47 protein-coding genes and 1 tRNA gene (1 of these 48 running past the window's edge) are annotated in these 57,671 nt (G+C 36.8%); 34 read left to right on the forward strand and 14 right to left on the reverse strand.

Annotated features, from left to right (window positions below):
• The first annotated feature begins 205 nt into the window (after window positions 1–205).
• Window positions 206–658, forward strand: coding sequence for an SsrA-binding protein SmpB (gene smpB / locus KO524_RS07785; RefSeq protein WP_219292663.1), 453 nt, complete (start codon window positions 206–208; stop codon window positions 656–658).
• Window positions 659–685: 27 nt separating this feature from the next.
• Here the strand turns inward: smpB and KO524_RS07790 are convergent, their stop codons facing one another.
• Window positions 686–1,327: a protein-L-isoaspartate(D-aspartate) O-methyltransferase gene (locus tag KO524_RS07790; protein ID WP_219292665.1), complete on the reverse strand. Its 642-nt coding sequence runs from the start codon at window positions 1,325–1,327 to the stop codon at window positions 686–688.
• A 151-nt stretch (window positions 1,328–1,478) separates the two neighbouring features.
• On the opposite strand from KO524_RS07790, the gene KO524_RS07795 reads away from it, so the two are divergent.
• The 8 genes from KO524_RS07795 (at window position 1,479) to KO524_RS07830 (ending at window position 9,321) form a co-directional block, all read left to right on the forward strand.
• The gene (locus KO524_RS07795; protein WP_219292667.1) at window positions 1,479–2,444 is read left to right on the forward strand and encodes a Gfo/Idh/MocA family protein; all 966 of its coding nucleotides are present in this window, start codon (window positions 1,479–1,481) and stop codon (window positions 2,442–2,444) included.
• Window positions 2,445–2,555: 111 nt separating this feature from the next.
• Window positions 2,556–3,443, forward strand: coding sequence for a 3-hydroxyacyl-CoA dehydrogenase family protein (locus KO524_RS07800; RefSeq protein WP_219292669.1), 888 nt, complete (start codon window positions 2,556–2,558; stop codon window positions 3,441–3,443).
• Window positions 3,444–3,520: 77 nt separating this feature from the next.
• Window positions 3,521–4,738 carry a DUF1015 domain-containing protein gene (locus KO524_RS07805; protein WP_219292671.1) on the forward strand — a complete coding sequence of 406 codons (1,218 nt, stop codon included), beginning with the start codon at window positions 3,521–3,523 and terminating at the stop codon, window positions 4,736–4,738.
• A gap of 6 nt (window positions 4,739–4,744) precedes the next feature.
• Entirely contained in the window at window positions 4,745–5,416 is a 672-nt protein-coding gene (locus KO524_RS07810; protein WP_219292673.1) for a YggS family pyridoxal phosphate-dependent enzyme, read from the forward strand.
• A 19-nt stretch (window positions 5,417–5,435) separates the two neighbouring features.
• Window positions 5,436–6,785: an exonuclease domain-containing protein gene (locus tag KO524_RS07815; protein ID WP_219292675.1), complete on the forward strand. Its 1,350-nt coding sequence runs from the start codon at window positions 5,436–5,438 to the stop codon at window positions 6,783–6,785.
• A gap of 23 nt (window positions 6,786–6,808) precedes the next feature.
• On the forward strand, window positions 6,809–7,654 hold the full coding sequence (locus tag KO524_RS07820) for an ion transporter (RefSeq protein ID WP_219292677.1): 846 nt from the start codon (window positions 6,809–6,811) through the stop codon (window positions 7,652–7,654).
• Window positions 7,641–8,564 (forward strand): tRNA (adenosine(37)-N6)-dimethylallyltransferase MiaA, encoded by a 924-nt coding sequence (gene miaA / locus KO524_RS07825; RefSeq protein WP_219292679.1) that lies wholly within the window; start codon window positions 7,641–7,643, stop codon window positions 8,562–8,564. The genes KO524_RS07820 and miaA overlap by 14 nt, the downstream gene beginning before the upstream one ends.
• Window positions 8,565–8,577: 13 nt before the next feature.
• Window positions 8,578–9,321 carry an acyl-[acyl-carrier-protein] thioesterase gene (locus tag KO524_RS07830; RefSeq protein ID WP_219292681.1) on the forward strand — a complete coding sequence of 248 codons (744 nt, stop codon included), beginning with the start codon at window positions 8,578–8,580 and terminating at the stop codon, window positions 9,319–9,321.
• Between the two features lie 117 nt (window positions 9,322–9,438).
• Here the strand turns inward: KO524_RS07830 and KO524_RS07835 are convergent, their stop codons facing one another.
• From KO524_RS07835 to KO524_RS07850, 4 genes are all read right to left on the reverse strand, one after another.
• Window positions 9,439–10,155, reverse strand: a complete 717-nt coding sequence (locus tag KO524_RS07835) for a response regulator transcription factor (protein WP_219292683.1) — start codon at window positions 10,153–10,155, stop codon at window positions 9,439–9,441.
• A gap of 4 nt (window positions 10,156–10,159) precedes the next feature.
• Window positions 10,160–11,743, reverse strand: a complete 1,584-nt coding sequence (locus tag KO524_RS07840; protein WP_219292685.1) for a sensor histidine kinase KdpD — start codon at window positions 11,741–11,743, stop codon at window positions 10,160–10,162.
• 68 nt (window positions 11,744–11,811) lie between these two features.
• The gene (coaE, locus tag KO524_RS07845) at window positions 11,812–12,405 is read right to left on the reverse strand and encodes a dephospho-CoA kinase (protein WP_219292687.1); all 594 of its coding nucleotides are present in this window, start codon (window positions 12,403–12,405) and stop codon (window positions 11,812–11,814) included.
• A gap of 3 nt (window positions 12,406–12,408) precedes the next feature.
• Window positions 12,409–13,407, reverse strand: coding sequence for a glycosyltransferase family 2 protein (locus KO524_RS07850; RefSeq protein WP_219292690.1), 999 nt, complete (start codon window positions 13,405–13,407; stop codon window positions 12,409–12,411).
• 281 nt (window positions 13,408–13,688) lie between these two features.
• Here KO524_RS07850 and KO524_RS07855 point away from each other — a divergent pair, with 281 nt between their 5' ends.
• From KO524_RS07855 to KO524_RS07940, 18 genes are all read left to right on the forward strand, one after another.
• Window positions 13,689–15,239: a PglZ domain-containing protein gene (locus KO524_RS07855; protein WP_219292692.1), complete on the forward strand. Its 1,551-nt coding sequence runs from the start codon at window positions 13,689–13,691 to the stop codon at window positions 15,237–15,239.
• Between the two features lie 4 nt (window positions 15,240–15,243).
• Window positions 15,244–15,663: a tRNA (adenosine(37)-N6)-threonylcarbamoyltransferase complex ATPase subunit type 1 TsaE gene (gene tsaE, locus KO524_RS07860; RefSeq protein ID WP_219292694.1), complete on the forward strand. Its 420-nt coding sequence runs from the start codon at window positions 15,244–15,246 to the stop codon at window positions 15,661–15,663.
• 6 nt (window positions 15,664–15,669) lie between these two features.
• On the forward strand, window positions 15,670–16,866 hold the full coding sequence (locus KO524_RS07865) for an alanine dehydrogenase (protein ID WP_219292696.1): 1,197 nt from the start codon (window positions 15,670–15,672) through the stop codon (window positions 16,864–16,866).
• A gap of 249 nt (window positions 16,867–17,115) precedes the next feature.
• A complete protein-coding gene (locus KO524_RS07870; protein WP_219292698.1) occupies window positions 17,116–17,490 on the forward strand; it encodes a DUF4258 domain-containing protein in 375 nt (124 codons plus the stop codon).
• A gap of 70 nt (window positions 17,491–17,560) precedes the next feature.
• Window positions 17,561–17,638 (forward strand) — tRNA-Val (locus KO524_RS07875).
• A 465-nt stretch (window positions 17,639–18,103) separates the two neighbouring features.
• Window positions 18,104–19,135, forward strand: coding sequence for a cytochrome-c peroxidase (locus KO524_RS07880; RefSeq protein WP_219292700.1), 1,032 nt, complete (start codon window positions 18,104–18,106; stop codon window positions 19,133–19,135).
• A 366-nt stretch (window positions 19,136–19,501) separates the two neighbouring features.
• A complete protein-coding gene (gene recG, locus KO524_RS07885; RefSeq protein WP_219292942.1) occupies window positions 19,502–21,607 on the forward strand; it encodes an ATP-dependent DNA helicase RecG in 2,106 nt (701 codons plus the stop codon).
• A 54-nt stretch (window positions 21,608–21,661) separates the two neighbouring features.
• A complete protein-coding gene (locus KO524_RS07890; RefSeq protein WP_219292702.1) occupies window positions 21,662–22,237 on the forward strand; it encodes a non-canonical purine NTP diphosphatase in 576 nt (191 codons plus the stop codon).
• A 93-nt stretch (window positions 22,238–22,330) separates the two neighbouring features.
• Complete coding sequence (locus KO524_RS07895; RefSeq protein ID WP_219292944.1) at window positions 22,331–24,220, forward strand: DEAD/DEAH box helicase; 1,890 nt, start codon at window positions 22,331–22,333, stop codon at window positions 24,218–24,220.
• 69 nt (window positions 24,221–24,289) lie between these two features.
• Complete coding sequence (locus KO524_RS07900; protein ID WP_219292704.1) at window positions 24,290–25,048, forward strand: carboxypeptidase-like regulatory domain-containing protein; 759 nt, start codon at window positions 24,290–24,292, stop codon at window positions 25,046–25,048.
• Window positions 25,049–25,170: 122 nt separating this feature from the next.
• On the forward strand, window positions 25,171–26,421 hold the full coding sequence (locus KO524_RS07905; protein WP_219292706.1) for a dihydroorotase family protein: 1,251 nt from the start codon (window positions 25,171–25,173) through the stop codon (window positions 26,419–26,421).
• 1 nt (window position 26,422) lies between these two features.
• The gene (locus KO524_RS07910) at window positions 26,423–26,758 is read left to right on the forward strand and encodes a hypothetical protein (protein ID WP_219292708.1); all 336 of its coding nucleotides are present in this window, start codon (window positions 26,423–26,425) and stop codon (window positions 26,756–26,758) included.
• Window positions 26,759–26,760: 2 nt separating this feature from the next.
• A complete protein-coding gene (locus tag KO524_RS07915) occupies window positions 26,761–27,408 on the forward strand; it encodes an alpha/beta hydrolase (RefSeq protein ID WP_219292710.1) in 648 nt (215 codons plus the stop codon).
• Window positions 27,409–27,628: 220 nt separating this feature from the next.
• Window positions 27,629–28,525 (forward strand): AraC family transcriptional regulator, encoded by an 897-nt coding sequence (locus tag KO524_RS07920; protein ID WP_219292712.1) that lies wholly within the window; start codon window positions 27,629–27,631, stop codon window positions 28,523–28,525.
• A gap of 189 nt (window positions 28,526–28,714) precedes the next feature.
• Window positions 28,715–29,824, forward strand: a complete 1,110-nt coding sequence (locus tag KO524_RS07925; protein WP_219292714.1) for an efflux RND transporter periplasmic adaptor subunit — start codon at window positions 28,715–28,717, stop codon at window positions 29,822–29,824.
• A gap of 11 nt (window positions 29,825–29,835) precedes the next feature.
• Window positions 29,836–32,982, forward strand: coding sequence for an efflux RND transporter permease subunit (locus tag KO524_RS07930; RefSeq protein ID WP_219292716.1), 3,147 nt, complete (start codon window positions 29,836–29,838; stop codon window positions 32,980–32,982).
• 19 nt (window positions 32,983–33,001) lie between these two features.
• Window positions 33,002–34,411, forward strand: a complete 1,410-nt coding sequence (locus KO524_RS07935; RefSeq protein WP_219292718.1) for an efflux transporter outer membrane subunit — start codon at window positions 33,002–33,004, stop codon at window positions 34,409–34,411.
• Window positions 34,412–34,483: 72 nt separating this feature from the next.
• Window positions 34,484–35,089 carry a DUF2652 domain-containing protein gene (locus KO524_RS07940; RefSeq protein WP_219292720.1) on the forward strand — a complete coding sequence of 202 codons (606 nt, stop codon included), beginning with the start codon at window positions 34,484–34,486 and terminating at the stop codon, window positions 35,087–35,089.
• 50 nt (window positions 35,090–35,139) lie between these two features.
• On the opposite strand, the gene KO524_RS07945 is transcribed toward KO524_RS07940, so the two are convergent.
• The 3 genes from KO524_RS07945 to KO524_RS07955 are packed head-to-tail and all read right to left on the reverse strand — an operon-like array spanning window position 35,140 to window position 37,007.
• The gene (locus tag KO524_RS07945) at window positions 35,140–35,652 is read right to left on the reverse strand and encodes a hypothetical protein (RefSeq protein ID WP_219292722.1); all 513 of its coding nucleotides are present in this window, start codon (window positions 35,650–35,652) and stop codon (window positions 35,140–35,142) included.
• Between the two features lie 27 nt (window positions 35,653–35,679).
• The gene (locus tag KO524_RS07950) at window positions 35,680–36,177 is read right to left on the reverse strand and encodes a hydrolase (protein WP_219292724.1); all 498 of its coding nucleotides are present in this window, start codon (window positions 36,175–36,177) and stop codon (window positions 35,680–35,682) included.
• A 53-nt stretch (window positions 36,178–36,230) separates the two neighbouring features.
• A complete protein-coding gene (locus KO524_RS07955; protein ID WP_219292726.1) occupies window positions 36,231–37,007 on the reverse strand; it encodes an MBL fold metallo-hydrolase in 777 nt (258 codons plus the stop codon).
• An 82-nt stretch (window positions 37,008–37,089) separates the two neighbouring features.
• On the opposite strand from KO524_RS07955, the gene KO524_RS07960 reads away from it, so the two are divergent.
• Window positions 37,090–38,538: a TonB-dependent receptor gene (locus tag KO524_RS07960; RefSeq protein WP_219292728.1), complete on the forward strand. Its 1,449-nt coding sequence runs from the start codon at window positions 37,090–37,092 to the stop codon at window positions 38,536–38,538.
• Between the two features lie 125 nt (window positions 38,539–38,663).
• Here KO524_RS07960 and bcp read toward each other — a convergent pair whose 3' ends face one another.
• Window positions 38,664–39,119 (reverse strand): thioredoxin-dependent thiol peroxidase, encoded by a 456-nt coding sequence (gene bcp, locus KO524_RS07965; RefSeq protein WP_219292730.1) that lies wholly within the window; start codon window positions 39,117–39,119, stop codon window positions 38,664–38,666.
• Between the two features lie 91 nt (window positions 39,120–39,210).
• Between bcp and nth the strand changes: the two genes are divergently transcribed.
• Window positions 39,211–39,873 (forward strand): endonuclease III, encoded by a 663-nt coding sequence (nth, locus tag KO524_RS07970; protein ID WP_219292732.1) that lies wholly within the window; start codon window positions 39,211–39,213, stop codon window positions 39,871–39,873.
• A 242-nt stretch (window positions 39,874–40,115) separates the two neighbouring features.
• Here the strand turns inward: nth and KO524_RS07975 are convergent, their stop codons facing one another.
• Window positions 40,116–40,700 carry an RNA polymerase sigma factor gene (locus tag KO524_RS07975; RefSeq protein ID WP_219292734.1) on the reverse strand — a complete coding sequence of 195 codons (585 nt, stop codon included), beginning with the start codon at window positions 40,698–40,700 and terminating at the stop codon, window positions 40,116–40,118.
• A 459-nt stretch (window positions 40,701–41,159) separates the two neighbouring features.
• Here KO524_RS07975 and uvrA point away from each other — a divergent pair, with 459 nt between their 5' ends.
• Window positions 41,160–43,967: an excinuclease ABC subunit UvrA gene (gene uvrA, locus KO524_RS07980; protein ID WP_219292736.1), complete on the forward strand. Its 2,808-nt coding sequence runs from the start codon at window positions 41,160–41,162 to the stop codon at window positions 43,965–43,967.
• A gap of 107 nt (window positions 43,968–44,074) precedes the next feature.
• On the opposite strand, the gene KO524_RS07985 is transcribed toward uvrA, so the two are convergent.
• The 4 genes from KO524_RS07985 to KO524_RS08000 form a co-directional block, all read right to left on the reverse strand.
• Window positions 44,075–45,385, reverse strand: a complete 1,311-nt coding sequence (locus KO524_RS07985) for a glycosyltransferase family 4 protein (protein WP_219292738.1) — start codon at window positions 45,383–45,385, stop codon at window positions 44,075–44,077.
• Between the two features lie 5 nt (window positions 45,386–45,390).
• Window positions 45,391–47,826: a YfhO family protein gene (locus KO524_RS07990; protein WP_219292740.1), complete on the reverse strand. Its 2,436-nt coding sequence runs from the start codon at window positions 47,824–47,826 to the stop codon at window positions 45,391–45,393.
• A 440-nt stretch (window positions 47,827–48,266) separates the two neighbouring features.
• Window positions 48,267–48,773 carry a GNAT family N-acetyltransferase gene (locus tag KO524_RS07995; RefSeq protein WP_219292742.1) on the reverse strand — a complete coding sequence of 169 codons (507 nt, stop codon included), beginning with the start codon at window positions 48,771–48,773 and terminating at the stop codon, window positions 48,267–48,269.
• A gap of 17 nt (window positions 48,774–48,790) precedes the next feature.
• The gene (locus KO524_RS08000; protein WP_219292744.1) at window positions 48,791–51,031 is read right to left on the reverse strand and encodes a cation:proton antiporter; all 2,241 of its coding nucleotides are present in this window, start codon (window positions 51,029–51,031) and stop codon (window positions 48,791–48,793) included.
• Between the two features lie 497 nt (window positions 51,032–51,528).
• Here KO524_RS08000 and KO524_RS08005 point away from each other — a divergent pair, with 497 nt between their 5' ends.
• The 4 genes from KO524_RS08005 to KO524_RS08020 all read left to right on the forward strand — a co-directional run.
• Entirely contained in the window at window positions 51,529–52,113 is a 585-nt protein-coding gene (locus KO524_RS08005; RefSeq protein WP_219292746.1) for an HdeD family acid-resistance protein, read from the forward strand.
• Window positions 52,114–52,586: 473 nt separating this feature from the next.
• Window positions 52,587–53,648 carry an efflux RND transporter periplasmic adaptor subunit gene (locus KO524_RS08010; RefSeq protein ID WP_219292748.1) on the forward strand — a complete coding sequence of 354 codons (1,062 nt, stop codon included), beginning with the start codon at window positions 52,587–52,589 and terminating at the stop codon, window positions 53,646–53,648.
• Window positions 53,649–53,652: 4 nt separating this feature from the next.
• Complete coding sequence (locus KO524_RS08015) at window positions 53,653–56,724, forward strand: efflux RND transporter permease subunit (protein WP_219292750.1); 3,072 nt, start codon at window positions 53,653–53,655, stop codon at window positions 56,722–56,724.
• Window positions 56,725–56,728: 4 nt separating this feature from the next.
• Window positions 56,729–57,671 carry the 5' portion of a TolC family protein gene (locus KO524_RS08020; RefSeq protein WP_219292752.1) on the forward strand. 374 nt of this gene lie beyond the right edge of the window, so the window shows 943 of its 1,317 coding nt (coding positions 1–943); the start codon lies at window positions 56,729–56,731; the stop codon falls past the right edge of the window.

Here is a 57,671-nt window from a genome sequence, read left to right on the forward strand (position 1 = left end):
ATACGCTGATACGCTGATACGCTGATACGCTGATACGCTGATACGCTGATACGCTGATACGCTGATACGCTGATACGCTGATACGCTGATACGCTGATACGCTGATACGCGGATGGGCGTATTCGCAAATGGGCGGATGGGCCTATAGACATCCAAGAAAAAATTCCAATTAACGAATAAGCAATTTTTTTACTACATTTGTTTTATGCAAAAATTTGTAAACATATTAAATAAACGCGCGAGATACGATTACGAAATTCTCGAAAAATATACAGCTGGAATGGTATTAGCTGGAAGCGAAATCAAATCGATTCGATTGGGTAAAGCCGGAATAACCGAAAGTTTTTGCGAATTTCAAGGTCATGAATTATTCGCAATCAATACCCATATTGAAGAATACGCTTTTAGCAAACATTTTAACCACAAACCCAAAACCGAGCGCAAACTACTACTCAATAAAAAAGAGTTAAAAAGTTTATTAAAAAGCGTTCAAAACAAAGGTCTAACCATCATACCGCTACGACTATTCACCAATGACAAAGGTTTGGCCAAGTTGGAAATTGGGCTGTGTAAAGGAAAAAAGAATTACGACAAAAGAGATAGTATCAAGGACCGCGATAACCAACGCGATTTGGATCGAATTAAAAAGGATTTTTAATTCTTGACTAATCACTATTATTAGTGATTAGTTCCTATCCTCTAACATGGGAACAAAACGAAAATCGCCAAATTCATGTTTTTCAAATTGAGTTTCCGATTTTCGAATCAATAAAGTCATGATTTGCACCTCTTCTCCTACCGGTATCACTAAGCGTCCTCCTATTTTAAGTTGAGCCATCAAAGGCTGTGGTATAAACGGTGCTCCAGCGGTAACGATGATCGAGTCAAATGGCGCAAAATTCGGCAATCCTTTATAACCATCACCGAAAGTTAAATGCCGTGCTCTCACTCCTAACTTAGGCAGCAATTGCGATGTTTTTTTATACAATTCATTTTGTCGTTCTACACTGAATACCCGAGCACCCATAGCGAATAATACCGCGGTTTGGTAGCCCGAACCGGTGCCTATTTCCAAAACCTTATCGTCTTTAGTCAATTCTAACAACTGCGATTGAAAAGCCACCGTATAGGGCTGTGAAATCGTTTGTCCTGCACCAATTGGGAAAGCGGTATCTTGATAGGCAAAATCTTCAAAACTCGAGTCTAAAAACAGATGACGAGGTATCGATTTGATTGCTTGAAGTACATTTTTGTCGGTAATTCCCTTTCGTTGTAAAACGTTCACTAACTGATTTCGAAGTCCTTGATGTTTGGCAGAATCTTTCACTATTGCATATATTAATTTGCGTAAAATTACGCAATATTTCAGTACAAAAACAGCCTAAAACCTAAGTAGAATAAAGATTCCGGAAAAGTTTAGACTTTAAATCTTAGGGATTAAGCAAATATGTTTTATTTTTGTTCCAAATAGAATTTTTATGTTGAAAATTGGGGTATTGGGAGCAGGACACTTAGGTAAAATTCACCTTCGTTTACTGAATCAATCGGATAAATATGAATTAGTAGGATTTTATGATCCATTTCAAGAAAATGCTAAAAAAGTAGCTGCTGAATTTGGCTATAAATCATTTGACAGCATAGCCGAATTAATCGCAGCGGTAGATGTAGTAGATATTGTTACTCCGACCCTATCGCATTTTGATTGTGCTAAACAAGCGATAGAACAAGGCAAACACGTTTTTCTCGAGAAACCCATTACCAATACGGTCGAAGAAGCAGACGAATTGATTGCATTAGCCAAACAATACGGCGTAAAAGGACAGGTTGGACATGTGGAGCGATTTAATCCCGCTTTTCAAGCGATTAAAGCTAAGATTGAGCAACCCATGTTTATAGAAACCCATCGATTAGCCGAGTTTAACCCACGCGGAACCGATGTTCCAGTAGTCTTGGATTTGATGATACACGACTTGGATGTTATTCTAAGCGTTGTCAATTCTCCCGTAACAAAGGTTAGCGCAAGTGGCGTTTCCATTTTAAGCGAATCCCCAGATATCGCCAATGCGCGTGTCGAATTTGAAAACGGTTGTGTTGCCAATATTACAGCGAGTAGAATTTCGATGAAAAATATGCGCAAAACGCGTTTTTTCCAAAAAGATGCCTATATCTCAGTTGATTATTTAGAAAAAATCTGCGAGGTGGTCAAAATGAAAGAAGCTCCGGAAACTCCAGGAGATTTTGATTTGATTTTTCAAAATGCCGAAGGGGTTTCAAAACAAATCTATTACGACAATCCTAAAGTCGGCAGTAACAACGCTATTTTAGAGGAGCTCGAAACCTTTGCTGATGCAATCAACAACCAAACTACCCCGGTAGTCACCTTAGAAGACGGTGCAGCGGCTTTGCGATTGGCTCACCAAATTATCGGTTGTTTTAAAAAATAAATCGCAAACCAACATATTACCCAATCACCAAGTGTTTCACAAGGATTTAAAACGCCGAGTAACACTCAAGCGATTACATAGGAACTTAAATACAAAATAAATTAAACACATATGAAAAATATAGCTGTAATCGGTGCAGGAACTATGGGAAATGGAATTGCCCATACTTTTGCTCAAAAAGGATTTAAAGTATTTTTAATTGATATTTCTGAAAAATCAATTGAAATGGGAATGAATACCATTCTTAAAAACTTAGATAGAATGATTGCAAAAGGCGCTATTACAGAAGCCGATAAAAAAGCAACTATCGAAAACATCATAACTTACAACGACATTAAAGACGGCGTAATCAATGCGGATTTAGTGGTTGAAGCGGCTACAGAAAACAGCACTTTGAAGTTAAATATATTTAAAGAATTAAGCCAAGTTTGTTCTAAAGACACCATACTAGCTACCAACACATCATCTATTTCCATTACCCAAATCGCTTCTGTGGTATCCCATCCAGAACGCGTTATCGGTATGCATTTTATGAATCCGGTGCCTATTATGAAATTGGTTGAAATCATCCGCGGTTACAACACCTCTGATGCCGTGACTCAACAAATCATGGATTTGTCTAAACAATTGGATAAAACTCCAGTGGAAGTTAATGACTATCCGGGATTTGTCGCAAATAGAATTTTGATGCCGATGATTAACGAATCCATTGAAACGCTATACAACGGCGTTGCTGGTGTAGAGGAAATCGACACGGTAATGAAATTGGGTATGGCTCATCCAATGGGACCACTACAATTAGCAGATTTCATCGGACTAGATGTTTGTCTATCGATTTTAAACGTGATGCATGACGGCTTTAAAAACCCAAAATACGCACCTTGTCCTTTATTGGTAAACATGGTAATGGCTGGAAAACTGGGTGTAAAATCAGGAGAGGGCTTTTACGACTACGCTGAAAGCAAAAAAGCTGAAAAAGTGGCCAAAATGTTTTCATAAGCACCGCCTTTTAATAATATAAAAAAGTATTGGGCTTTAGAGCCCAATATCTTTTCATCTTTATAATCTGCTTTACAATGGCAAAAATTACTCCATTTCAAGGCTTGCGACCTACCTCAGATAAAGTCAGTTTGGTGACCACCCGTTCTTATGACGACTACAGCACCACAGAACTCGCTTATTCTTTAGAATTTAATCCCTTTTCCTTTTTACACATACTGAATCCGGCCTACGCCAATCAGCAAAAAGTAAATATCGAAAAGCGGTATAAGGCCGTAGCAACCAAATTTATGGATTTTAAAAAAGAGGGTATCTTTGTCAAAGAAGATAATCCCGTTTTTTATTTGTACCAAATCGAATCTAAAAACCATCAATTCACCGGTATTTTAGCGGGTACTGCTATTGAAGATTATCAGAATAACTTAATTAAAAAACACGAAGATACCCTCGAATACCGCGTTCATACTTTTAAAGACTATTTGCATTTTACGCGATTCAATACCGAGCCGGTTTTGTTGATGTATCCCGAAAATAAAGCACTGAATGCCTGGATAAACGAATTTAAGCAAAAGCAGGCTTTATACCATTTTACTACTTCCAACAAGGAAAAACACACCTTATGGAAGATTGATCAAGTCAGTGATCAAAATTGGCTGATCGAAACCTTTGGTTCTATTGAACAGCTATATATCGCTGATGGTCACCACCGTTCTGCTTCTGCCGAACTGTTATACAAACAAGATCACGCATCCAACAATCCTCATCTGGATTATTTTATGAGTTTCCTTATTGCGGAAAACAACATCAAAATTTACGAATACAACCGTTTGATTCACGATCTAAATCAGCATTCAAAAACGGACTTCCTACAATTGTTAAATGAAAAGTTTGTCGTAAAAAACAAAAAACAGCAACTGTGGAAACCGACCAAAAAAACGGAATTTGGTATGTATCTCGACGGTGAATTTTATTCGTTGCAATTAAAGAGTACCGGCAATTCCGAAGGGGTTTTAAATAATTTAGACGCACAAGTACTGTATACCGAACTACTACACCCTATTTTAGGTGTCGAAGACTTACGCACAGACAGTCGCATCGAATATGTTCCCGGAACCGAATCGATCATCACCATCAAAGAAATGGTTGATAGTGGCGAATTTGAGGTTGGATTTATGTTGTATCCTACAAATGTGACAGAAATTAAAGAACTTGCCGATAATAATCAAATTATGCCACCAAAAAGTACTTATATTGAACCCAAATTTAGAAGTGGGTTAATCATCTATGAAATTTAAAGAATCATGACTATAGCATCTCGTTTATTGGAAATTAAAAAGGCACTACCTGCAGGGGTAACCTTGGTTGCGGTTTCAAAAACCAAACCGGTGGAAGATATTTTGGAAGCATATGAAGCCGGACAAAGAATCTTTGGAGAGAACAAAATTCAAGAGATGTCAGATAAATTCGAGGTTTTACCGAGAGACATTCAGTGGCATATGATTGGACATGTCCAAACCAACAAGGTGAAATATATGGCCCCTTTTGTCAGTTTAATCCACGGTGTGGATAGTTTTAGACTGCTTAGGGAAATAGACAAACAAGCCAAGAGAAACGAACGCATCATTCCGTGTTTGTTACAAGTATATATAGCCGACGAAGAAACCAAATTTGGGCTCGAAGAATCCGAACTCGATGAAATATTGACTTCGCCAGCATTAAAAGAACTAAAAAACATCAAGATTGTAGGTTTGATGGCCATGGCCACCTTTACAGATGATCAGAACAAAATAAAAAAGGAATTTGACCATTTAAATGCGATCTTTCATCGGGTACAGCTTCAATATAAAGAACTTGAAAATGTAGACTTTAAAGAGCTCTCAATAGGGATGAGTAACGATTATATCACGGCTATAAGCTCTGGCAGCACCATGATACGAATTGGTAGTACTATTTTCGGCAGTCGTAATTATTAATATATAATCTTGTAAGAATTTGTACGCCATATTAGATATTGAAACCACTGGGGGACAATTTAATGAAGAAGGCATTACTGAAATTGCCATCTATAGATTTGATGGCACTCAGGTGGTTGATCAATTCATTAGTTTAGTCAATCCCGAAATTGAGATACAGCCCTTTGTAGTAAAACTTACGGGTATCAATAATGCTATGTTGCGCTCGGCACCCAAATTTTATGAAGTGGCAAAACGCATTTTAGAAATCACACAAGATTGTGTAGTTGTTGCTCATAATGCCGAGTTTGATTATCGTATTCTACGCACTGAATTTAGGCGTTTGGGTTATGATTTCCGACGACCAACCCTATGCACGGTCGAATTGTCTAAGAAATTGATTCTAGAACAACAATCGTATAGTTTGGGTAAACTCGTACGCTCATTGGGTATCCCTATTGCAGATCGACACAGAGCCAATGGCGACGCCATAGCCACCTTAAAGTTGTTTCAACTACTCTTGTCTAAAGATTTGGAAAAAAACATACTTACAGAGATGATTAAATCCGACATCAAAATCGGAATTGCTCCAAAACTGTTGGATATCGTAGAGCAACTTCCCTCTTCTACGGGAATTTACTATATACACAACCAAATGGGTACTATCATTTTTATTGGCAGAAGTACCAATATCAAAAAGAAAGTGAGCCAAAACTTTACCAGCAACACTGCGCTGTTTAAAAAAATTCAAAAAGAAGCCTATACCGTTACTTTTGAAAAAACAGGCAATGAATTGATTGCTTTACTGAAGGAATCCGAGGAAATAGCAGTCAATAAACCCATTTACAATAAAGTAAGCCCTAAAGCGATTTATCCGTATTCGCTTTATATAAAAACCAATACCGCCGGTTTCCTATATTTTTCTATTGAGAAGACCGATGGACGCAAAAAGAATATTATGGCATTTAATTCTCCTTCTGAAGGCCTTAAGTTTACAGAGAAAATTATTTTAGATCATGATTTAAATCCCTTTATCGCTCAATTCAATACCAAAAACAATAAAAAAATAAATAGCGAAAGCTTTTCTGAAGATAGTGTCGAGGCCTTTTCTCAATACAATCCCAGACTATTGTCAGCGGTCCAGGATTATGTTTTAGACGATAAAAACATACTGTTAGTTGATAAAGGCCGTAAAATAGAAGAAAAAAGTGCGGTTGTACTCGAGGAAGGAAAGCTTATGGGCTATTGTTATTACGACCTCAATTATCAAATTACCGCTAAGGAGCGCTTACAGAGTATTTTGATACCGCTTGCTTTCCACAGAAACCACAGAAATATTATTCTAAACTACATGAATAAACGTCGAGGATATAAACTACTTAAGTTTTAATTATTTAAGAAATACGTACTATCATGCAGAAAAAATTTAAGAATAAATATGATATTCTAAAGCAGAAGATATATATCATTATTTACGGTTCCAACACCTTTGCTGGCAAACTATTTGACCTCCTTTTATTGGGGGTTATTTTACTTAGTGTATTGTTGGTTATGTTGGAATCAATTGAACAGCTAGATACCAAATACCACACTTTTATCATCGTATCAGAATGGATCATTACGGTATTCTTTTCAATTGAATATACGTTGAGAATTATCTGTAATAAAAAGCCGCTCAAATACATATTTAGTTTTTATGGAATCGTCGATTTGATTTCGATATTACCGATGTATTTATCTTTTTTTATACCTGGTTCTCGTATACTGTCGGTAGTAAGAGCTTTGCGTTTATTACGCCTGTTTGGCATTCTAAATTTGATGCCTTATGTGGGACAAGAGTCCCATTTAAAATTGGCCTTAATAGCGAGTAGAACAAAAATCATCGTGTTTGTATATTTTATTTTGATCGTTTCCGTTCTATTAGGAGCATTAATGTACGTTATAGAAGGCAAGGAAAGCGGATTCACCAGTATACCAACCAGTATATATTGGTGTATAGTAACCTTGACTACAGTCGGATACGGAGATATAGCTCCCGTAACCACACTGGGGCAAATCATCGCGTCGTTTATTATGATTATGGGATACGGTATTATTGCTGTTCCTACCGGAATTGTTACCGCTGAATTTGCCAATGCCAAAAGAAATAGGCTCCAAAATAAAAACCGCAATTGTCCTTCTTGTACTACAATTATTTATGATGAAGATTCAAACTACTGCTATAACTGCGGTCAAAAATTAAAAAATGTCTACAAGTAATAATTATTTAATCACTATAGTTGGCCCTACTGCCATTGGAAAAACAGCCTTAGCTATTGAAATAGCACAGCATTACCGTTGCGAAATCATCTCTTGCGACAGTCGTCAGTTTTACAAAGAAATGAGCATAGGAACAGCAGTCCCTAGCACGGACGAATTGGCTGCGGTTCCCCATCACTTTATACAGGATAAGAGCATTGAAAAGCCTTATACTGTGGGAGATTTTGAACGTGATGCACTTGAAAAACTCGATGAACTGTTCGCGAAAAATTCCATTCAGGTTATGGTTGGTGGTTCTGGTCTATTTGTCAACGCTGTTTTAAACGGATTAGACGAGTTTCCTGAGGTGAAACCCGAAATTCGCGACATGCTCAATGCGCAATTCAACGATTTGGGATTGGAACATTTGCAAAATCAATTAAAAGAACTTGACCCGATTCATTATACGAAGGTTGCCCTTCAAAATCCGCAACGCGTGATTCGCGCTTTAGAAGTTTGTATCAGCAGCGGTAAACCCTATTCCTCTTTCTTAAATCAGAAGGAAGGAAGCAGAAACTTTACCCCTATCGTTATTGGTTTAGAAGCCGAACGCGAATTTATGTATAGTCGCATTAACTTACGCGTCGAACAAATGATGTCTCACGGTTTGTTGGAAGAGTCGAAAAAATTGTATCCATACAAAAACTTAAATGCTTTACAAACCGTTGGCTATCGCGAATTATTTTCCTACTTGGACAACGAAATAAGTTTGGATTTTGCCGTCTCAGAAATCCAAAAAAACACCCGTAGATTTGCCAAGAGACAATTAACCTGGTTTAAGAGAACACAAGGAATACAATGGTTTAATATACAAACTCCTTTGGTAGAAATACTAAACCACATCAATCAACAACAGTCACCACAAATTTAAAAATAACGTCCCAATGCCCATATCTCCAGATTTTATATCCCTGTATTCACAAAGCCACGAAGTTGACTTCTTGGAATGTGCGCCTAGCGGTAAATTAAAAACAGCAGCCATTGGCCAAATTCTTCAAAAAGTAGCCAATACACATGCTATATTAGGAGGTATAAGCTTTGAAGATTTACAACAGAACAACTTGGCCTGGGTGTTGAGCAAGATGAAAATAGAGATTACTAAACTGCCGCAATGGCAAGATATCATCGAGATTCACACTTGGATTCAAAGCCTAGAAGGCTCGCGCTCCATACGTGATTTTGAAGTTTTTTTAAACGGGGAAAAAATAATGGGCATCAGTACCCTTTGGGTCATTATAGATACCGAAAAGCGACGTCCAGGAGTGATGTCTATAGCTCACGACCATTTTGATATTTTTAACTCTAAAAAGGCTTTAAAAGGAGGATTTAGCAAATTAGCCAACGGTATTTCGTTTGAGCAAATTCGCGAAAACACCGTTTTATATTCCGATTTAGATATGCTTAATCACGTCAATAATACCAAATATGTCGAATGGATCTTAGATACAGTACCTATTGATAAAATTATACATGAAGAATTTTCCGAAATCGAAATGATTTTTAAAAAGGAAATGGTTTATGGAATGCCTTATGCCGTGAACTTACATACGGATGATTCCAAGCAGAGTACTTACAGCATCAGTAGTGGTAGCAGTACGCATTTTATATGCAATCTTACGTGGAAGTAAGCCACCAGTTTATCAATAAAATCTAGCGGCTACAAAAAAACTAGCCACTTACGAACTCACACCCAATAAAAAAGGGTCTTACCATTGCGCGTAAAACCCTTTTTTAAAAGTATTTGCTTATGCTTTAAGCTCTTTAACTACTAGACGGAATCCCTCACCGTGAATATTCAAAATTTCAACTTGTTCGTCTTGTTTTAAATATTTTCTCAATTTAGCAATATAAACATCCATACTACGAGAAGTGAAATAATTATCATCTCTCCATATTTTTGTCAATGCTGCTTCACGAGGCATTAGGTCATTTTCGTAAATCGCTAACATTTTTAATAATTCGTTTTCTTTTGGTGAGAGTTTGATTGGCTCGTCATTCTCAAACGTAAGAAATCGCAATTTTGAGTTTAAATGGAATTTACCGATTTGAAATTCAAATTTAGTGTTGTCCGTTTTAATTTCAGAAGCTTTTCTATGAATAATCGCTTTAATCTTCATCAAAAGAACTTCAGAGTCAAAAGGTTTGTTTAGGTAATCATCTGCACCTACTTTATATCCTTTTAACACATCTTCTTTCATCGACTTTGCAGTCAAGAAAATTATTGGAATATCCTTATTTTTATCTCTGATTTCTCTGGCTAAAGTAAAACCGTCTTTGTAAGGCATCATCACGTCTAAGATACATAAATCATAGGTATCACGCTTAAATTTTTCAAAACCTTCCATTCCGTTTTTAGCGAGAGTGACTTCGAAATCATTGATTACTAAATAATCTTTTAGAATTGCTCCGAAATTCGGATCATCTTCCACGAGTAAAATCTTTTTGTTGTTTGTTGTTTCCATATTACTAATTTATTAATGGCATTTTAATTATAAAGGTACTTCCTTTACCTTTTTCACTTTCCACAAAAACTTGTGCATTGTGATCTTCGACGATTTGTTGAACATATGCCAAGCCAAGACCATGTCCCTTTACATTGTGTAAATCGCCAGTGTGTTCGCGATAAAATTTCTCAAAAATTCTCTTTTGAGCAATTTTACTCATACCCGTTCCCTGATCTTTAATTTTTATTAAAATAAAATCTTTCACATTTTCAGTATAAATATCTATCTGTGGCTCTTTAACAGAATATTTAATAGCGTTATCTAAAATATTGACAATAACACTTGTAAAGTGAAATTCGTTTAATAAAACATCAGTTCTCTTAGCATCTAAATGCAAGCGCGCTTCTCCACCTCTATCTTGTATAATCAAATCAACATGATCTAAGGCGTGTTCGATAACATCGTGAATATTAAGCGTTTCCTTAGGAATATCCAGTTCGCGTTTTTCCAATTTTGAAATGCGCAAAACATTTTCTACTTGAGCGTGCATTCGTTTATTCTCTTCTCGTATCATTTGCAGATATCGGGCTACTTTTTCTTTATCATCCGTAACTTTTGGATTCTTAATCGCATCCAATGCTAAATTTATAGTAGCTATAGGCGTCTTAAATTCATGCGTCATGTTGTTGATAAAATCGGTTTTGATTTCCGAAATCTGCTTTTGTTTAATCAATTGGTTAATCGCACTGAAATAAGCTGCAATAATTACTATTGTAAACAATACAGACATAAAAGTGATACCGATCAAAGACGAAAACAAATATTTACTTTTGTTCGGAAAAGTAACGTACAATTGGTATTTGCTTTTACCATCATTTTCCGTCAATACCGGAACTCCATAGGTCGCATTATCTTTATATACAAAATCATCAGACTTTATTTTCGTTGCCAATCCGTTGTTGTAAATCCCGAATTCAAACGGAGCTGTAACACCATATTGCTTTAGTTCTGCCGTTAATAGGTTTCTCAGTTCACTACGCGATATACGGTCTCCAATTGGCTTTAAAGCAACTATATCTTTAAAATAAATATCGAACTGGGCACGATCTAACACATCAAGATTCTCGGTTTTTTCAACGGTCTGATCGGCTAATGCAGCGCGATTGATGGTCGATTTATCAACTGAGCTTCCGTTAAAAATCTCCGTCTTCCGCTTCGATACGAAATTTTTAATCTTGATACTATCTGCATTTTTATCAAAGAGCGCTCCTTTTAAATTGTAATCTTCTAATATTAAAGTATTAGAATATATAATTTGTTCGTTGGTATTTAGATTTCGCTCCACATACATAAACTGTTTAAGTTCATTCTGTTTGGGTGCCACACCTATACTATCCTTCAATTCATTATACTTGCGATAAAACTCTAAAGCTTCGCGTTGTTGTACCTTAGTTGCCACGTTTCCAATAACCTGCTGAACGTGGTATTTAAACTGTTCCTCATTGTTTTGATAAGACGAATTGATCCAATACAATTGAACTAAAATAATCCCCACCAAAGAGAAACTCATGATCAGAACCAGTAAACGAAACCTAAATTTATTCATGCTATATCAAAATTAACATTAAAATGTTTTATGAAGTATATGATTAACTAAAAATTAACAATCAATAATTATTTATTTTTAGTTAAAATGTTATTGATAATTTTTTCTACTTCTAATTTCGTTCTGTTTTTATCTGTATTTTCTATTATATAGTGACAATATTTTTGTTTTTCATGATCCTTCATTTGATTTATCATAATATTTTGAACATTTTCTTGACTAACTCCATCTCTTAACATCACTCTTTGTATCCTTATCTCCTCAGGAGCAGTGACCAAAATAATTTCATCACAACTGCCTTGGGTTCCTGATTCGAACAAAATCGCCGATTCTTTGATTACAAAAGGCGCTTCTTTTTGCTGCTGTAGCCAAATTTTAAAATCTGCTGCTACAGCTGGATGAACGATCGCATTTAATTTTGATAACTTTTCAGCGTCTTTAAAAACTATTTCCCTAATTTTCTGACGATTCAGCGATTGATTGTCCAAAACCACGGTGGGCTCAAACAACCGGCTAATAACTGCAATAATGTCAGGTCGCTCCATGACTTGTTTCGCACGTTCATCGGCTATATAAACCGGAATTCCCGCTTCTTTAAAGAAATTGGAAACCGTTGTTTTTCCACTACCTATGCCCCCTGTTAAACAAATAATACGATTCATTTCTTAAATTTTAAAGAATAACTCAGGAAAGGCCAATTCAGGTTTTAACTTCATTATAAATATTCTATAATATGATATAGCAAAACCCGTACCATAACTATAAAATTGAATTATTGTTGAGAAAATAGCCAAAAAACCTATCAAAAAACTTTTTTCAACCCAAGCGGCAGTGACAAACAATATGGTAAAATACAACAGGTATAAACCAAGAAAATAAGTAAACCCAACCATAGCCAAGACCAAACTAATCGCGGCTCCTAAAACAAACACGGTTGGAAACCAAAAGGTCAACTTAGCGTGTTCCGGATATCTCGCGTTTAAAATGGGACGTGCTTTTCCAAATTTATTGACCTGTACACTAAATTTATTCCAATCGATTCTCCTTTTGTGAAATACGAAGGCCTCTGGAAACAATTTGGTTTTAAAACCCAAGTTCCACAATCGAATCGTCAAATCGGGATCCTCTCCCGGATGTATATTTCCAAATCCACCCGATATTTCAAAGGCCTCCTTAGAAATGCCCATATTGAAACTTCGGGGCTGGAATTTTTCCAATTTCTCAGATCCCCCACGAACACCTCCCGTTGTTACAAAGGAAGTCATTGAAAAGTTGATAGCTTTTTGGATGTTTGAAAAACTGTCCAACGCCTTATCAGGTCCTCCATAACAAGAAACGTATTCCTCTTTTAAATAAGCATCAACTTTCGATAAATACTGTTGCGGTACGATGCAATCCGAATCCAATATGATAAAATAATCTCCCTGCGCTTGACGCATTCCAAAATTTCGAGAATCACCCGGTCCGGAGTTCTTTTTATAAAAATAAGCGATATTCAAACGTTCTTTATATTTTGCTATGACATCCTTACAGTCGATAGTCGAACCGTCTTCTACAACAACTACCTCGAAATCTGAAGTATAAGATTGACAGGACAAGCTTTCAAGCAATTCGTCCATTTCATCTGGACGATTGTAGATAGGTATAACAAAAGAATAACGCATTTATAAAGTTTTATTAAAACATTCAACAAATGTATTATTAAGTATTGTAATTATGAAATTCATTGTTATATTTATAATAAATAATAGCATAAAAAGTATTTAATTTTTAACTTATTACAAAAAATAGCAGGGAATACGGCACTTCCCACGGCATTGCTAATTTTACAAAAATGTGGTTTTCCTCATGAAAAATCCAAATACTTGTTGTAAAAGAATGTTTTTAACCTTAATTTTTCTTGTTTTTTAAATTAACTTGCACCTAAATACGACACTTCAAATAAATGAATACAATAAAAATATTATGGGTAGATGATGAAATTGATTTACTCAAACCGCATATTCTCTTTTTAGAGAAGAAAAACTATACAGTAACTACAGCCAATAACGGTCAAGATGCCATAGAATTATTTAAAGAAACCAATTTTGATGTGGTTTTCCTCGATGAAAACATGCCTGGGCTAAGTGGTTTAGAAACGCTTTCAGAAATAAAAGCTATTAAATCTTCCATACCGGTAATTATGATTACCAAAAGTGAAGAAGAATATATCATGGAAGAAGCTATCGGCTCGAAAATTGCCGATTACTTAATCAAACCGGTAAATCCCAATCAGATTTTATTGAGTTTAAAGAAAAACCTCGATGTTTCGCGTTTGGTTTCCGAAAAGACGACTTTGGACTACCAAAAGGAATTTCGTAAAATAGCTATGGATATGCAAATGGTGAACAGTCATGAAGACTGGAGCGAATTGTATAAGAAATTGGTTTTTTGGGAGCAAAAACTCGAAAATATAGACGATCAAAACCTGATAGACATACTGGAAAGTCAAAAAGCAGAAGCCAATACACAATTTGGAAAGTTTGTAGAAAAAAATTACGAAACTTGGATCAATCATCCCGAAGAGGGTCCGGTGTTTTCACACCAGTTGTTTCGCAAATGGGTGGCTCCAGAATTACTTGGCGAAAAACCGGTACTTTTTATCGTGATCGACAATCTGCGTTTTGATCAATGGAGAAGTCTTGAAGAAACCGTAAACCACCATTATAAAACCGAAAAGGAAAATAATTTTTATTCCATACTTCCCACAGCAACCCAATATGCTCGTAACGCTATTTTCTCTGGCTTAACCCCTTTGCAGATGGAACAACAATTACCGCAATATTGGAGAAACGACGTTGACGAAGGAGGTAAAAATCTATATGAAGCTGAATTTTTAGCCGAACAATTAAAGCGATTGCGCATCGATATTAAACACGAATATTTTAAAATCACCAACCACCGCGACGGAAAAAAATTAGTTGATAACTTTAAAACGCTTAAAGAAAATAAACTCGTTACCGTTGTTTACAACTTTGTAGACATGATTTCACATGCCAAAACGGAAATGGAGGTGATTAAAGAATTGGCTTCTAACGATAAAGCATACCGTTCCCTAACCCAAAGTTGGTTCAAAAATTCACCGCTATTAGAAATCATCCAACAGGGGCAAGCCGCCGGTTTTAAATTAATCATTACCACCGACCACGGCACCATCAATTGCAAAAACCCCTCTAAAGTTATTGGAGACAAAAACACCAGTTTAAACCTCAGATATAAAACCGGTAAAAGTTTAACTTTTGAAGCCAAAGATGTTTACCACATTAAAGATCCTAAAAAAATACAATTACCCGCTATTAATTTGAGCAGTTCTTTTATTTTTGCCAAAAGCGATTATTTTTTAGCCTATATCAATAATTACAATTATTATGTGAGCTATTTTAAAAATACCTACCAACACGGAGGTATTTCACTGGAAGAAATGATTGTTCCGTTTATCATATTAAACCCTAAATAAAAAGATGGAAAGAGTTTTTTCATTAGATCAAATCGATGCGGTTGCTCAAGAATTGTTGGCGAGTAATTTAGAAAAGGTAGTTTTATTTCATGCCGGTATGGGCGTAGGAAAAACCACACTGATTAAAGCTTTAGTCGCTCAACTCGGTGTAGAAGGCGCTACCAACAGCCCTACCTTTTCCATCGTTAACGAATACCATTCTCAGCAAGCCGGTATATTGTATCACTTTGACCTCTACCGTATAGATGATGAGACCGAGGCCTATGATATGGGATTGGATGAATACTTTGACTCGGGAAACTGGTGTTTTGTCGAATGGCCTGAAAACACGCCCAACATTATACCTGAGATTCGTTCTGAAGTTTATTTGGAACTACGAGCAGATGGTCAGCGCAGCATAACTTTAGAAAACCGTTCAAATTAATCAGCTATGGCTAGAACCACCCCTTTTTCCTCTCACGAATTGATTCCTCAGGAAGAGCGTTTATTGATACAGAAGTCTAAGAGTTCCTTATTTATTGGCGTTCCCAAAGAAAACATCAAAAATGAAAAGCGAATTTGCCTCACTCCGGAGTCCGTCCATACTTTAGCCTCTTATGGTCATCGGATATTGATCGAGTCTGGTGCTGGCGAAGCCTCTAATTATTCGGATTTGGAGTACAGTAAAGCCGGAGCTGAAATTACAAAAGACACCAAAAAGGTGTTTGCTTGCCCGATGATAGTCAAGGTGGTACCTCCTACCTTTGAAGAAATCGAATGGATGGTTCCCGGCAGTTGCTTGTGGTCAACCATACAAATCAAGTCGCGCTGTAAAGCCTATTTTGAAGCCCTGTCAAATAAAAAAATTACAGCCTTAGCTTTTGACTTTATGAAAGACAAAAACGGCTCACTTCCAGCGGTACACGCCTTAAGTGAAATAGCAGGTACTTCATCCGTATTAATTGCGGCAGAACTGATGACGTCATTAAAGAACGGCAAAGGATTGTTGTTTGGAAACATCACCGGCGTGCCTCCAACGGAAGTAGTGATTATCGGCGCTGGTATTGTAGCGGAATTCGCCGCTAGAACTGCTATAGGACTCGGTGCCAATGTGAAGGTTTTTGATAATTCCATTGAAAAACTAAAGCGCTTACAAAACAATTTACCCTATAGGATATTTACTTCAACCATACAGGAAAAACTACTGCAAAAGGCCTTAATGCGCTGCGATGTTGCTATTGGTGCCATTCGCGGCAAACACCGTTCTCCGATTGTCGTATCTGAAGCCATGGTCGATCATATGAAAAAAGGTGCGATCATTATGGATGTCTGCATCGACACCGGTGGCTGTTTTGAGACTTCTGAAATAACGACACACGAGAATCCCATCATCGTCAAAAGCGGCGTGATTCATTATGGTGTCCCCAATATTACCTCGAGATATTCCAAAACCGCCTCTATGTCAATCAGTAATATTATAACACCTTTTATTATAGATTTTGCAGAAAGCGGCACACTTGAACAAGCCATCACTTATGAATCGATCATTCGCAGTGGAATATATGTTTACAAAGGATTAATTACCCATAAATCCGTTGCAGACTGGTATGATTTAGAATACAAGGATATTGGGTTGTTTATGTTTTGATGTTAGCCTATAGGCCCATTCGCATATACGCGTATTCGCCCTTACTCGTAAAAAGGATCTGCCATTCAATCTATTCGCATATACACTTATAAGCCCATCCGCGTATAGATGTATCAGCGTAAAAGCCTATTCGCTCATCAGCTTATAGACGTATCTGCGTATCTGCGAATAGGCTTAAAAGAATTATTTTCCAAAAATACCTTAGTTTTCCAATTCTGAATTGCTAATTTTGCAGAAAAACAATTCAACATGAAATTCACACAGCGTTTAGCATACTATTTATTTGGTTTTTTAATTGGAGGGCTTTTTTTAGTTTTTGTATTTGGACAGAAAAAAACCACTTTCTGTTATTTACCAAATTGTCGTGTTTTGCAAGATTTACGAACTAAACCTTTAATGTTGTCTGCTAGTGCGGAACAAGAATTAAAAGAAGATTGGGTAAATATAGACGATGTTCGGAATTGTTTGACCTACGGAAAAGTTGATTTTGAAAACAGTAAAAAAGATTTTCAAAACGGCAAGATATATGTCATCAAGGGAAAGAACACTAAGAATGAGCCGATTATCGTAGAAATGATCAATTACGATGATAAGGTAGTTTTAAAAGACGTTAGAAAAGGGTAATTTTTTTTAGCAAACCCTTGCAGAATATGATTTTTAGCGTATATTTGTACTCGTATTCAAGGATACATAAGGGCGATTAGCTCAGTTGGTTCAGAGCATCTCGTTTACACCGAGAGGGTCGGGGGTTCGAATCCCTCATCGCCCACCATTAAGGACAAAGAAGTTTTTCTTCTTTGTCCTTTTTTTATGATATAGAAATACGATTTATAAATAACCGTCTTTACACTAAGGAATTCTTTTTTGCTTGCTGCTGTCAAATATTTTGTACTGGTCACGCACAAATTTCACTGCAACCGATTGATGTTATTGGTATAAATTACAATATTTTACAATCCGTTACCTTAACGAAAACTGCTATAACTTTGCGATTTTAATGCATTATGTTTTAGTTGTATTTATCACGGGCTATAGCCACTAACATCCCTTACATTAAATATATAAATCCTTTTAAAATTTAATTGTCTAATTTTTTTAACCCTGATTTATATAAAAAACAAACATATCTTATCTAAAAAATATAATTTTAACATGATAAATGTTAGTATTTCCCATTTGTTCTTCTATTAACTTTATATAGTAAGAGAATAAATAGGCTAATTATAATTTATCAGAGATGAAAAAAATACTACTTTTTAGTTTGCTAACACTATCTATTTCGTGTAAAAAAAACAGGGACACTTCCTTTGAATCGCAAACCGTGCTACCCAAATCAGAATTACTCGAAAAAGCAACCACTTATTTTAAATCAATCAATTCCAAAGAGTACGAAGAAATCAATCCCAATGAGGCATTACTGGGAAAAATGCTTTATTTTGACAAACGTTTATCCAAAAAAGAAAACATCAGTTGCAACTCTTGTCATGACCTAAATACCTTTGGCGTAGACAACTTAGCCACTTCTCCTGGAGACAACGGTACTTTAGGTGCTCGAAACTCCCCTACTGTCTTTCACGCCTCTTTGCATCAAATGCAATTCTGGGATGGTCGTGCCAAAGACGTTGAAGAACAAGCTGGCGGCCCAATACTCAATCCAGTCGAACACAATATACCGAGCGAAGAATATTTGGTAAACAAATTAAAGCAAATCGATTTTTATCAGAAATGGTTTAGTAAAGTATATCCCGACAGTACTGACCCTATTACTTACAACAACATTACGAAAGCCATTGGTGCTTTTGAAAGAAAGTTAAATCCCCAGAGTCGTTTTGACGAATTTTTGGATGGTGATGAAACCGTTTTTAACGACCAAGAGAAAAGGGGCCTTTCGACATTTATAGATACCGGCTGCATCACTTGTCACAACGGAATCGCTATAGGTGGTCAAATCATGCAAAAATTTGGTGTCTATTCCGATTATTGGTCATTAACACAATGCGACAAAATAGATAACGGTTTGTTCGACCTTACCCAAAAAGAAGCTGATAAATATATCTTTAAGGTTCCCGGACTTAGAAATGTTGCTAAAACAGCACCTTATCTGCACGACGGTTCAATCGAATCATTAGAAAAAGTCATTCAAATCATGGCCAAAGCGCAAACCAATATCGACTTAAGTGCAGCGCAAATCAGTGATATTGCAGCTTTCCTTAAAACATTAACCGCTGATATCAGCGATGAGGACAAAAAATCTCCTCACGAAATTTAGGCCATATCAACTATGGCTATTCATCAATAGTGTTTACACTGCCTGCTATACGATATAGGCAGTGTAAACTATAGCTTAAAACCGTATTCGACTGCTTAAATATCGTATCATTGTTTATCTAAAATCTACTTTTTGCGTCCAAACGGTGTCATTACTCATGTATTTGGAGCGGGTAAGCAAACCTCTTAGTCCAAAACCTACACCTAGACAACGCGATACCCTATTTATTTTTCATAACACTTATTTAATCCCCTGGTTATAGAGATGAAATAAAGCTTACAAAAACACATTACAATCTTTTTTATGCGGCAATCCTTTCTTGAAAATCGACAAAAACCTTATCTTCGTCAATTATAATGTGAAATGATGCAAAACAATCTTCTTGAAACACCTATAGAATACTTAAAAGGCGTAGGTCCTACTCGAGGAGACTTACTCAAGAAAGAACTACAGATTTTTAAATACAAAGATTTACTGCATTGGTATCCCAATCGGTATATGGATAGAACCCGCTATTATAAAATCAATGAATTAATCCAAACTAGCAGTGAAGTTCAAATAGTAGGCAAAATCATTCACATTAAAACAGTTGGCCAACAGCGCGGCAAACGATTGGTAGCGACTTTCACAGACGGAACCGGACAAATTGAATTGGTTTGGTTTCAGGCGACAAAATACATACAGGATTCCCTCCAAATCAACACCCCTTACGTGGCATTCGGAAAAACCAATGTGTACAACAATACGTTTTCCATGCCTCATCCCGATTTGGAATTGGTTGAAGAACATAAAAAAAACTTACGCTCAGCCATGCAAGCGGTATATCCGTCAACAGAAAAACTCGTTCAACGCGGCATAACCAATCGCGTAGCTAATAAATTAATGCAACAGGTTTTTATTGAAGCTCATACCCTATTTGTTGATCAACTGCCGCTGTCATTAGTTGAGGAGCTCGATTTGATGAGTCGTAGCGAAGCCTTGTTTAACATACACTTTCCAAAAAACTCCGAAATGCTTGCCAAAGCGCAATTTCGCTTAAAATTTGAAGAATTGTATTTTATTCAATTGCAGTTATTAATAAAAAATGTTAGCCGTAAAAACAAAATAAAAGGATTTCCATTTGATCAAGTCGGTGTATTGTTTAACGATTTTTATCAAAATCACTTACCTTTTCCATTGACCAATGCACAAAAGAAGGTATTAAAAGAAATTCGAAACGACCTGGGCAATCCGGCACAAATGAACCGGCTTCTTCAAGGAGATGTGGGTTCTGGAAAAACCATAGTAGCCTTTATGAGTGCTTTACTAGCCTTGGACAACGGTTTTCAAGCTTGTATCGTTGCCCCCACCGAAATTTTAGCCAATCAACATTTTGTAGGTATTAGTGAATTGGCTGCCCCAATGGGCATTCATGTAAAATTGCTAACCGGATCGACTAAGATTGGGGAACGCAGGATTATTCACACCGATTTAGAATCTGGCGATTTGCAGATTCTTATCGGTACACACGCACTTTTTGAAGATAAAGTCAAATTTAAAAACTTGGGATTAGCCATTATCGACGAACAACATCGATTTGGTGTAGAGCAACGTTCCAAACTCTGGAAAAAAAACACCATTCCCCCTCATATATTAGTAATGACAGCTACCCCTATTCCCCGTACCTTGGCGATGAGCCTATACGGTGATTTAGACATATCCGTTATAGACGAGCTGCCACCTGGACGAAAACCCATACAAACCGTGCATCGTTTCGAAGGTAAACGCCTCAGTGTTTGGCGTTTTATAAAAGATGAAATCGCGAAAGGTCGTCAGATTTATATTGTTTATCCCTTAATACAGGAAAGTGAAACCCTGGATTATAAAAATTTAATGGAAGGTTACGAAGGAATCTCGAGAGATTTTCCATTACCGGAATACAGCATCAGTATAGTACACGGACAAATGACAGCTGCGGAGAAAGATCGAGAGATGGAACGCTTTGCTCAAGGGCAAACCAATATAATGGTAGCCACGACAGTAATTGAGGTAGGCGTTAACGTACCCAACGCCAGTGTGATGATTATAGAGAGTGCTGAGCGCTTTGGATTGTCGCAATTGCATCAGTTGCGCGGTAGAGTTGGTCGTGGAGCCGAACAGAGCTATTGTATCTTAATGACGGGTGCTAAATTGAGTAACGATTCAAAAATCAGAATGGAAACCATGTGTAGAACCAACGACGGTTTTGAAATTTCAGAAGTCGATTTAAAACTGCGTGGTCCAGGAGATTTGATGGGTAAACAGCAGAGTGGTGTTATGGCACTGCGTATAGCCGATTTGGTACGAGACCAAGATATACTGCAACTCGCACGTCATCATGCTATTATATTACTTAAAGCGGACCCTAAATTAGAGCAAGCCGAAAACCAACTTCTCAAAACACAGCTGATTGAACTATCTAAGAAAAGTTCGATTTGGAATTACATCAGTTAACATTACAATTAAAAAACCATAGGATTCTATACTCCTTACTAAAACGATTTACAGATGAAACTCATATTTGCATCGAATAACAAAAATAAAATAGCTGAAATCCGAAATCAGTTGCCTCCAACTATTGAAATTTTAAGTTTAGAAGATATCGGTTGTGTCATTGATATACCGGAAACTTCTGATACCATAGCGGGAAATGCTTTACAAAAAGCCGATTTTATCAAAAGACATTACGGATACGACTGTTTTGCAGACGATACCGGACTCGAAGTTGATGCATTAAACGGTGCACCAGGTGTATATTCTGCACGTTTTGCAGGTCCACAACGTAACGATTCGGACAATATCGACAAACTATTAAAAGACCTTGAGGGCCATACGGATAGAAAAGCTAACTTTAAAACAGTCATTGCATTACATGTAAACGGCCAACTCAAAATGTTTAGCGGTATAGTAGATGGAGAGATCACTCCTAAGCGCATCGGCAGTGATGGTTTTGGCTATGACCCTGTATTTAAGCCTCTTGGAATGAAAAAAACCTTTGCAGAAATGAGCATGACGGAAAAAAATCAAATGAGCCACCGCGGTAAGGCCGTTGCTGAATTAATTGCGTTTTTAAAAAGCCAATAATTTAGCTTCTATATAAATATTATATTAATAATAGTTTCAGATGTATTGTTTTTCGTCAAATTGCAGTATCTTTGTCGCTATTTTAAATTTTATATGAATAAATTCGAACAATTAGGATTAAATGAGTCGCTATTGCTGGCGATTAAAGATCTAGGATTTGAAAATCCGTCTGAAGTGCAGGAAAAAGCGATTCCCTTATTATTAGAAAAAAATACTGACATAGTTGCGTTAGCCCAAACTGGGACTGGGAAAACCGCAGCTTTTGGTTTTCCTCTAATTCAAAAAATCAACGTTGATGACAAGCAAACACAAGGTATCATTCTATCTCCAACGAGAGAATTATGCTTGCAAATTGCGAATGAAATCAAACAATACTCGAAATACGTAAAAGGTTTACACTCTGTAGCTGTTTATGGTGGTGCTAGTATTACAGAACAAGCCAGAGATGTAAAGAGAGGGGCGCAAATTATTATCGCCACTCCTGGAAGATTGCAAGACATGATTAATCGCGGTATGATTAACATTAAAAACATTCGGTTTTGTGTACTAGATGAGGCAGATGAAATGTTAAACATGGGATTCTATGAAGACATTACTTCTATTTTATCTGATACACCAGACGACAAAAACACTTGGTTATTTTCTGCAACCATGCCTATTGAGGTTTCAAGAATTGCAAAAGAGTTCATGACAGACCCGGTTGAGATAACTGTAGGTCATAAGAATCAAGGTTCCGCCAACATCAGCCATGAGTTTTTCTTGGTAGGAGCTAGAGATCGTTATGCAGCTTTGAAACGTTTAGCGGATGCTAATCCAGACATTTTTTCTGTTGTGTTTTGTAGAACAAAACGCGACACCCAAGCCATTGCCGAGAAATTGGTAGAAGATGGTTACAACGCGGCTGCTTTACATGGAGATTTATCTCAAGCACAACGCGACGGCGTAATGAAGTCATTCCGTGGTAAACAAATTCAAATGTTAGTAGCAACTGACGTTGCTGCTCGTGGTATTGACGTAGATGATATTACTCACGTAATCAACTACCAATTACCAGATGAGATTGAAACTTATACTCACCGTAGTGGAAGAACAGGACGTGCCGGAAAATCGGGTACTTCTTTAGTAATTATCACTAAAAGTGAATTGAGAAAAATTTCGCAAATTGAACGTATCATCAAACAAAAATTTGAAGAGAAACCAGTTCCTTCAGGTATTGAGATTTGTGAAGTTCAATTATTCCACTTAGCAAATAAGATTAAAGATGTAGAAGTAGATGCTGAAATCGAAACTTATCTTCCAGCTATTTACGAAGTGATGAAAGATCTTTCAAAAGAAGACGTAATTAAAAAAATGATTTCAGTTGAATTTAATCGTTTCTTAAATTACTACAAAAAAGCAAACAACATTTCTCAACAATCGTCATCTAATGACCGTGAGCGTAGCAGTCAATCTGCATCAAACTACACGGACAACGGATCATCGACTAGATTTTTTGTTAACTTAGGTACTAGAGATAATTTCGATTGGATGAGTCTTAAAGATTTCTTACGTGAAACTTTAGATTTAGGAAAAGACGATTTATTTAAAGTGGACGTTAAAGAAGGTTTCTCTTTCTTTAATACAGAAGCAGAACATTCTGACAAAGTAATGGACATTTTAAATGGATACCAACATGAAGGCCGTAAAGTCAATGTTGAGATTTCTAAAAATGAAGGTGGAAACTCAAGAGGTGGAAGTCCAAGAAGAGACCATAACGGTCGCAGCGGAGGCGGAGAACGCAGAAGTGGCGGCGGCGGTGGATTCCGTTCATCTAATGGTGGTGGTGAAAGAAGATCATCTTCTTCTTCATCTAGAGGAGGTTTTTCTTCTGATAGAGATCGTCAACCTAGAAACGAAAGAAGCAGCAGTAGCAGTAGCGGAAGAAGATCGGATAGTGGAAGCAGCACCGGTGGTGGCTTCGCTAGAAGACCTCGTAGAAGTTAATTGTTAATATTTACAAAATAATACTCAAAACTGTAAAATATCCATTATTTTAGAGCAATCTTTTATAACATGCGATATTTTACAGTTTTTTTATTTTTAGTCGTTACCACAGCCACTAGTTTTGCTCAACAAAAAGCAATTATTAAAGGTACGGTACTCAACGACATTTCCTTTCTTCCCGTTGAAGATGTGAACGTTATCAACTTGACCAAGGTTAAAGGTACAACCACCGCTTCGGATGGTTCCTTTAAAATTGAGGCAGCACTTAATGATTCGATTCACTTTTCATATCCGGGATATATCTCCATAAAAATTCGCGTGACCAACGATTGGTTGAACGACGATCGCTTAAAAGTTTATTTGACCGAGAAATCGATTGAAATGAATGAGATTGTTATCAAACGATACAAACTTACCGGTTTTCTAGAAGCAGATACCAAGTTGATTGCTCTAAATGAGAAAATGGACTTTAACCGTTTTAGACGAAACAACGAACAACCTTACTTTACCTCTACTATTGGTACTTTCTTTAGTCCAGTAGATGCGGTTTATAATTTGTTTAAAGGCAAGTCGTCAAACCTCAAAAAAATTAGTGCCATTAAAGAAGATCAAAACATGATTGCCCTATTGCAATCCCGTTATGATCGCGAAACGATTTGTGGACTTTTAGGTATCTCTAAGGACGATATTGTTAAAACCTTACAAGGTTGTAACAATTCCGATCAGTTTATCTATACAGCTACAGACTATCAAATTTACATAGCCTTAAACGAGTGTTATGATCAAGCCCGGGTTTTATCAAAATCTAAATCTAGTGCATCCCTTTAATTAAGGATGCATTTTTTTTTTGCAATTCTTTTAGACAGCCCTGTTTTAGTTTGAAAATAACCATATTTTTGTACAGACAAACACCACATCCATTATTAACACCTAATCAATACCGCATAAGAATGAATATCATTTTAAAAAAAGCTACAATCATTGATTCCGAAAGCCCCTTTCACCTTCAAATAGCCGATGTTCAAATTCAAGACAACCAAATTATTGCTATAGACAAAAACATCACGGCTAGCGACTTCACTGAAATAGAACTCGAAAACTTACACCTTTCACCAGGTTGGATGGACAGTTCCGTATCACTCGGTGAACCGGGTTATGAAGAAAGAGAAACCCTACAGCACGGTATATCCGTTGCAGCCAAAAGTGGGTTTACACATATTGCGCTACAACCCAATACCAATCCGGTGACCGACAGTCAAAGCATTGTAAGCTTTATCAAACAAAAAGCCGTAGGAGCAGCAACAACGGTTTATCCGATTGGCGCCCTAACCAAAAAGGCAGAAGGTTTGGATATGGCTGAGTTATTCGATATGCAAAATGCTGGAGCCGTTGCGTTTGGTGATTATAATAAGTCGCAAAAAAATAGCAATCTCCTAAAAATAGCACTGCAATACGCACAAGATTTCGACGCATTAATCATCGCCTATTCCCAAGATCAAGACATCAAAGGAAATGGTGTGGTACACGAAGGAGATGTGAGTATTCAATTGGGATTAAAGGGAATCCCTGCCTTGGCAGAGGAATTGCAAATAGCCCGTAATCTCTATATATTAGAATATACAGGAGGAAAAATGCATATCCCAACTGTTTCTACCAAAAATGGTGTACAATTAATTCGCGAAGCAAAAGCAAAAGGTTTAAAAGTTACTTGTAGCGCTACCGCACACCACTTAGTCTTAAACGACGAAGTTTTAAAGGGCTTTGACACACTGTACAAGGTTACACCTCCCCTACGCGATGAAACACACAGAAAGGCTTTGCTTGAAGCGGTAATCGATGGTACTATTGATTGCATCACATCGGATCATAATCCTTTAGATATCGAACACAAAAAATTGGAATTTGACAACGCCAGTAACGGAAGCATCGGTTTAGAAAGCATCTTTGGCGCTTTGATGACGGTTTTACCTCTTGCTGTTGTCGTTCAAAAACTAACCGCTGCAAAAAACATCTTTAAAATTCCAAATAACCGAATAGCCGTAGGCGAAACCGCTTGTTTAACTTTGTTTACACCATCGGAAACCCATACTTTCAGTGCGGAAAGTATTTTATCCAAATCCAAAAATGCTATATTCCTAAATCAACCCATGCAAGGGCGCGTTTATGGAATATATAACCAAAATCAATTAATTTTAAAATAAATTGGAAACAAAAAAATCACCTATTGAAGGAAAGACAACCGCTGTTATAGCTCACTTTACGATTATCGGAGCCATCATAGCGATTTTTATGAATCAGGAACCCCGGAGTACATTTGCCGGTTTCTATATTAAGCAAGCTTTTGGAATCCATATTATTTTTTATGCATTGGCCTACTTTATAGGTTATTTTGATAGCTGGATGATTTCTAGTGCGTTCTTCTTGTTTATCTTTATTTTTTGGACCTATAGTTTTTTAGGAGTAGTTCAAGGTATCTATCATACCGTTCCTTTTTTAGGTCCTAAATTTCAAGTTTGGTTTAAAAATTTATCCGCATAATTATGAATACTTCTCTGTTTTATTTGGTTCGCGAACCCGAAATTATTTTAGATAAAAATCCTATGCTGTTATTACTTCACGGTTATGGCAGTAATGAGGAAGATTTATTTTCCTTTGCTTCTGAATTACCAAAAACGCATTATGTGATTTCTGTAAGAGCCCCCTACCCCATGCCTCCCTATGGAAATGCTTGGTATGCCATTAATTTTGACGCCGATCAAAACAAATTTTCAGACGACCAACAAGCCATTAGTTCTCGCGATTTAATCGTGAAATTCATCGACGAGATGATTGCTAAATACCCGATTGACGCTCAAAAAGTTAGCCTAATTGGTTTTAGCCAAGGCGCTATTTTAAGTTATGCCGTATCCTTAACTTATCCTGAAAAAATCGATAAAACCATTGCTTTAAGCGGGTATTTTAATCCAAATATAGTAGCTCCAGATTATAGAACTAACGATTTATCAAAATTGCAATTTTTTGTTTCGCACGGCTCAGTTGACCAAGTAGTACCCGTAGAATGGGCACGAAAAACTCCGGCTGTACTTGAAAGCTTAAACATTCCATTTGAATATAAAGAATACCCCGTTGGACATGGTGTAGCACCGCAAAACTTTAAGGATTTACTTCAATTTATACTTAAAGACTAAGGCTAGCCTTGCTTAACATACATATTTTAAGAGATGCAACCATCGTTTTATACTTTTTATAACGATGGTTTTTCTTTTATACCAAAGCGGTTATTGCCCGGGTCTGGACTAATGAATTAAAAACACTTACTCACAGTGCAGTCACAGATAAGCTCCCTTTTTCAACGCGGTTTTTCAAAATAATAAACTACTTTTGACCGGTATATAAAGCTCATAAAAGATGATAAAATCCATTTCGCTACTTTCCATGAATGAGCTTATCGAGCAATTCACGACTATTGTAAAAACAAAAGATTATTTTATTTTTGACACCAACCACAACAATTTATCCCTAAAACTCGAATCCTATTATAAAGCCGACTATTTTGGAGTAATTATGGTGATGGAAGGATCCTGTGATTATAATATTGGCGTTGAAGAAACGGCTTATCATCTTTCCAAAGGAGATATTCTATTTTGTGTACCTTCCGAAATTTTCAGAGTGAACGCTATATCCGATGATTATAATGCCAAACAGATTTTCTTTTCCGTGGATTATATTTCGGTCGCGGGATACAACTATAAATCCAACGACATACTCAAAAGCCTGTCGAATAACCCCTCCAATGTAATTCAACAGAAAGAATCCCTGTTTAGAAGGCTTCTATTTCATATCCAAGAACTTCAACAACTCAATAAACCGGAGACCACTCACTACTATTTTGCAGAAATGATTTGGCATCATTTTTCACTGATGATTTACGAAATAAACAATTATTTTAAAGAAACCAACCTTGCGCCAAATACCTCTCGTGAAGAGGAACTCACTACAGCATTTTTCTCCTTAGTCCGAACGCATTTTAAGGAGCACCACGATGTACAATTTTATGCCGACCAGTTATTTGTTACCAGAAAGTACCTCAGTCGTATTATTAAAAAAACCATGTCGCAAACACCCCGCGATATCATCAATCAAGTATTGCTAATTGAGGCTAAACTATTACTTAAAAACACCGCAATAAGCATCAATGAAGTTACGGTTATATTGAATTTTTCTAACCAGGCAGTTTTCAGTAAGTTTTTTAAAAAACACTCGGGAAAAACTCCGTCATTGTACAAAAAAAACGACCTTTTTTAACCCGGTCTTTTTGGGCATATCTCATCTATTTTACACGTTCCACAGTCTTACATATACCATAATACAAAGAAAAAAGTCTCAATTACTTTAAGCGACTTATAGACAAATTTTAGCGACTTATGAGTTTTTCATGCGGTTTTATATAATCGAAATTTGCCATCGATTAAATAATCACTAAAGCAAAAAACGATGAATCGCTTCTCTACTTTTAAGTCCGCTGGACTTATTTTCACCTTGCTTCTTCTAGCGGGATGTACTAAAAATCAAATCAAACAAACCTACGAAGGTGCTGTTCCAGAACTTCCGGTTGAAGTTGTCAGACAAGACACTGCTGTACTAACACAAACCTATGCTGCTAGTTTGGAAGGAGTGACCAATGTAGAGATCCGACCTCAGGTGTCGGGTTATCTCAAAAAAATTCTTATAGATGAAGGATCCTACGTAAAAGCAGGGCAAATTCTCTTTCAAATCGAAAACAGTGTTTACAGAGAACAATACAACAACAGTTTAGCAAACTTAACTACTGCAAAGATTGATTTGGATCGAAAAAAGGAATTACTGAAGAGTAAAATTGTATCAGACTTGCAAGTGCAGCAAGCCGAAGCGACCTATAAGGGAGCCTTATCACAAGCCGAATTGTCTAAGATAAATTTGAATTTCTGTACGATCAAAGCGCCTGTTAGCGGCTATATCAGTAGAATACCCTTCCGCTTGGGAAGTTTAATTACACCAACTACCCCAGACCCTTTAACATTTCTAACTGACATCAGTAAGATCAACGCCTATTTTAGTTTAAGCGAGGGAGAATATATTCGATTTCAAAATCAATATGAAGGAAATACCCAAGAACAAAAACTGACCAACATAGCTGCCGTTAAACTGTTAATTGCAGACGGTCAAGAGTACGAACTTCCCGGTAAGATTGACGCGATTGACGGACAATTTAATAAAACCACCGGTTCCATCATCCTTCGAGCCAAATTTGACAACCCCAAATCGCTATTAAGAAGTGGCAATACTGGCAAAATAGTAATGACTCAAAAGTATAACGATGTGATACTGATACCGATCGCATCGACGCTGTTTATGCAAGATAAAGTATTTGTATTCTCTGTAGATGAACATAGTAATGCAGTGCAGCTACCTATTGAAGTAGCGGGAAAATCGGGCAATAACTATATTGTTTCCGGTGGAATTAAAGCGGGTGATACATATATAATCAGCGGATTTGAAAGACTACAACCGGGTAGTCCGATTTTACAAAAAACAGCAACTCAAGAGATTAAAACCACCAAATAAAGCGATAAAAAATGTTAAAAACTATTATAAAAAGGCCTGTACTGGCCACGGTTATTTCTGTGCTTTTAGTTATACTAGGTATCGTCGGTATGCTGAGTTTGCCCATCACCAAATTTCCAGATATCGCCCCTCCTACCGTATCGGTTATGGCTACTTACCCTGGAGCAAATGCCGAAACCTTAGCCAGATCTGTTGCACCTCCTTTAGAAAACGCCATTAACGGTGTTGAAAATATGGATTACATCACCTCCGTATCCAGTAATGACGGAACACTGACCATAACTGTTATTTTTAAATTGGGTACCGATCCCGACCAAGCCGCTATCAACGTACAAAACAGAGTGGCTCAAGTCACTAATCAATTACCCGTTGAAGTAATTCAAGCCGGGATTACTACCTTAAAAAGACAAAACAGCATGATTGCTATGGTAACCCTCACTAGTGAAGACGGTAGCATAGACGACCTCTTTCTAGAAAATTATGCCAAAATCAATATACTACCAGAACTTAAAAGGATAGCAGGGGTTGGAGATGCTATGGTCTATGGAAACAAAGATTATTCGATGCGAATATGGTTAGATCCGATAAAGCTTAACGCTTACAACCTCACTCCTGCCGATATTTCGACAGCGATACAATCTCAAAACTTAGAAGCTGCTCCAGGAAGATTTGGAGAACGCAGCACAGAATCGTTGGAGTATGTGATGCGATATAAAGGTAAATTTACGGAATCACACGAATATGAGAACATCGTAGTTAGAGCGTTAAACGACGGCTCCATGCTCCGTTTAAAAGATGTTGCTACTGTTGAATTCGGCGCTTACAGTTATAGCGTTTCCTCTAAATCGGATAAAAAACCAGCCGTAACTATGGCGGTATTTCAGATGTCGGGCTCCAATGCCAATGAAGTTCAAATTGCACTACAGGAACGCATGTTACAGTTATCGAAATCTTTTCCCAACAAAATGGTCTATCAAATTCCTTTTACAACAAAAGAATCCCTAGACCAATCCATCAATCAAGTAATCACTACATTGATTGAAGCTTTTATACTCGTTTTTCTTGTGGTTTATATTTTTCTTCAAGATTTTCGTTCTACTTTAATACCGGCTATAGCTGTTCCCGTATCGATTTTGGGTACTTTTTTCTTTATCCACCTGCTGGGGTTTTCCATCAATATATTAACCCTTTTTGCCTTGGTATTGGCTATTGGAATTGTAGTTGATGATGCTATAGTAGTGGTCGAAGCGGTACACGCCAAGATGGAAAAACGCAAACTCAATGCCCGAGCAGCAACCATGTCTGCGATGAACGAAATCTCTGGAGCTATAGTTTCCATCACCTTAGTTATGTCTGCGGTTTTTGTGCCGGTAGCTTTTATGCAAGGTTCGGTTGGTTTGTTTTACCAACAATTTGCCCTTACCCTAGCTATCGCCATTATTATTTCAGCGATAAATGCCTTAACACTAAGCCCTGCGTTATGTGCTTTGCTTTTAAAACACCAACACATTGAAGGAAATACGCCACTAAAAACGAGCTTTAAACAGCGCTTTTTTATAGGTTTTAATGCTGCTTTTAATAAATTGACCTTTAGATACGGCAAATCCGTGTTATTCCTCATTAAGAAAAAATGGATCGCTTATGCGTTGATTGCTCTTTTTGGAGGTTTGTTCGCTTGGATGGCAATCACCACCCCAACGGCTTTTATTCCCGATGAAGATCAAAGTTTTATTATTGTTACTGCCAACCTAGCACCCGGTGCATCTAAAGACAGAACGACTACGGTAATTGGTGACACTGAAAACAAACTGGTTTCTCATCCCGCCATAGAAAACGTCATATCGGTTGACGGGCTTAACCTGTTTAGCGGTTCCATGTCGTCGTCGTCAGCGACCTTTTTTATAAAACTTAAGAAAATCGATGAACGCGGTGAAATCAAGAAAATCGATGATTTAATCGGACAGTTAACAGCTGCACTATCCGATGATAAAAGAGCGAACTTTCTCGTATTAAATTCCCCTACAGTAGACGGTTTTGGCAATACTAGCGGAATGGAATTGGTATTACAAGACAGAAATAACGGCCAATTGCAACAACTAGGTCAGGCTTCCTATGCGATGATGGGTGCCCTGATGCAACGACCTGAAGTCGCAGTAGCTTTTACCACCTTTGACGCTTCGTACCCGCAATTTGAAGTATTGGTCGATGAGACAAAAGCAGCTCAATTGGGAATAACCGTCGCAGCTGTTATGAGTGCTATGCAAGGATATTACGGCAGTATACAGTCGTCGGATTTCAATCGCTTTGGAAAATACTATAGAGTATTGGTACAAGCAACCCCTGAAATGCGCAAAGACAAAGAATCGCTCCGTGCGATTTTCGTTAAAAATTCAAAAAACGAAATGGTTCCCATCAACACCTTAGTCACCCTAAAACAGACAACGGGAGCCGAGGTTGTCGATCGATTTAATTTATATAATTCTTCGAATCTAACCGTAATGCCTGCCCCTGGATATAGCACGGGTCAAGCCATGTCCGCTATAGAAGAGGTTAGCCAACAAGTATTACCAGCAGGTTATACTCATGATTATAAAGGAATGAGCCGCGAAGAAAGTAAATCAGGAGCCCAATCGACTTTAATATTCGCCTTGTGCATCTTATTTGTCTACTTTTTATTAGCAGCACAATACGAGAGTTATATTTTACCATTCTCGGTACTGATAGCCATTCCAATAGGTTTAAGCGGGGTCTTTATAGGGATAACATTTGCCGAGATCTCCAATAATATATATGTACAAATAGCGATGATTATGCTCATTGGATTATTGGCTAAAAACGGTATTTTGATTGTGGAATTTGCTATTCAAAGGCGGCGTTCCGGCAAAAGTATTGTCGCTGCTGCTGTCGAGGGAGCCAAAGCGCGTTTACGACCTATATTGATGACTTCACTAGCTTTTTTAGCTGGATTAACACCCTTGCTTTTTGTTACAGGTCCTTCGGCTTTAGGGAATCATTCGATCGGTTATGCCGCCATTTTCGGAATGTTGTTTGGAACTATTTTAGGTCTTTTTATCACTCCTATACTATTTGTGATATTTCAGCATATCAACGAAAAAATAAGCGGAAAAGCAGTAACCGCTGAAGATTGGGAATATTAATTCAAAATAAACATTTAAGATGAAATCTATTATCAATACGTTAAAACTGACGGCAGCCCTAAGTACGGGAATTATCATGCTCTCCTGCTCCGTGCAAAAACACCAACCGCTGGAACCTCACTTTCCCCAATCGTTTAGAACCCATAGTCCCCAAAGCGACAGTATGAGTATAGCGCCCATTCACTATAAGGATTTCTTTAAGGATACGGTACTTGTAGCCTTGATTGACAAGGCTGTAAAACAAAATAACGACTTCCAATTAGCCTTAAAGCAAATTGAATTTGCTTCGATGACTTATAAACAATCGAAATGGGGAAATTTACCAAAAATCGACGCAACAATAGGAAGCGCGAGTATTAATCGTCCAGCAGAAAACAACAGTGGTCCGTCCAACGGAAAAAAATACCAGGAAGACTACAACAGTACGGTAAACATTTCGTGGGAAGCCGATATATGGGGAAAAATTAGTGGTATTAAAGAACAGACACTGGCCGATTACCTCATTACACAAGAGGCAGCCAAAGCCGTTAAAACCCGGCTGGTTTCGGAAGTAGCTACTGGTTATTACAACCTCTTAATGCTCGATAAACAATTGGAAATATCTCAAGAAAATTTATCTTTTGCAAAGCAAACAAACGAGATACTACAGAAACAATACAAATTGGGCATGATCAATTCGCTAGCCGTTCAACAGCAAGAAATGGCTATAGAACAAATAGTAAAAACAATACCTGCCATTGAAAATGCCATCAGCGTACAAGAAAACAGTTTAAGTGCTCTTAGCGGTTCCATGCCCGATATAGTAGAGCGAAAAACAGGTTTGGATCAAGTACATCATCCGGAAAGTCTAGCAAGCGGAATTCCCGCTGAATTGCTGAGTAATCGACCGGATGTAAAAAGTGGCGAACTGAATTTTAAAAAGAGTATAGCCTCGATTCACATTGCTAAAGTGAGTATGTATCCAAGCCTAAATATTACAGCGCAAGGTGGCTTAAATGCATTAAAAACTAGCAATTGGTTTACGCTACCCGGTTCGCTATTTGGAATAGCTACTGCGTCGCTTACACAGCCTATTCTAAATGGAAAACAACTTAAAACACAATACGAACAGGCAAAGATTAACTCGGAAATGGCGGAGATACAATTCAAGCAATCGGTATTAAATGCTGTTAGTGAAGTTTCTGACGCGTTAGTAGCTATCGAGAAACTCGAACAACAACAAAAAATCGGAGAAAGTTTGGTTGAAAAAGCTACCAAAGTTGTTAGCAATTCCGTTACCTTATATCAGTACGCTGAAGCAACCTATTTGGAAGTGCTGTTAGCGCAATCCAACAAACTGCAGTCTGAACTGGATTTAGCTGCAATCAAAACACAGCGTCTCAACGCCATTACAACCTTATACCGAGCCTTAGGCGGTGGTGTGCAGTAAATGAACGAGTAGGTCAATCGGTTACTTTCTTTAAAAGTAACCGATTACTACTATATAAAAACAACTTAAATCATGACAAATCGCAAAGAAAGAGAAGGTATTATATTGATTCCAGATTTTAGTGGATTCACTGAATTTGTGTTTGCTACCAAAATACATACTGGAGAATATATCATAAAGCAATTGCTCTTAACCCTTATAGACGCTAATAAAAAACATTTTTATATCTCTGAGATTGAAGGCGATGCCATACTTTTTTATAAGTATAGTAAAACACCTAGTTTTGATAGTGTTATGGAAGTTTTAAAAAGAATGTTGTATTCTTTTAATCAAAAATTGATTGAATTGGAATTAGCCCTTGACACTAAGATAAATATGTCGCTAAAATTCATTGTCCATCATGGTGATTTTTCGAGATATACAATAAAATATTTCAACAAACTTTACGGAAAACCCGTAATAGAAGCTCACAAACTACTAAAAAACGATTATACTGAAAAGGGGTCCTATATATTTCTAACGGATTCCTTTTTAAATGCTTCAAAAAGTCCAAAATTAAGTCCCCTTAGCAACACGCTCAACATACCCAAGGTTGGTATTATTTATTATCCGACTTTTGAAGAACTACTTTTAACTGATCTAGAAAAAAGGACTAAGTCAATTGAATTCGAGAAATAAGTCATAAAAAAAGCGTTCTTTCGAACGCTTTTTTTATGATATTGATTTTTTTATTCATCGTCTATTTGATCGCTCCCCGTAATCTTCAAATCAACGGCCTTGGCTGCTGTAAATTTTAAAACACCACGATGTTTTAATTCCCAATCTTTCCGCGTATCCAATTCCCAATTTTCATTGCCGTATATTCCGGTTGTCGCTTTTTCATTTAGCAAGATACTCTTCTCTTGATAAGGCAAGAAAATTTCCGCCTTAGTCTTTTCTGAGTTAAAAACTACAAAACCGCTTACATCATTATCTTCGAGTTCATTCTCTTCCGGATTGCCCTCTTCAATATTGATTGGATTTAATCGAAACCCTTCTTCAAATACTCGAATACAGTCGTTTCTCAGCTCACTCCAACGGTATCCTGCGCTAATAGCGCATCCGTTTGAATCCAAATCAGATCCTAAAACCACCTTTTCCTTAGCGGGAAATACGGGTTCAGACTTCTCGTCTTTTTTAAAAATAAAATCGCAAGACGAGAATAGGAAAACACTAAAAAATAAATAAATTATAGTTTTCATCGCATTTATAAAATTCAAATATACCAATTAATTAGTTGGTGAAGTATATAAAACGGTTTCAATAGTGTTAAATTCCGTAGGACCTTCGCCTTTAAAAAAGTACTTAATCAACACTTCTCCATGTAACTTACCCGAGTAAAAGTCGGCAATAATCCAACGGTGATTAATGACTTTGGCTTTGTTTAGAATAAATTTATTACCATCAACAGGAGCATAAGGAATTAAAGGGTTTCCATTGGGTTGGTGATTTAACGCCATCAACTCTGCTTCTACTTTTCCCATGACTTCATCGAAATCATAGTCTTTAAAATAGTCTTGAGCCTCTTCATTTTGAACGATGGAAAAATAATTGGCATCCATCAAATTTTGCTCACCTAATTTTAAAGAATCGCGAACTATATCAATTCGCTTGTGCGCAATGTCCAATTCTTTCTCTTTGCCCTCATAAATCTTATTGGCATTGACATATTGGTAAATATTGAATAACATCGAGAAAACAAAAAGGTAAAAAAAGATCTTTTTCATATTTGGGTGTTTGTTGTTGTTTTTTAAAAGCCTATTAGATTATTAAAACAGCATTAGGGGAACTCCGTCATCTCAAGCTGCAAATTATCGTGCGCCAAATATACGTTTTTCGGTAAATCTTGTTGTATTTTTTCGTGAAAACCTAATTCATAACCTATATGAGTTATATAGGCCTTTTCCGGATTGACTTTGGCAATAAAAGCCAAAGCTTCTTCTAGATTGTGGTGTGTGGGATGCGGATTGATACGCAAAGCATTAATTACCAGTATTTTTATGTTTCTGAGTTTTTCCCATTCGCTATCCGGTATATATTTCGCATCGGTTATATATACAAAATCGTCAAAACGGTACCCTAGTATCGACAAATCGCCATGTAAAATCTCAATGGGTACTATCTTTTGCCCCCCAATAACCAAATCGCTATTGCTGTCAATTATATAGGGCTGTACAGCAGGTGCTCCTGGGTAACGATTTTCTGTAGCGAAAACATAGTCAAAACGACGTTTTAAACTATCCATTACACGCTGCAACGCATAAACAGGCATTCGTCCCATTTGAAAACAAAATGGTCTTATATCGTCTAAACCGGCTGTGTGATCGGCATGCTCGTGGGTATAGAGTATCACATCAATACGCTGGCAATTTGAAACCAACATTTGTTGTCTAAAATCCGGACCGCAATCGATCAAAATACTCAATCCCCGCCAGCTTATCCATATAGAAGTTCGCAATCGTTTATCGCGCATATCCGAACTTAGACAAACGGGGTCCTTACTTCCAATAACTGGAATTCCTTGAGAAGTTCCGGTGCCTAAAAAATATATTCTCACTGCTTTCGATTTTTACAAAAATAGGGTTTTATCTTTTTTTAAACTGTATAATTTACTACGTTTGTTATTATTAAAATAGTCTATGAAAAATTTCGCCGAAGATTTGGTACTTGAAGGGGACAGAATTATTGAACATCAGCCAGCTATATCCGATAAAGCACTGCGTATCAACCTCAATAAGAATATTTACGGAACTTTTGCAGAAATTGGAGCCGGGCAAGAAACGGTGCGCCACTTTTTTAGAGCAGGAGGTTCTTCGAGAACCATTGCCAAAGCGATGTCTGCTTATGATAAAGATTTTAGCGATGCTATTTATACCGTTGAAAACGACGGTCGTTATGTTACAGAAAGCCGCCTAAAGAAAATGTTGATTCACGAAACCGATTTGATCGAAGATCGAATCGATCGTAATAGTCATCCGAGCAAAACTTTTTTTAGTTATGCCAATACCGTAGCCACTATTGATTTTGCCAAAAGTTTTAAAGGTCATGGATGGGTAGGTATTCGCTTTCAATCCAAACCCGATGAAGCCTATAGTGAGATCATTTTACACATACAATTCAAAGAAACCGATTCCAAACTTCAACAAGAAACCTTGGGAATACTCGGAGTTAATTTAATATATGGAGCATACTATCAACACAACGAGCCTAAAAACTTAATTCGCAAATTATACGACCATATTGATAAAGATCAAATTGAAATTGACAGTATCAATTTTTCCGGACCGTTATTTAAAAACGTTGACAATCGATTGATGAGTTTACAATTGGTCAAAAACGGCATGACCGATGCCGTTATGTTTGGTCCAGATGGTCAAAGCAAATTACCCGCTACCGCTCTTTATAGAAAAAACATTTTGGCTTTGCGAGGCAGTTTTAGACCCGTTACCGTTGTCAATATGAATATGTACGAGAAATCGTTAAAAATGTTTGTCGATGAAAACCAATTGGATCGAGATGAAACCTTAGTCGTTTTTGAAATGACACTTTCCAACTTATTGATGGAGGGAGAAATTGACGAAGTTGACTTCTTACACCGTGCCGAATTACTTTGTTCTTTAGGACAAACGGTTTTGATTTCCAATTTCCAAGAGTATTATAAAGTGGTTGAATATTTTTCTCAATATACCAAAGAGAAAATCGGTTTAACCATGGGCGTTAGTTCGATACTGAATATTTTTGACGAGAAGTATTACACCCATTTACACGGTGGTATACTCGAAGGATTGGGTAAATTGTTTTACCGCGATTTGAAAGTATATCTCTATCCGATGAAAGATGAACAACAACAAATTGTAACTTCACAGAATCTAAAAGTGGACTTGCATATCAAAGAATTGTACAAATATTTCAAAAAGGCTGGAAAAATTGTTGATATCACCAATTATGAAGAAAAGAATTTAAGTATTTTTTCTCGAGAAATTTACCGATTGATACACGAACAACAAACAGGCTGGGAAACTGCTCTTCCCGAGGGAATTGCAAACGAAATTAAAACTAAAAAACTATTTGGTTATAAAGATTTGTAAGTTACTATAAAAACAGATAAAGCCTCACTCTTAATTCGAAAGTGAGGCATTATTGTAGTAAAAAACCTTGTCATTATACCAAGGAATTTAAAACTTAGCCGCTTAAAGCTAAAGAATATTCTATATCAAGAATTTAAAATCTGATCAGCGTGTTCCTTCGTTTTCACTTTAGTGATGATGTCAGCTATCACCCCTTTTTCGTCGATTACAAAAGTGGTTCTATGGATACCATCGTAGGTTTTACCCATAAATTTCTTAGGCCCCCATACGCCAAAAGCCTCGATAATAGATTTATTTTCGTCTGCCAATAACGGAAAAGGCAATTCGTTTTTTTCCTTAAACTTGGCTTGTTTCGATTCGGAATCTGCACTAACTCCTAAAATTTCAAAACCCTGTGCTTGGAAACGTTCATAATTATCGCGTAAGTTACACGCTTCAACCGTACAACCTGGAGTACTGGCTTTTGGATAAAAAAACACTACTAATTTTTTCCCTGTAAAGTCACTCAACTCATGAGTCTTTCCCTCTTGATCTATCCCCTTAAAGTCGGGTGCTTTATCGCCTATTTTCAATGTAGTCATGGTCTGTTTTTTTATCAAAATTAGCAAAAGTATAGGAATTAAGCTACTTTTAGCATTGATTATAACTTCTTATCTTCGTAAAAAAAATTTCATGACTAAAGCCGAAAAAGTTCAGTTTGTTTTAGACACACTAGATGCAGTCTATCCTGAAATTCCCATCCCTCTTGACCACAAGGACCCTTATACCCTATTGATTGCCGTATTGTTGTCCGCTCAATGTACGGATGTGCGTGTGAATCTCACCACTCCTGCCCTGTTTGCCAAAGCGGATAACCCCTACGATATGATTAAACTAAGCGTAGAAGAAATAAGAGACATCATACGTCCCTGCGGACTTTCTCCAATGAAATCTAAAGGTATACACGGATTATCGCATATTTTAATAGACAAACACGAGGGTCAAGTACCTCAAAATTTCCCGGATTTAGAAGAATTACCCGCTGTAGGTCATAAGACAGCCAGTGTGGTAATGGCACAAGCATTTGATATTCCTACTTTTCCTGTGGACACACATATTCATCGGTTGATGTACCGCTGGAATTTATCCAATGGCACCACAGTACAACAAACAGAAAAGGATGCTAAACGATTGTTTCCCCAAGAAGAATGGAATCGGTTACACTTACAAATGGTCTGGTATGGTCGCGAATATTCTCCCGCCAGAGGATGGAATTTGGACCTAGACATTATCACCAAAGTAATCGGTAGAAAGTCTGTAATCGATGCGTATAACAAAAAAGCCCTTAAAAAATAGTTTAAGGGCTTTTTCTGCTTATTAATTACGTACTAGTTAAGCAATATTTTTATTTGTAAATTATTTACACTAAGCACATTAAGTGCTTTTGAATATTTAAGCAGAAAATCCACTGTTTCTTTTTTAGGAACCTTCATTTCAAATCGATTGATCTTTTTAGAGTAACTTTTTGCCATATATGTATTTGTTAGTTTCCATAATAACGCAAAGCCTAATCTTTTATTATAGAAAATTTCAAATACTTAATCGTGTAGTACTAATTTTCTTTGTTCAATCATTTTTCTAATGTTCATCAAGGCATACCGCATTCTACCTAAAGCCGTATTGATACTAACATCGGTAATGACAGCAATTTCTTTAAAGCTTAAGTCCTGATAGATCCTCATAATCAAAACTTCTTTCTGGTCATCAGGTAATTCATCTATCAAATTTTTTAAATCCAATTCTTTCTGAACGCTGATCATCTGATGTTCCATATTGGGATTACTGTCGGTAATAAGCGAAAAAATGGAAAACTCACCATGCTCTCTTTGCATAGGCATTTTCTTTATTTTCCTAAAATGATCAATAACCAAATTATGCGCAATACGTGTAACCCACGGTAGAAACTTACCCTCTTCGTTGTATTTTTTAGTTTTTAAGGTATGAATAACTTTGATAAAGGTTTCCTGAAACACATCTTCTGTCGTGTCTCGATCTCCTAATTTGGAATAGATAAAACCGTAAATTTTAGATTGATGTCTGAGAATCAAAACCTCAAGAGACTTTTCATCACCACCTATATATTGCTGAATCAATGAGGAATCAGGCATATTGAGATATCCCATAATAATACTTTTAAAATATTTATTTTCGAAATTTTTATAAAGTACTTTTGTGCAATAGGCTATTTTGGTTTTTTTAGATTTCCCAAATATATGTTATTTTTTTTGAAACAGTTAGTATTAATTAATTTTTTTTATGTATTGTTTAGATAGGCCCACTACCACAACCAAAACAAAACACTCCTACCTACCATAAATACTTACGGAAGTATCCGTTTTAAAAAATATTAAAGTTGCAATAAGGCTTGTCATTTCGACCTCCAGTCTAGATAAATTAAAACAATAAGAGATTAGGTAAACAAACCAACGACTTTTCCTCTATTTTAGTAAATGCTTTGCATAAGAAATCGAGCTATTTCTCGCAAAAGTGGTGTTTTATATTCAAATGGGTATCAATATAAATTCAATTAATTTCAACCCAAATTAATAAATGATTACCTTTGTCCATTACTGTAAATTTTTATGGAAAAAATAGATTATTCTAAAATAGACCCCAAGAAAAACATTATAATTAAAGGGGCTCAGCTTCATAATTTAAAAAATATTGATGTCGTTATCCCAAGAAATCAATTTGTGGTTATTACGGGATTATCGGGATCTGGGAAGTCCAGTTTGGCCTTTGATACTTTGTATGCAGAAGGGCAACGTCGTTATGTGGAAAGTTTATCGGCTTATGCACGTCAGTTTTTAGGTAGAATCGACAAACCCAAAGTAGAATATATCAAGGGTATTGCTCCAGCTATCGCTATAGAACAAAAAGTAAATACGACCAATGCGCGTTCAACTGTTGGTACCTCTACAGAAATATATGATTACTTAAAATTACTATACGCTAGAATTGGTAAAACCTATTCTCCAGTTTCTGGAGAAGTGGTCAAAAAAGATACGGTAAGCGACGTTATAAAAACGGTAGAACAATTTGAAATCGGTTCTAAATGGCTGCTTTTAACGCCTGTCATAGTTGAAGAAGGACGTAGTTTAGAAGACAAACTAACGGTTTTATTGCAACAAGGTTTTGCTAGAGTATCGGTTAAGGGCGAGATGATGCGTTTGGATCAATGGTTGGAAGATAAGGCTGCTCTGGCAAAAACCAAATCCTCCGATGTACAGATTATCGTTGATCGTATCGTGGTATCTGAGGAAGAAGCGTTTTACAACCGTCTTGCCGACTCCATACAAACCGCTTTTTACGAAGGAAAGGGATACTGCTGTTTGCAATCGGTTGACGATGCTAAGCAGCAATTTGTGTTTACTTCTAATTTTGAATTGGATGGCATACAGTTTCTAGAACCCAATGTGCATTTATTTAGTTTTAACAATCCGTATGGAGCTTGTCCAACTTGTGACGGTTATGGCAGTATTATCGGTATAGACGAAGAATTGGTTTTTCCGAATACGAGTTTGAGCATTTTTGAAAATGCTGTATTTCCGTGGCGTGGAGAAAGTATGAGTTGGTATAAAGACCTCTTGATTAGTCATGCCTATAAGTTTGACTTCCCTATCCATAAACCCTATTTTGAACTTACTGCTGCTCAAAAACAATTGTTGTGGGACGGCAATGCGTTTTTTACCGGTTTGAACGCATTCTTTAGTGAACTCGAAGCGAAAAATTATAAAATTCAAAATCGCGTACTCCTTTCTCGTTATAGAGGGAAAACCAAGTGTACTACTTGTAAGGGGAAACGCCTTAGAGTTGAAGCTAATTATGTAAAAATAGCCGATAAAACCATTTCGGACTTAGTAGACCTACCTATCCAACATTTGATTCAGTTTTTTAGCGATTTAGCTTTATCGGAATACGATATTAAAGTAGCCAAAAGATTGCTGTTAGAAATCAACAACCGTTTGGAGTTTTTAACTGAAGTTGGTTTGGATTATCTAACCCTAAATAGAAATTCTGCCACCTTATCTGGAGGTGAATCGCAACGCATCAACTTAGCCACCTCTTTGGGAAGTAGCTTGGTTGGCTCGATGTATATTTTGGATGAACCCAGTATTGGATTACATCCTAAGGACACCGAAAAATTAATTCGCGTGTTGGAAGATTTAAAAGCTCTGGGCAACACGGTTATCGTGGTTGAACACGACGAAGACATTATGAAAGCCGCAGACCAAATTATCGATATTGGTCCGGAAGCAGGTACCTATGGAGGTGAACTAGTCGCACAAGGAGATTATGCGACCATTTTAAAATCGCATTCCCTTACAGCACAGTACCTCAATGGTGAACTTCAAATAGAAGTTCCCAAAAGACGCCGCCATTACAAACATTTTATACAGGTTGTTGGAGCAAGAGAAAACAACTTAAAAAACATTAACGTTACCTTTCCTTTGGAATGCTTAACGGTGATTACCGGTGTTTCCGGAAGTGGAAAGAGCACCCTAGTCAAAAAGATACTCTATCCGGCTTTGCAAAAACAATTGACTGGTGTGGGCGAAAAAGCAGGACAATTTACTGAATTAACCGGTGAATACTCGTTTCTAAAGCATATAGAATATGTAGATCAAAATCCGATAGGCCGCAGCTCTCGCTCAAATCCCGTAACTTATATCAAAGCATATGACGATATACGCGATTTGTTTTCCAAACAACAATTGTCAAAACTCAGAGGATATCAGCCTAAACATTTTTCGTTTAACGTAGACGGAGGCCGTTGTGAAACCTGTAAAGGAGAAGGTACGGTAACTATTGAAATGCAGTTTATGGCAGATGTTCATTTGGAATGTGAAACATGCCAGGGAAAACGCTTTAAAAAGGAGGTTTTAGAAGTTCATTTTGAAGGAAAGAACATCGATAATATTTTAACGATGACGATAGATGATGCTATTGCTTTTTTCGAAACACACAAACAAAGCAAAATAGTACAAAAGATAAAACCACTACAAGACGTTGGTCTCGGTTATGTACAACTCGGACAATCGTCTTCAACTTTATCGGGAGGAGAAGCGCAACGCATCAAACTCGCTTCATTCTTAATCAGTGGGAATACCAAGGAAAAAGCTTTATTTGTGTTTGATGAACCCACCACAGGACTACACTTTCACGACATCAAAAAACTCTTAAAATCGTTTGAAGCTTTAATTGAGAAAGGACACTCTATTATAGTGATAGAGCATAATTTAGATTTGATAAAATGTGCCGATTACATTATTGATATCGGTCCAGAAGGCGGCGAGAATGGCGGACATTTAATCGCTTTTGGAACACCGGAAGAAATTGTGAAAAACAAAAAATCAATCACTGGAAAATACTTAAAAGAAAAATTGTAAGGAGTTGGTAGGGATAAGACCACAGGGTTTTACAATTCTTTTATAATACAATATCTCATAAACTATACCGCTGCTAGCGGTATAGTTCTATTACCTATTAGAAATTACTAACTTTGTATTAGTTTAGCTAATTGTTCGGTTATTTTTTTTCGACTATAATATTGTAAGCCCATACCGTAAACCTTGAGTTCGCCCTTTTGATATTTAGTGAAACAATCTAACAAAATTTCTTTAATCACTTCCTTTTCATCATAAAGTGCTATGCGTCCTGTATTGGTCTCGGTAATAATTCTAAAAAAATCGGCACCATCAGGCCCTAAAGCTAGAATAGGTCTTTCGGCAGCCATATACTCAAATAACTTACCAGGAATAATGGCTCTCGTTTCCAAAGAGTCGATTTCTACCAACAATAAAACTTGAGAGACCCTTTGTTGCACTAAGGCTTCTTTATGGCTTAAATAACCCATATTAACCGTACAGTCGTCTAATTTAAATTCTTTTAGGGCATCTAAGATCTCTTGACTAACTTTTCCGATGAGCTTAAATTGGAAAGCCTCCTTAAACTCCGGGTTTTCCTTACGCAATTCACTTAAAGCTTTCCACAATACTCTGGGATTTCTATGCGATAAAAACGAACCGATATGCGCTAAGGTAAAAGCCTTGTCCATCGGGCGTTTTTCCACTACTTCTACGTCATAACCGTTGGTTAAAACAGTTATGGGTTTTGTGGTTTTTTCAGCAAATTCAGCTTTAGTCGAAAAACTAGTTACTGTAAGCTGATCGGCCGCATTTAAAACGGCTAACTCCAATTGTTCGTGTTTGTGCTGTGCACTAGCTGTCAGTTTCAATTCTTTATGATAACCTATGGTGGTCCAAGGATCTCTAAAATCGGCAATCCATTTAAATGCTAGCCTTTTTTTAAGTTCTAAACCAATTAAATGCAAACTATGTGGCGGACCTGTGGTTATAACGCAATCAATATTGTTGTCTCGTATATAGGTTTCGAGAAAATTTACGGAGGGTTTTACCCATCCTATACGCGCATCGGGTATAAACAAATTGCCCCGCACCCACAACATACTTTTCTCTATAAAGCTTTGTCTGGGTTGATGCGGAATTATACCGGAACTCAAGTTTTTGGCACTCTTTTTAGAAAACAAACCCGCCAAACCATAAGGTTCTTTAATCTTGCTTTTTAAGACCTCCAATTGATCGCTTACTTCACTTTCTAAACTGTAATCTAAAAGAGGGTATGTAGGATTTTCAGGAGTATATATGATCGGTTGAATTCCAAAACTCGGTAAGTATTTGGCAAATTTTAACCAACGTTGTACTCCTGGTCCTCCTGCAGGAGGCCAGTAATACGTAATGATTAAAACTTTTTTTAAACCGGGAAAACCACTTTTTGATTCTTTCAAAATTTTTATTTTTTCTTTCTCAGATATCCCAAACTATATGCCAAACTTCCTCCAATTACCAATGCCATTAAAATTATAGAAAACAATGCTATCTTACCTCCAGTTTTCACCACCTCGGGCTCAAATTTAAACTCCACCACGTGATTTCCTGCTGGAATTGTCAAGGCTCTCAACACATAATCAACAGAAACATGAGGTGTCAAAGTGCCATCTATATAAGCATTCCACCCATGTGGGTAGTAAATCTCCGAAAATACTGCCAATCCTTGCTGTTTATTTGATGATTCGTATTTTAGGTAATTCGGTTTATAAGTCATTAGTTTGATCGAACTCGTAGCATCAATTTGATAGGTCGGTTTTAAAGCGATGTTTTTAAATGTATTCACATTATAAATAGCCGTGGTTTTTGAATCAAAATCATCCATTGCCTTCATTTCCTGATCAGCTGTTTGAACCATTTTAACTTGACTTACAAACCAAGCATTTCCGTTGATATCTTCGTTCTTCATCGGAATGTCTTGCCCTTTTTCGTCTTTTTGAATCACGTATTTGACATTTAACATGTTCAACACATTCATATTGCTTTTTTCAGCCAATTGATAGTCAAATAATTGCTGAACTCTTCTCGGTTTTGCCGCATGATACCCTCCTATAGAATGATGAAAAAAGGACGCTCTAGCGCTGCTTAGCCCTCCTTGAATTTCATATACTCTAAAAATATCTTTATCTTCTTTTATAAATGCATCTGCCGGCGTTTCTTCAAACGGATTCGTCATGTTTCTTGCACTTACAAAATTATCTTTATTGACGTAATTGAGATCAATCAGGACCAAATCTCCTACCATCAACACACCGATTAAAACTACCATTACGGTCGATTTAATTTTGTCTTTACTAAAGAACCATAAAATACCAAAAGCCGGTATAATTAAAAGCAAGGTTCTGATTAAATCAGCTGTATACATGGCTTGTCTATCCTGAATCAAGGCTTCGATAAACGCCGGTCCAACTTCACCATACATTTGGCTGTAATAAGCGTCATTTGGTCCTGAAAAATGTAAACTACCCTTGATTAAAAATAATAAAACCACAACACCTCCTGTGATGTATAAAGTGTATTTCAAAGCTTTCTCACGAAGTTTTGCTTCCGATTTGACAAAAGCTTGTAACCCCAATAAAGCTAAAATAGGCATACATAATTCCAAAATAACTTGAATAGACGATACCGCTCTAAACTTGTTATACATCGGAAAATAATCAATAAAGAAATCGGTCAACAGCGGAAAGTTTTTCCCCCAAGAAAGCATGAGCGAAAATACGCCACCTACTAAAAAGATATATTTAAACTTACGCTTCTCTACGAACAAAGCCAATACAGCCAAAAACAACACTATACTTCCTATATATGCCGGAGCAGCCACAATAGGCTGATCTCCCCAATACGTTGGAGCATTCTGCGAAAATTGTGTAGCTTCCTGTGGGCTAGCCCCCAAATCGGTAACAAATTTATACATATTCGAATCCTTTCCAACGTCTTCAGAGTTAGCTCCTCCTGTTAATCGAGGCACGAAAAGGTTTAAACTTTCAAAAATACCGTAACTGTATTCGGTTATATAGTCGTAACTCATCGCATTGGACGAGTTTTTGGGTGTTCCATCGGGTTCAAAAGTCAATTCGCTATTACTTCGCGTGCTAAACTTGGTATATTCGGCTGTTGCCATCAAGTTGGCCGCATTGACACCAATACTTAAAACAGCGGCTCCAATAAAAATCGACACCGCTATTCCCAATCCCTTGAAATCGCGATTTTTTATATATTGAATAGCATAGTAAATCCCTACAATCAGCAGCAACAACAACAAATAATAAGTCATTTGAAAGTGATTGGCATTGATTTCCAAGGCAGCAGCAAACAGGGTTAAGACACCGCCACAGACGTACTTTTTCCTAAAAACCAGTACTACTCCTGCCAACAGTAGCGGCATATATGCTATGGCATGAGCTTTTGCATTGTGTCCCACACCGAGTATGATGATTAAATAGGTCGAAAACCCAAAAGCTAAGGCTCCAAAAAAGGCTTTTAAAGGATTGATTCGAAAGGATATCAAGAGTATATAAAAACCTAAAAAATATACGAATAGATAATCGGCCGGACGCGGTAAAAAACGAATGGCCTGATCGATTTTTTTAATATAATTATGTGGGTATTGGGCGCCCAACTGGTAAGTAGGCATCCCACCAAAAGCACTATTGGTCCAATAGGGTTCTTCGTGAAATTCATTTCTAAAATCATTCTGTTCTTTGGCCATTCCGGTATATTGTGCTATATCGGATTGCTGTATTACTTTTCCAGAAAGTACTGGTGAAAAATAAATTAAGGAAATTAGAATAAAACCGATTAAGGCCAAGAAATGAGGCAAATATACTTTGTAATTCTTCATAGATGGAATTGCTTTTGTTTCGCATAATAATATCTTGCTAAAATAACACTATATCAAAAGAATTCACAAATATAAGTAGGACTTATTTTTTGTTTATACGCAGATTGGTGAATGAACAAATAAACGAATGGACAAATGAACACAACGGCATACTAAACAACTCCTCTTTACAAAATCCCCTCTGAAAACAAAAAAACAAAGTACCTTACGATAAATTCACTAAAAACAAGTATCTTACAACAAATTTATCACCTATGGCAAAAGAACAAAGCCCCCGAAAAAGCGTAAAAAAAGTAGCTTTAAAAACGCCTGCTGAAAAGAAAGCAGAAAAAAGAGATAAAAAAAATAAAAGAGGACAAGACTAAGTCCGTTCCTTTATCAACATTTAAGGCCTTAACCATCACGGTTACGGCCTTAAGTTTTTTATTATAGCTATTATATTATTCTACAAGCCGTTTACCTAAAATTAATAAATCATACTCCTTTAAATCCATTGTCGCAATCTTGGGCATATTTCCCCAAATATTAAATCCCTGAGATAAAAAAAGTTGCAAACTGGGCTCGTTATGAGCAAATACAAATCCCAAAATAGTTTTTACACCAAATTGAAGCGCTTGACGCATACTGTATTGCAATATTTGTTTTCCATAACCTTTACCTCTATGTGATTCAGATATATAAATACTAATTTCAACTGTAGCATCATAAGCTGGTCTGCCATAAAAAGATTGAAAACTAACCCATGCTACAATTTGCCCCTTCTCGTTTTCCACAACCCATAACGGACGATGCTGCACATTGTGATTTTCAAACCAAACTTCACGACTTTGCTCCGTAACCGGGCTCGTATCTGCAGTAACCATCCTTGAAGCGATAGTCTCATTATAAATCGAAACGATTTCTAACAAATCTTCTCTTAAGGCGTCTCTATAAACTATACTATTCATAACTGTTTTACAGCTTTCTATTTAATAAGTGCTTCGATCTGATTTTTATCACCAATCAACCAAAGAATATCCCCCTTCTGCAATACAAAATCAGACTCTGGATTAATAATCCGCTTTCCATCGCGTTCTATACCCGCAACTATACTTCGAATCTTATCCCTCATCTCCGTTTCCCTTATGGTTTTACCAATAAAATACTCGTTGTTCAATTCAATTTTTTGCAAAATAATATCATTGTTTTCAATCGAACTCAAATTATTGGCATTCAAATACTTTTCAAACATTTCAATCTGCTCGTCCGTACCGATTACGTAAACTATATCTTTTGGAAACAATCGGTCAAATCTCGTAGGTACATTCAACGACAATTCGCCTCGTTTGATAATTGCAATATTAATACCTATGGTTTCTCTTAGCTTTAATTCAAATAAGGTTTTTCCAGCCAAAGCCGATTCCTGCGGTATTTCAAAAGTAGTCATATGCCCATCCCATGGAGTCAAACTACTCTTATTTCGAACTGCTTCAGAGCGCTCTCGACTATTTAAATTCTCGATAAAACGACTCGCTATCTTTAAATAAAGGGCTTGCAATTTTTTCGGAAATAAAAACATTATAATCAACAATACCACCAACATAATGAAGGTCACCAAAGGTGCAAAAAACAAATTGATGATAAAACCGATAAAGAAAGCCGCTAACAATATTCGAAACACCAACATAATAATTACCGGTGCTTTATACTTTCTATCTTTTTTGATTTCATCCAAAGGTTTTTTACCAACCTTCTGCAAGCCCAAAGCCCATAAAAATGGTCCCGCAATAACTATAGACAACAAACAAAAGAATATTTTTTCCCACACGGTATCTGCCATAGGCCTTAAAAATCTCAAAGCCATAATCGCGATACCAATGACGATTACCGAATGTAATACGATATGAAGTATGTTTGCTTGAGTATATAATTTCCAATTACTGGTTGTTTTTATACCCTGAGTATTCGAGCTGTATTGTTCAATTCTATCTTGAATATTTTGTGGAATTATTTTTTGTAAAGCCAAATAAGCCGGAACCGACTTTTTAATCAAAAAAGGTGTTGTAAAAGTTGTAATAGCCGATACTGCAACTATAATAGGGTAAAGAAACTCAGAAATCACACCCAAGGTCATACCCAAAGTAGCAATAATAAAGGAAAACTCCCCTATTTGTGCCAAACTCATACCGGCTTGAACCGACTGCTTTAAAGGTTGTCCCGAAATCAAAGCCCCTAAGGTGGTAGATAGCGCTTTTCCAAAAATGGTAACCAAGGTTATTATAACAACGGGAATCGCATATTCTTTTAAGGTATCTATATTGATCAACATACCGACCGATACAAAAAATACCGCTCCAAACAAATCTTTGACGGGTTTAATAATATGTTCAATCTGCTCTGCTTTAGTGGTTTCCGCAATAATTGACCCCATTATAAAAGCTCCTAATGCTGGTGAAAAACCCGCACCTGTTGCCAACATAACCATCATCAAACACAAAGCTAAAGAAACAATCAATAAGGTTTCATCAGTTAACAACGGCTTGACTTTCTTTAAAAGTGTTGGAATCAAGAAAATACCACCTAAAAACCATAATATCAAAAAGAAAACCAATTTTAAACTGGATTCCAACAACGCTACTCCTGAAAAATTTTGAGACACCGAAATTGTCGCTAGTAATACCATTAATAAAATGGCTACAATGTCTTCAATAATCAAAGTTCCAAATACGACACCCGCAAATTTTTGAGACTTTACCCCCAATTCATCAAAGGCACGTAAAATAATAGTGGTAGAAGACATCGATAACATGGCTCCTAAAAAAATACTATCTATTTGACTCCAACCCAAGAGTATACCCACCAAATATCCGATAACAATCATGGACACTATCTGGACCCCCGCTGTAATGGAAGCAGTACCTCCCACTTTCATCAATTTTTTAAAACTAAATTCAAGCCCCAAACTAAAAAGTAAAATGATTACTCCAATTTCAGCCCAAACCTCTACGTTTTTAATTTCTTGTACCGTTGGAAAAAGTGTAAAATGAGGACCTGCTAAAAATCCTGCAATCAAATACCCCAGTACTAAAGGTTGCTTTATTTTCTTAAACAACAAGACTGCTACTCCAGCCGTCATCAATATCAATCCCAAATCACTGATTAATGGATACAAATGATGTGATAAGTCGGCTGTTTTCTCTGCAATAGTATTCAATTCTGCACTCATATAGCTCGATAAAAATTTTAAAGTTTTTGGTTAATTTATTTCACCTTTAACATAACTGTTTTAAAAGTAAAATCGATGTCGCTTCGAAATGGGCAATACCTTGATAAGAACGCTCTTTATTATTAAAAAAGCTGACGACATTTAATTCCAAGTTGGAAAAAACCAAATTTAGTGAATTCTAAATAGAATCTTCCTAAACAAAACTAAAAATTAGAGTTAATCTGGTATAAATAGCGATTATTTTTATCTTAAATATGCTGCCTAATTTAAAATCAACATTTTAAGCGCCCTAACTGTAATGAAAATGTGTTTTTAGATTTTTACCTAAGCCAGACAATACACTATAAAATAAATGAATAAATAAAACACAATTAAGCACTATAAAACAAATATTTACTTAAATAAACTATAGCTCCTATTTTAATTAACAATTATTGGCACAGTAACCAATAAAAACGTAACTTTAGTATATTATAAACACAATTAAAAACTAGATTATGGAAAATCAAGTAACGAAAACATTAAAGGGGTCTATCAAACATTGGTATTTATCTCTCATAGTAGGTGTGCTCTTTATAATATTGGGCTTTTGGATACTTAGAACCCCTGTTGAAGCTTATATTACTTTAGCATTGTTATTTAGCATTAGTTTCTTTGTCAACGGTATTATCGAAATCTTCTTTTCTATTAGTAATCGAAAAGAACTTTCAAGTTGGGGATGGTTTTTAACCACGGGAATCATAGACCTGTTGTTTGGTCTTTGGTTAATGTCATCTCCAGAGCTATCGGTAAGTGTATTACCTATATATTTGGGCTTGATGTTGTTGTTTCGCTCGGTTTCAGCCATTGGTTTTTCTTTTGAATTACAAAATTATGGCTCCAAGCAATGGGGCTGGTTATTAGCCTTGGGTGCTTTAGGCATACTGTTTTCGTTTATCCTAATTTGGAATCCGATTGTCGCTGGAATAACCATCGTATTTTGGACCGCAATGGCCTTTATCGTTTACGGTATTTCAAGAGTTTTTATCTCCTTTCGATTTAAAAAACTTAAATCTGAGATTGCAAAGTTTAGCAAAGAGTAAATCACAAAAAGGTTTTTCTACTAGTTGGAAAAGCCTTTTTTTAATTATAAAAATCACAAACCCTACACTATAAAAATTTAAACCGCCACATATAAGTACAATGATTAGCTCTTGATTAGATACCTACTACCCCTTTATTTCTTACAACCACTCCAAAAAAAACTAAAAAACCAATTTTATAACACACTGTTCTATGAGTTACATAACTACCTATAAAACATCTAATAAACTGATATTTTAACACAGTAAAACAATTATTTTAACCAAATTTTAAGTCACCAAAGCAATTAAATTGAATCCCCATTGCTTCCAAGTTGTTTTTATTTTTATTTTATTAACAAATATCCCAAGCATATCCGCTTCTACTACATCAAATAAGCTTGATAATATGGTTTTAGTCTTCCTTTTTATATAAAATAACCCTACTTTTGAAAAACTGCAATTAGCACTTATTTTTCAATAAAAAACACTATATGAAACGAGTAATCATTTTAGGCTTACTCCTACTTACTGTTGGAGGTATGATTGGTTATCGCCTTATTCAAAACAAAAATAAACAAGAAAAAGGGCCTAATAATGGAGCTCCTACTGTTTTAAATGTGCAGGGGATGATTGTCCGTAATTCCGATTTCAACAATTCCATTCAGCTCTCAGGATCGATTGAACCCAACGAACAAGTTGATCTTAAAAGCGAAGTATCCGGAGTTGCTGAGAACATCTATTTTCAAGAAGGAACTATGGTAAAGGCTGGTCAAACCTTACTCAAAGTTAATGACGCAGAGTTACAAGCTCAATTGCTACAAGCAAAAACCAAGGTTGCCCTTACTTCTGAAAACGAAAGGCGTGCCAAACTACTTATTGCAAAAGAAGCCATCAGCAGGGAGGAATACGATATGGCTTATGCCGAATTGCGTTCGGCTCAGGCACAAGTACAATTGGTGGTTGCACAGATACAAAAAACCAGTATAAAGGCGCCATTTTCAGGTAAAATAGGTTTGCGATACATCTCTCCAGGAACTTACATTACTCCTTCAACTCCTATCGCTAAATTAGTTAACAGTCAAAAGGTTAAAATAAGTTTTGCTGTACCCGAAAAATATGCTCCTCAAGTAAAAAATGAAGGAAAAATAAGCTTTAGCGTATCGGGAAACCCCAAAACTTATTCCGCAACGATTTATGCGATTGAAACGCAAATAGAAGTAACCAACAGAACTTTGCAAGTACGCGCTATAGCTGATAACCGTGATGGCGAATTAATTCCAGGTTCATTTGCCAATATCGAACTCATTTTGGATGTAGTAGAAAAAGCGATATTGGTTCCGACAGAGTCCATTATTCCAATACAAAATGGAAAAAAAGTCTTTATAGCTAAAAATGGTAAAGCTAGCGGTGTTTCGGTAACCACTGGTACGCGAACAAAAAATGAAATCTTGATTTTAGACGGACTAAAAGTCGGTGACACTATATTGACTTCCGGCGTGATGTCACTTAAAGACAATACGCCCGTAAAAATCACCTTAACCACTAAAAAATAGAGCTTTGAGCATATCTACCTTAAGCATTAAGCGTCCGGTTTTAACCATAGTAATGAATGTTATTTTATTGCTATTTGGATTGATTGGCTACCATTTTTTAGGCGTACGTGAATTTCCTTCTATTGATGCTGCCCAAGTATCTGTACGAACCAACTATGCTGGAGCCAATCCCGATATCATTGAGTCCCAGATTACAGAGCCGCTTGAAAAGGCGATAAACAGTATTGACGGAATTCGAAATATCACATCGTCCAGTACACAAGGATCCAGCAATATAACTATAGAGTTTAAGCTAGAGAAGAACTTAGAAGAAGCAGCAAATGACGTCAGGGACAAAGTCTCTCAAGCGATGCGCAGTCTACCACAAGATATTGATGCTCCTCCCGTGGTTTCCAAAGCCGATTCCGATGGAGAACCTATAATAACGATGACTATTCAAAGTGAAACGAGAAATGCTTTGGAACTTAGTGATTATGCAGAGAACGTCATAGCGCAACGCATACAAACCATTTCAGGAGTAAGTAGTGTACAAATTTGGGGTCAGAAAAAATACGCCATGCGCTTGTGGATTAATCCTGAAAAACTGGCATCTTATGGTGTAACCATATTGGATGTTAGAGCAGCTTTAGGAGGCCAAAACATTGAATTACCAACTGGGAAACTCGTTGGGTCTAATACGGAATTGACTGTAAAAACAAAGGGAAACCTGTCTACTGCAGAAGAGTTTAACAACATCATTATACGTTCGGACTCGGGTCAGGTTGTTAAACTATCTGATGTTGGTCATGCAGAACTAGGTCCTGAAAACACAGAAACTCAAATGACCGATGCTGGTAAACCGATGGTCGGAATGGCTATAATTCCGCAACCGGGAACCAATTATATTGAAATTTCAGATTCGTTTTATAAGGAATTGGAACAGTTGAAAAAAGAACTCCCAGCAGATATTAGCTTAAATATCGCTATGGACAATACCCTTTTTATCAAAAATTCAGTTACTGAAGTTGCCGAGACTATTTTGATTTCTATAACACTAGTGGTTCTAATTATCTATTTCTTTTTTAGAGATTGGGGAATAGCGTTTCGTCCGCTTATCGATATTCCTATATCGTTAATTGCCACTTTTTTTATCATGTTTTTGTTTGGTTTTTCGATTAATGTATTAACCCTTTTAGCCATTGTTTTAGCAACTGGATTGGTGGTTGACGATGGAATTGTAGTCACCGAAAACATTTATAAAAAAGTGGAAGAAGGTATGAGTCCGATCGAAGCGGCAATTAAAGGGTCTAACGAGATATTTTTTGCGGTTATTTCGATTTCAGTTACTTTGGCAGCAGTGTTTTTACCCGTTATTTTTTTAGAAGGGTTTGTCGGTAGGTTGTTTAGAGAATTCGGTGTGGTCATCGCTTCGGCAGTATTGATTTCAGCCTTTGTCTCTCTAACCTTAACACCGATGTTAAACGCCTACTTGATGAAAAAAGACGTCAGTAAAAAATCGCGTTTTTACGAATTTACAGAACCCTTTTTTGTTCAGTTAAATCTAACATACCAAAATGCCTTATCTTCATTCATGAAATGGAAATGGGTTAGTTTTCCCATACTGATTTTATGTTTTGTTTTGATTGGCGTTTTTTATAGTACCATACAAAAAGAAACAGCACCATACGACGACCGCAGCATGGTTTCTATAGGAGTTACAACTCCAGAAGGTGCTACGTATGAATATACCGACAGACTAATGCAAGAACTGTCTCAGTTAATCAACGACTCTATCCCTGAAAAGAAAATTGCCTTAGTAATTTCATCTCCCGGTTTCGGATCATCGGCAGTTAATTCAGGTCGAATTCGCTTGGCCTTAGTTGAGCCAGGAGAGCGAGAGCGTTCACAAGACGAAATTGCCAAACAACTGGGAAAATATGTTAAAGCATATCCTGAGGCCAAAGTTTTAATTAACCAACAACCGACCATTTCTGTAAACAGAAGAGGCGGACTACCCATTCAATATATTATTCAAGCCCCAAATTTCGAAAAACTGGAAGAGAAAATTCCCCAGTTTATGAATGAAGTCAGCCAAGACCCCACTTTTTCTGTAGTAGACGTCAATTTAAAATTCAACAAACCCGAGATTTATGTCAATATTGACCGCGAAAAAGCACAATCTTTAGGCGTCTCCATACGCGATATCGCAGAAACCTTACAATCCTCTTTATCGGGTCAGCGTTTTGGTTATTTTATGAGAAATGGAAAGCAATATCAAGTCATTGGACAATTTGACGACTACGACCGCAGCAAGCCTTTAGATTTGGTTTCTACTTACGTTAAGAGTAGTAGTGGACAATTGATACAGCTTGACAATTTAGTTACTTTAGAAGAGCGCAGCAGCCCTCCTCAACTTTATCACAACAACCGGTATATGTCGGCAACGGTTTCCGCAGGATTGGCACCGGGTAAAAGTATCAGTGATGGTATTGAGGCAATGGATCGAGCTAAAGTAAAAGTGTTAGACAGTACTTTTACGACCGATTTATCAGGAGAATCTAGAGATTTTGCCGAAAGTAATTCCAATACAGCTTTTGCATTCGTATTGGCGTTATTATTGATTTATTTGATATTGGCAGCTCAATTCGAAAGTTTTCTTGACCCCTTTATCATTATATTAACCGTGCCCATGGCGGTTGCAGGAGCCTTATTTTCACTTTGGTTATTTGATCAAACATGGAATATATTTAGTCAAATCGGAACCATTATGCTGATTGGTTTGGTTACGAAAAACGGTATTTTAATCGTCGAATTTGCCAATCAATTGCGCGAACGAGGTATTGAAAAACACCATGCCATAATCGAAGCATCAGTATCGCGACTACGTCCAATTTTAATGACCAGTTTAGCCATTGCATTTGGAGCATTACCTATTGCTTTGTCTTTAGGTGCAGCCTCACAAAGTAGGGTTGGTATGGGAGTCGTAATTGTTGGTGGAACCCTATTTGCTCTTGCCTTAACCTTATTTGTTATTCCCGCGATTTATTTGATGTGGTCCAAAGCCAAAAAACACCGTCCTGAATTTGATAATTATTAGTAAAATGAAACATCTATTAGCCTTAACAGCCTTTTTTTGTATAGGATATAGTCCCGTATTTGCCCAGGAATCTCCTACTCTATTGACTTTAGAAGAGGCACTTGGTCAAACGCTAAAAAGCAATTTTGACATTCAATTGGCGGCCAACGATTTAAAAATTTCCGAAGCAAATGTGTATAGAGGTAATGCGGGTATGTTGCCTAATCTGGCACTAGTCGCTACCACCAACGACAATTTTACCAATACCACTCAAACCCAAAGTGATGGTTCCACAAGAGAGTTAGACAATTCCAAAAACAATTCCATGAACTATGGAGCAGCATTGAATTGGACCCTCTTCGACGGTTTTAAAATGTTTGCGAAATACGACGAATTAAAACAAACGCAGCTCCAAAGTGAAAAGCAACTTCAAATTAAAATACTAGAAAAAGTAAATGAAGTCTATACCGTATATTACGATTTAGTGCAACAACAAAAACTTTTTACCGCCTTAGACACCGCTGTAGTTATTTCACAACAACGTTTAGATATAGCCGAAAACCGCTATCAAATAGGAAAGGCTTCCAAACTAGAAGTATTGAACGCCAAAGTAGACTTAAACACCGATATTACCACACTTACCAAACAAAAAGAATATTATTACAATGCAAAAGTCCGATTAAATCGGGCGATTTCTAGAGATGCCTTTGACCTCAATTTTATTGTAGAATCCAATGTAGGTATTAACCGCGATTTACAACTCGTCGATTTGCTTTTACAATTAGATGCGCAAAATCCAGATTTACAATTGGCCATAATCAACGCAGCAATTGCGCAATTGCAATACAAACAATTGCGCGCGGATCGTTATCCCAGCTTACAACTCAATTCCGGCTATACCTTTTCTGAATCGGAATCGAGTTTGGGTTTTGTCAGTAAATCATCCGGACGCGGTTGGAATTACGGAT

The organism is Flavobacterium sp. NKUCC04_CG (genome assembly GCF_019345525.1).
Lineage (GTDB): Bacteria > Bacteroidota > Bacteroidia > Flavobacteriales > Flavobacteriaceae > Flavobacterium.

Bases quoted from the DNA above. Each gene is read 5' to 3' on its own strand.
- KO524_RS07890 (WP_219292702.1), top strand. From the start codon at position 21,662: ATGAAACTCATATTTGCATCGAATAACAAAAATAAAATAGCTGAAATC.
- KO524_RS07950 (WP_219292724.1), bottom strand. From the start codon at position 36,177: ATGAAAAAGATCTTTTTTTACCTTTTTGTTTTCTCGATGTTATTCAAT.
- KO524_RS07990 (WP_219292740.1), bottom strand. From the start codon at position 47,826: ATGAAGAATTACAAAGTATATTTGCCTCATTTCTTGGCCTTAATCGGT.
- smpB (WP_219292663.1), top strand. From the start codon at position 206: ATGCAAAAATTTGTAAACATATTAAATAAACGCGCGAGATACGATTAC.
- KO524_RS07865 (WP_219292696.1), top strand. From the start codon at position 15,670: ATGGCTAGAACCACCCCTTTTTCCTCTCACGAATTGATTCCTCAGGAA.
- KO524_RS08000 (WP_219292744.1), bottom strand. From the start codon at position 51,031: ATGAGTGCAGAATTGAATACTATTGCAGAGAAAACAGCCGACTTATCA.
- KO524_RS07940 (WP_219292720.1), top strand. From the start codon at position 34,484: ATGACAAATCGCAAAGAAAGAGAAGGTATTATATTGATTCCAGATTTT.
- KO524_RS07850 (WP_219292690.1), bottom strand. From the start codon at position 13,407: ATGCGTTATTCTTTTGTTATACCTATCTACAATCGTCCAGATGAAATG.
- KO524_RS07830 (WP_219292681.1), top strand. From the start codon at position 8,578: ATGCCCATATCTCCAGATTTTATATCCCTGTATTCACAAAGCCACGAA.
- KO524_RS07805 (WP_219292671.1), top strand. From the start codon at position 3,521: ATGGCAAAAATTACTCCATTTCAAGGCTTGCGACCTACCTCAGATAAA.
- KO524_RS07995 (WP_219292742.1), bottom strand. From the start codon at position 48,773: ATGAATAGTATAGTTTATAGAGACGCCTTAAGAGAAGATTTGTTAGAA.
- KO524_RS07840 (WP_219292685.1), bottom strand. From the start codon at position 11,743: ATGAATAAATTTAGGTTTCGTTTACTGGTTCTGATCATGAGTTTCTCT.
- coaE (WP_219292687.1), bottom strand. From the start codon at position 12,405: ATGAATCGTATTATTTGTTTAACAGGGGGCATAGGTAGTGGAAAAACA.
- KO524_RS07880 (WP_219292700.1), top strand. From the start codon at position 18,104: ATGAAAAAAATACTACTTTTTAGTTTGCTAACACTATCTATTTCGTGT.
- KO524_RS07810 (WP_219292673.1), top strand. From the start codon at position 4,745: ATGACTATAGCATCTCGTTTATTGGAAATTAAAAAGGCACTACCTGCA.
- KO524_RS08005 (WP_219292746.1), top strand. From the start codon at position 51,529: ATGGAAAATCAAGTAACGAAAACATTAAAGGGGTCTATCAAACATTGG.
- KO524_RS07795 (WP_219292667.1), top strand. From the start codon at position 1,479: ATGTTGAAAATTGGGGTATTGGGAGCAGGACACTTAGGTAAAATTCAC.
- KO524_RS07925 (WP_219292714.1), top strand. From the start codon at position 28,715: ATGAATCGCTTCTCTACTTTTAAGTCCGCTGGACTTATTTTCACCTTG.
- recG (WP_219292942.1), top strand. From the start codon at position 19,502: ATGCAAAACAATCTTCTTGAAACACCTATAGAATACTTAAAAGGCGTA.
- miaA (WP_219292679.1), top strand. From the start codon at position 7,641: ATGTCTACAAGTAATAATTATTTAATCACTATAGTTGGCCCTACTGCC.
- KO524_RS07930 (WP_219292716.1), top strand. From the start codon at position 29,836: ATGTTAAAAACTATTATAAAAAGGCCTGTACTGGCCACGGTTATTTCT.
- KO524_RS07895 (WP_219292944.1), top strand. From the start codon at position 22,331: ATGAATAAATTCGAACAATTAGGATTAAATGAGTCGCTATTGCTGGCG.
- KO524_RS07945 (WP_219292722.1), bottom strand. From the start codon at position 35,652: ATGAAAACTATAATTTATTTATTTTTTAGTGTTTTCCTATTCTCGTCT.
- KO524_RS07935 (WP_219292718.1), top strand. From the start codon at position 33,002: ATGAAATCTATTATCAATACGTTAAAACTGACGGCAGCCCTAAGTACG.
- KO524_RS07975 (WP_219292734.1), bottom strand. From the start codon at position 40,700: ATGGGATATCTCAATATGCCTGATTCCTCATTGATTCAGCAATATATA.
- KO524_RS07855 (WP_219292692.1), top strand. From the start codon at position 13,689: ATGAATACAATAAAAATATTATGGGTAGATGATGAAATTGATTTACTC.
- KO524_RS07800 (WP_219292669.1), top strand. From the start codon at position 2,556: ATGAAAAATATAGCTGTAATCGGTGCAGGAACTATGGGAAATGGAATT.
- KO524_RS07920 (WP_219292712.1), top strand. From the start codon at position 27,629: ATGATAAAATCCATTTCGCTACTTTCCATGAATGAGCTTATCGAGCAA.
- uvrA (WP_219292736.1), top strand. From the start codon at position 41,160: ATGGAAAAAATAGATTATTCTAAAATAGACCCCAAGAAAAACATTATA.
- nth (WP_219292732.1), top strand. From the start codon at position 39,211: ATGACTAAAGCCGAAAAAGTTCAGTTTGTTTTAGACACACTAGATGCA.
- KO524_RS07820 (WP_219292677.1), top strand. From the start codon at position 6,809: ATGCAGAAAAAATTTAAGAATAAATATGATATTCTAAAGCAGAAGATA.
- KO524_RS07905 (WP_219292706.1), top strand. From the start codon at position 25,171: ATGAATATCATTTTAAAAAAAGCTACAATCATTGATTCCGAAAGCCCC.
- KO524_RS07900 (WP_219292704.1), top strand. From the start codon at position 24,290: ATGCGATATTTTACAGTTTTTTTATTTTTAGTCGTTACCACAGCCACT.
- KO524_RS07915 (WP_219292710.1), top strand. From the start codon at position 26,761: ATGAATACTTCTCTGTTTTATTTGGTTCGCGAACCCGAAATTATTTTA.
- KO524_RS07870 (WP_219292698.1), top strand. From the start codon at position 17,116: ATGAAATTCACACAGCGTTTAGCATACTATTTATTTGGTTTTTTAATT.
- KO524_RS08010 (WP_219292748.1), top strand. From the start codon at position 52,587: ATGAAACGAGTAATCATTTTAGGCTTACTCCTACTTACTGTTGGAGGT.
- bcp (WP_219292730.1), bottom strand. From the start codon at position 39,119: ATGACTACATTGAAAATAGGCGATAAAGCACCCGACTTTAAGGGGATA.
- tsaE (WP_219292694.1), top strand. From the start codon at position 15,244: ATGGAAAGAGTTTTTTCATTAGATCAAATCGATGCGGTTGCTCAAGAA.
- KO524_RS07835 (WP_219292683.1), bottom strand. From the start codon at position 10,155: ATGGAAACAACAAACAACAAAAAGATTTTACTCGTGGAAGATGATCCG.
- KO524_RS07960 (WP_219292728.1), top strand. From the start codon at position 37,090: ATGAAAAATTTCGCCGAAGATTTGGTACTTGAAGGGGACAGAATTATT.